Here is a 57,671-nt window from a genome sequence, read left to right on the forward strand (position 1 = left end):
TATAGCCTATCCGGAATTGGAACGCAAGTTTTGTTTAGTAGGTCATTCTAAGCTTTTAAAACTTGGTGAAAAAATTGATGGAATTTCAGGAAGTGCTTTTTTAAGGAGTGCCTTTTTAACCCGTGAACGGTTACGAATTAAACAGGACATAAATTATTACTTTTGGGGATATTTTCATTATCCCCTACAGAAGTCGTAGTCCTGACATAAAACGAAGGAGCGTACGCTTCCCATAAAGATACATACGTACCATCTTCTCTGATAAACCACAACCTTATAACATCACCATCAAGGTATAGATCAAAAAGCCAACCTGAGGCTGTTGTATGGTAACTATTGTTCATGATAGAAGGGGGACAATTGTAGCGAATTGTTTTTTTGTTTGATAAATTTTGATTTCAAAGTGCCACGTGCGTAAGCACATGGGGATCTACTCAAGAGGCATTGTCAGCCCTATTTTTTCCATAGGAATGTAACTGAAATAGTATGAACACCCCACACTAATTATATAGTCCAGCACGTCTCTATATTGCGGTTGCTGAAACCAAATACCAAGAAGATAAATGTATTCAACCTCGACATTGGCCATTGAAAATAGTTTCTGATATTGTTTTTTCTTGAAATCACAGGTTTGCAGTTTTTCATCAACAGAACCTGGAACATGCTGAATTTTGCATTCAATGATGTATAACGTATTTTTTATAATTACATAAATAGAATCGTCAGGTAAAAGTCTTTTTGATATTATTGCTTTCCAGTCAATATTTAATTCTTCAAGGAATTTATACAATCCATATTTTTTGAATATTCTGCCTGCCAGTTTGCCTTTGAAATAGACATTGCCGTCTATCACTTCATATCCCTTTTGTAAATTAAGGAATGTAGCGAGATCTGTTTTGCCTTCAAAAAATAGCCCTGTTTTTGTATTACCGCCGCCAGTTCCACCCTTAATCATAAGAACATTCCTCCTATACGATCGCTATTTGGCGTGATTAAACTCTAAAAGCATTTCAAACTCCGCACAAATACTCCAGAGGCACATCTTTTATAGACGAAGCACTCACAGCATCTTCAATTCTTTTTTTTGAAAGCTGTAAATAGTCACCTTCTAAATCAATGCCTACATATTTTCTGTTTAGCGAAATAGCTGCTATGCCTGTCGTTGAACTCCCACAAAAAGGGTCTAAAACCAAATCGTTTTCTTTTGTAGAAGAAAGAATTATTCTCTTTAAAAGTTCTACTGGTTTCTGGGTAGGATGTTTCCCAAACTTTTTTTCTTCTGCTAACGGCGCTGAAATTTCCCAGACATTTCTCATTTGCTTCCCTTGATTTATCTTTTTCATCAATTGATAATCAAAATGATGTTTAGCCTTTTCATTTTTCGCAGCCCAGAGAACAATCTCCGTCGAATGGGTAAAATACCTACAAGAAAGATTCGGAGGCGCGTTGCGTTTGTACCAAATAATATCATTAAGAATTTTATATCCAAGCTCCTGCATAGCGAAGCCTATGGAGTAAATAATATGAGTTGTGCCGGAAACCCAAATCGTACCGTTAGGTTTCAAGACTCTCTGGCAAGCTCTAAGCCAGTCAAGGGTAAACTCATGATTCTCTTTTACTCCCTTAGATTTATCCCACTTTCCCTTGTTTACAGAAACCATCTTTCCAGCATGGCAGGTAATTCCTCCGTTAGAAAGAAAGTAAGGAGGATCTGCAAAAATCATGTCAACACTGTTTTCCCTTGCCTTATTCAAAATCTCGATGCAATCGCCTTTAAGAAGTTTTAATGAATATTCAGGGTTGTCATAATAAACAGTGAAAGGTCTTTTGCCGTTATTCCCGTATGTGGCTGTTTCTTCTGATATATAAAATTCAACGGGATGTTCAAGGCTATGCCCGATTGACTTATTAAGCAGTACGGTAGTTCTTGCTTTTTTTTTATTGTCTGTTGGTTTTATCATGGTTGTTTTTCATTAAAGGCATTCTAAGGTGAACTAAGATGAAATCAATTGATAATTATTCCTCAAGCATGTCTGCAATAAACTGAATTGCATCAGGGTTTGCCTTGTATTTCCGCAGTAAAACGACAATCTCATTAATTGTCATATACCCGTTTTCAGAAATAACATCATTCTCCGGAATAAACGTTTTGTTTACTGTTAGCATGGTGTTCTCCTTTTGTCTTTCTGTTTGTTTTTCAAATTCCATCTATCCTTTAGATTCCATACTTTTTGCACTAAATGAGTCAACTCAACCAATTAAATAATAACCCTATCTAATACGTATTTGCTTTTCTTCTGATGTTAAAGTAGCAGGATGAGACTATGCTGTCAATAGGAATTTTGCCTGTTGTCAAACTTTGTCAAACCTTGTTGTTGAAAGCAAATAACCTGCGGTTTATCTTTATTTCATTAATTGCTACCTTCTCCCTTACCTCATAAAAGGGATATTTGCTGAACATCTCTTTTCGGTGTTCAAGGGTGGGGATATATTTTGCAGCAACATCTCCTATCATTTCCTACTATCTCCGTTATAGTTTAAGGTTACAAAGATTACAAGTAAAAGACGCCAAATTCTAACATTTAGAAAGAAGCATGTAAACATGCTTCAGTTGCCCCCTTGCATGTTTTTTTCCAGCCTTTTTATCCTCTTCCTGTCTTCAAGTATAATCGCTACAAGCATGGCCTCATAAGGGGTGACCCATAGAGGCGTACGCCTGTGCCTGAACGTGCCTGCGTATGTCAATCCAGCATCTCATCAAGGATGGTCTGGCCTTCCTTTCTGAGTGCCCGGCGGAACTTCTGCCAGCGAAGCCGCTCTTCGTCAAGCAGCATTGTTGGCAGCAATTCTCGGTGAATCATATCTCCCTTGCTAATACGGGACAAGAATGTCCCGCCTATCGCGATAGGCGGGGTTTTCTAACCCCGCTGTAAGAGCATTTGCCCGATATTTCACCGAGAATTGCTGCATTGTTGGTGTGGGAAGGGTTCTACCCATTTAGTACCTCATTTCAAATTTATCCACTTCAAATCCCCCCATCCCCCCTTTTCTAAAGAGGGGTATATGAGTTTCTCTTGCTTCTTACTTCTGACTTCTGCTTACTGCTAACACCTTACTGCTCACTATTTTATCGCCCTGTACAACCCAACAACCTTGCCCAGAATCTCAGGCTGAGGTATATGCCCTTTAAGGGGAATATCTTTATATGCAGGGTTCGCAGGTTCAAGGAAGACATCTTTCCCTTTCTTTCTAAATGTCTTTACTGTTGCCTCGTCACCAATAAGGGCTACAACTATATCTCCTGAATCAGCAGTCTCCTGTTGTTTTACGATAATATAGTCACCATCGAACATGCCTGCACCTGTCATGCTGTCTCCACGCACCCTGAGTGCAAAATGCACTGAACTGCCCACAAACTTAGCATCAAGAGGAAGCGTGCCTTCTATATTCTCAACAGCCAGAACCGGCATCCCGGCTGCAACACGCCCGACCACAGGTATCCCCTCTCCCCTGAAATAGCGGCCATGCAATACCTCAACAGCCCTTCGTTTTCCTGGAGAACATCTCAGATACCCCTTTTTCTCAAGCGCCCTCAGATGGTCTTTAACACCCTTTACTGTAATACCACCCATAGCCTTCGTCATCTCATAAAGCGTCGGGGGATACCCCAATCCGGCCATTGTGGTCTCTATATATGACAACAACTGCTGCTGCCTTAATGTAAGTGCCGTAAGTTTTTAATCCGTCATAAACAAACTATACTATATATAAGTATAGTATGTCAACCCCTGTTTTATATTTTATGTACCTGCTTGCAAAAATATTGAAGTCGGGTTAATCTCTCAACTTCAGTGATGACAAATAATATAAAACTTCTTATTGAGTACGATGGGACGAACTATCACGGCTGGCAGAGGCAGGCAAATCTCCTGACAGTACAGGAGGTGCTTGAAGAGGTACTTGGTCGCATTACAAAACAGACCATTAAGGTAACCGGGGCCTCCCGTACTGATGCGGGCGTACATGCATTAGGACAGTCCGTAAGTTTTAAGAGCAATCTTCAAATAGATGAAACCTCATGGGTAAAGGCCATCAACTCATTGCTCCCCCATGACATAAGGATAAAAAAAGCAGAGTATGTGCCTATGGAATTTAATGCAAGATTCAGTGCAAAGGGAAAGACATACCAGTATGCAATATTGAATGTTGAGCAGATGTCTCCTTTCCTGAGGAACTACGCATGGCACATAAAAAGGCCTCTTGATATATATGCAATGAAGGAGGCTGCAGGGTATCTCTTGGGTACCCATGATTTTTCTTCTTTCAGGTCATCACAGTGCAGTGCCAAATCTCCGGTCAGGACATTGGAGAATATTGAGGTTGCTATGTTAATCCCCCCTCCCTTGACTGGAGGGGAAAAGGGGGAGGGTGAGCTACGAGTATTTCCAGATAATCCCCTTATCCTTCTCACCTTTGAGGCACGTTCATTCCTTCAACACATGGTCAGGAATATTGTGGGGACACTTGTGGAGGTTGGAAGAGGGAGGTTTAAACCTGCAGATGTTAAAAATATTTTAGAGAAAAAAGACCGTCGTCACGCAGGACAGATTGCCCCTTCGCAGGGATTGTTTCTGGTAAAAATAAAGTACGGGTAAGTACCCTCCTTCCGTTAGCCGGGAAAATAATTATTTTTTCTGTGATACAATCTTTGACAGCCTGCCCTTTTCCCTGAGCTGTTCTATCATTACCTCACGCATCAGCTTACATGCCTGAACCACCTTCAGGTTTGAAATCCTGTAATAGATATTCACCCCATCCCTGCGGAAGTTGAGTATACCCTTTGCCTTCATAATAGAAAGGTGCTGGGACAGGTTTGCCGGCCTGATATCCATCTTCTCAGCAATCTCACCCACTGAAAGCTCTTTATCACCAAGAATACTTATAATCTCAAGCCTCTTTGCATTTGCCATAATCTGACAGATACCCGCATGCAGTTCAAAAATATCTTTGTCCATATTTAACACCCTCTGAATAAGTTTCGAAACTATGAAACTACTATACTAATTAAAGATAATGGTGTCAATCATTAGGCTGTTAACAGTACCTTTTGAAGTTTATACTGAAATCAGCGGCGGCGTTTTATTGTTATTATTATATTATATTGGTGTGTTCATGATTTTTTGTGAGAGTGTTGATTCCCAGCACTGAAGTGTCTTTATTGCGTTGAATTCAGTAAGGTCAAGGCGGAGGGGGGTTATTGATACCATGTTTTCTTCGATTGCTGAGAAATCGCTGTCTTCTGTCTTCTCCCATGAGAGTCTGCTCCCGCCGATCCAGTAATATTTCCGGCCCCTCGGATCTACTTTCTCAACTATCGCATTTTTGTCGTATATACGCTTACCCTGACGTGTTATCTTCATCCCTCTTATCTCACTCATATCCAGATTGGGGACATTTACATTAAGTAAGACACCGGCAGGCAATGATTGCTCTTTGACTAATGCGGCAATAATACATGCAATCCGGGCAGATGTCTCAAACTTATAATCTCCCTCTGCAACCTGTGATACAGCAAATGACGGGACTCCGAGTAATGTGCCTTCAAATGCTGCGGACACTGTCCCTGAATATGTAACATCATCTCCAAGATTTGCACCCTTATTTATACCCGATACAACAATATCCGGCTTTGCCGGGAGTATCCCATTGATGGCAAGATTAACACAATCAGTCGGCGTACCGCTTACGCTATAGGTTTTATCAGCAACCTCATCCATTCTCAGAGGCTTGTGTAATGTGAGTGCATGACTTGCCGCAGTCCTCTCCCTGTCAGGAGCAACAATATACACCTCACCAATGACTCTGAGTGCATCAGCAAGTATGTGAAGCCCCTTTGAATGTATACCATCGTCGTTAGAAACTAAAATTAGCATATTTTTAAAAAATCTCCATCCAAAAATCTCTCCGGCGGGGTAAGAAAACCCCGCCTATCCAGATATATATCAAGGATAGGTGGGACATTCTTGTCCCACTCATTTTCATCCTTTGTGAGCCTATGCTCATGAATCTTTCATTTAATCATTTGACATTCATTTGGACTTTGATTTTTGATATTTGGATTTATTTCTCTGTGCCTCTGTGGTTATTATTGGTCGGGGCGAGCCGATTTGAACGGCCGGCCACTCCCACCCCAAGGGAGTGCGCTACCGGGCTGCGCCACGCCCCGAAATTAAGACTTCAATAGATTTAGGACACCTTTTAAATCTTCAATGACCTTCTTAATAACCTTACTGTCTTTACCGGACTGGTCCTGAAGTTTTTTTCTGGCCCCTGCAATAGTAAAGCCCTCTTCATAGAGCATCTTTTTGATATTCAATATCGCATCAATATCTTTTTGCTCGTAAACCCTCTGACCGCCTCTGTTCTTACGGGGAGATAAAAAACGAAATTCTGTTTCCCAGTATCTCAGGACGTAAGACTCAAGTCCTGTAATTTTGCTGACTTCACTTATCTTGTAGAATAGCTTCATGATGGTAAAAGTAGATTAGAAACTACAAGGTCAGGCCCTAAGGTCTGTCATAAAATAACCTATACATTTATGCATCTCATCTTCCGGCCATCTTTGTGTGCTCCTCAATCGCAACCCCTCAGCGTAGATTCTACTACGCCTTCGGGTTTGCTCAATCGGTCGCACTCAAACCTGACCGAAATCTGAGCGCCTAAATGCACAAGTTATTTCATGACAGACCCTAAGTGAATTTTATATAAACTTCATGCCGCTTCCTAACTCTGACCTTTATTCCTCATCAACCGCATCAATCTTTTCACCGTTAATATACTGTTTAAATATATGGCTTGGCCTGAATGTTACAACCCTGCGGGGTGTTATACCAATCTCTTCACCGGTCTTTGGATTGCGCCCCTTTCTCTCACGTTTTTTCCTTATAACAAAATTTCCAAAGCCTGCTATCTTCACTGTCTCACCATGTTTAAGGCTATCCTTCAGAGTATCCAGGATAAGCTCAACAATATCGAGCGCCTCTTTTTTTGAAATCCCAATCTTGTCATACAGCTCACCGGCAATATCTGCTTTCTTCACAAACTATTCCTCCGAAAAACCTAAGCAAATTAACCTAAACTTCCGGTTACTAAGACCCCGAAAATATTATTATAAATAGAAACCAGTGTCACCCCTCCCCTTAATCCCCTCCCGCAAGGGGAGGGAAAAAGTTAGAAAGTCAAGGATGCTTCACTGAAATGATCACAGGATTATATTTACCATCTTTAAGAGCACTTTTATTGTATAACCATATTCCTACATAAAAAATAATCATAAACAATATTCCGGACAGGGCAGCATAAGGGTCTGAACCTGTTACAGCCTTGCCCACGAAACTGCCTATAAAGAAACCGATTAGAGGTACCATATACGCAATAAAAGATGCCGTTAAAAAAGTCTTGGACCTCATTGAAACCTCTACCATTTCCCCAACAGAAGCGCCAAGTTCATTCTTTGCTTCAATAACTACATTTGTATCTGACCCTGACGAGGGCTTGCACAAACTCTTTGATGCACAGCTTCCGCATGATGTCCCGCGAACAGCCCTGACCTTCGCCATCCCGTTATGCACCTCAATCACGATGCCTTCTTCTGTCATTCCTTCCTGCATATTAAAACTCCTTACACCATACCCGAAAATCCCTACGGCGGGGTAAGAAAACCCCGCCTACAGCAATTCTCTGTGAATCATATCTCCATTGCTAATACGGGACAAGAATGTCCCGCCTATCGCGATAGGCGGGGTTTTCTAACCCCGCTGTAAGAGCATTTGCCCGATATTTCACCGAGAATTGCTGACCCCGCCTATCCATTTCTATGAGGATAGGCGGGACATTCTTGTCCCGCTGATTTTCTAACTGCCTGTCATGGTTCGACAGGCTCACCATGGCACCTTGGCTGTCATCCTGAGCTTGTCGAAGGATGACCCGATTTCCGCTTACCTTTATGACTCCTACCCATCATTCATCACCTTATCTTTGAGTAACTTATATTCTATGCTATCCACAAGTGCCAACCAGCTTGCCTCAATGATATTATCTGAAACCCCTACTGTCCCCCACTTTCTCTGTTTATCCCCTGATTCAATCAAGACCCTCACCCTTGAGGCCGTACCTCTCACGCCTGTAAGTACCCTCACCTTATAATCAATTAAGCCGACATCTTTGAGTGATGGATAAAACTTTTCAAGTGCCTTTCTTAGTGCATTATCAAGTGCATTAACAGGGCCATTTCCGACTGCCGCAGTATGCTCAATATCACCGTCTACATTAAGCATTATCGTTGCCTCTGATTCCGTAGATGCCCCTTCTTTTCTCTTCTCCACAATAACCCTGAAGCCTATAAGGTTAAAAAAACTCTTATGAAGGCCAAGCGACCTCTTCATCAGGAGTTCAAATGACCCCTCAGCGCCCTCAAACTGATACCCCTTGTCTTCCATCTCCTTCAATACATTCAGTACATTCTGCAATTTCGGATGGTCTTCCTGTTTAACAATAATACCGTAATCACCGGCCTTCTGAAGAATAGTGCTTATGCCTGAATAGTCCGATACAAGCATCCTCCGGACATTTCCCACGTCACCAGGATTTACATGCTCATAGGTATTTGATTTCTTCCTGACTGCATGAACATGAAGCCCGCCTTTATGTGTAAAGGCGCTGTCCCCTACATAAGGCTGGCGTCTGTTTGGAGGTATATTGGCTATCTCACTTACAAAATGCGATACATTACGCAGATTTCTGAGCTGCTGGTCAGGTATGCAGTCTATATCAAGTTTCAGTTTCAGGTTCGGTATTATTGAACAAAGATTGGCATTCCCGCACCTTTCCCCCAAGCCATTGATCGTCCCCTGAACATGAGATGCCCCTGCCTCCACTGCCATAATTGAATTGGCAACCGCAAGGTCAGAGTCGTTGTGGGCATGTATCCCGTAAGATACCTTTACCTCACGCCTTGTATCTTTAAATATCCTCTTTATATCATCAGGCATGGTCCCGCCGTTGGTATCACAGAGTACAACACAATCCGCCCCGCCTTCGAGAGATGCCTGAAGTGTCTGAATTGCAAATTCCGCATTAGCCTTGAAACCATCGAAGTAATGTTCAGCGTCAAAGAATACATACTTACCTTCTGACTTCAGATATGAAACAGATTCTTTTATCATCTCTAAATTCTTTTTCAGGGTTATGCCGAGTGCCTCTGTTACATGAAAATCCCAGCTCTTACCGACTATTGTAACACAACCGGTCTCTGCCTGCAGAAGTGCAGTAATATTAGGGTCTTTCTTTACATTAGTAGCAGCCTTCTTTGTACTGCCGAAGGCTACTATTTTTGAATTATTAAGATGAAGATTCTTTACCTCTTTGAAGAACCTTGTATCTTTTGGATTTGCACCAGGGAATCCTCCCTCAATATAATGGACACCAAGAGAATCCAGCTTTCCGACAATCCTAAGCTTATCTTCAAGCGTAAAAGAGACATCCTCAGCCTGCGCCCCATCACGGAGGGTTGTATCGTAAATTAGTATTTTTCTCATATATTCTTTTATAGGTTATGGGTAACGGGTTACAGGTAATGAGTAAGAAGTATCCCTTCTTGCTTCTTACCTCTAACTTCTAACTTCTTCCTTCCAGCCCGAACGCTCTATGCAAAGTCCTCACCGCCAACTCAGTATACTTCGCATCTATCACGCAGGAGACTTTTATCTCGGAGGTGCTTATCATCATTATGTTAATGCCCTCGCCTGCAAGGACTGAAAACATTCTTGCAGCGACGCCGGAGTGGGATTTCATTCCAACACCGACAATAGAAACCTTTGCAATATCCTCTTTTAACTCATACTCCTTTGCCCCTATCTCTTCTGTGATAGTTTTCATAATCACATTAGTCTTGTTAATATCAGAGCGGGGGACTGTAAAGGATATATCTGTCAGAGACTCCTGACTGACGTTCTGTATAATCATATCTACATTGATGCTGGCATCTGCCACAGGACCGAATATCTTTGCAGCAATACCCGGCTTATCAGGCACACCGACAATTGTTACCTTTGCCTGATTCCTGTCATAAGTAACACCGGAGACAACGACCTTCTCCATATCTTCATCCTCCTCTGTAAGCAATGTACCGCTTCCATCAACAAACGTGGATACTACGCGGAGCTTTACTCCATGTTTTGCCGCATATTCCACTGACCTGCTCTGCAAAACCTTTGCACCGAGGCTTGCCAGTTCAAGCATCTCTTCATAAGATATCTTGTCCAATTTCCTTGCATCTGAAACTATATTAGGGTCTGCGGTATAAACCCCATCCACATCCGTATATATATCACACAGGTCAGCCTTAATAGCCGCTGCAATCGCAACAGCAGTAAGGTCTGAGCCGCCTCTTCCCAAAGTTGTAACATCTGATGCCTCGCTTATCCCCTGAAAACCTGCTATTACAGGGATTACACCATGCTTAAGCGCCTCGTGTACACGTTCGCCGCTGACACGCTCTATCCTTGCCTTTGTATGAACACTGTCTGTAACAATACCCACCTGGCGGCCTGTAAATGCCTTGGCAGGATACCCTATACTGTTTAAGGCAATCGCAAGAAGTGCTATCGTTACGCGCTCTCCTGATGAAAGGAGTACATCCATCTCTCTATCAGACGGCGTACCTGTTATCTGGTGGGCAAGGGATACCAGCCTGTCGGTCTCACCGCTCATCGCAGAGACAACCACCACAACATCATGCCCTTCATTGCGTGTCCTCGCAACCTTATGAGCAACATTCCTTATCCGCTCAACACTCCCAACCGACGTCCCGCCATATTTCTGTACAATCAACATATAGAAAAGAATCCTCCATGAACACCCACAATATCTTCATATCGCCCACTATTTATAAACTATGGTTCTTAAGATTTTTCTGCGAGTAACTACTTTCCCCTCCCTTGATGGGAGGGGTTAGGGGAGGGTGATTCAAACAATTCTCCCTAATAACTTCTAATACTCCCTCTATGTTTACTAACACTTCATTATTCCAAAATCTTAAAACCTTAAACCCCTGTGAGCTAAACCATTCGTCTCTTTCCTTATCTTTGTCTATTTCTATTGAATGCTGTCCCCCGTCAACTTCTATTATTATTTGTTTTTCATAACAAACAAAATCTACAACATACTTACCAATAGGCTCCTGCCTTCTGAATTTATATCCTTCTAACTGCTTTGCTCTTAAATATTTCCATAATACATTTTCTGTATCAGTTAATCTCTTTCTAAGAGTTTTAGCTATATTATTTATTTTGTTCTTAAATGTCGTAGGCACCCCCACCCTACCCCTCCCCCATCAAGGGGGAGGGAATCTAATAAACATAGTTATTAATCCACCACTTTTGGATGAACTCTTTCGTCATATAATGAAACTCTCCCATCCTCATGGAGAAAAAGAAAAGGCTCTATTGACCACCACCGACGCGCTGGTGGAAGGTTTACTACAGAGGCCATTAATGCCTGCCATATCCTGTTGTCCTTCCATAAACCCATTGGCCTCACCCGACTGAATAGCTCAGAGAAAGATATTATCTCTCCATGTAAAATAGCTTTCCGAATTGCTTCAGGGCAAGACTCCCCCTTAATCCCTTTTCCCATCTTTTTCTCCTTTCCTTTGTCTTCTCCTATCTTGCTTCTTACTTCTGACTTCTTGCTTCTACCTTCTGCTCACTGCTGCCTGTCTAAAAACCTCTCAATCAGCCTCGTCCCATTCTCTACAAAGACCCCGCTGTCAGCCGCATTAAACTCATCATAAGGTCTGTCAGACTTCTCTGTCTCACTGCTGTCATAAAGGATAAATGGTATAGGCTCCGGTGAGTGGGTCTTTAAGGCAACAGGGGTCTTATGGTCACACAGTATCAGTATCTTGAAATCACCCTTGCCCTTCATACCTTCTAAAATCGTCCCGACAACCTTGTCATCAATCTCTTCGATTGCCTTTACCTTGCCGTTGATGTCTCCATTATGTCCGGCCTCATCCGGGGCCTCAACGTGTATGAATATCATGTCCTTATTTTTATCAAACAGCTCTTTCAGTGCATACTCACCTTTTCCCTTATAGTTTGTATCAATGTAACCTGTTGCCCCGGGGACATGTATAATGTCAAACCCAGCATATTTACCTATACCGTTTGTCAGGTCCACTGCTGAAATCATTGAGCCGTTCAGTCCATACTTTACATGAAATGTCTCTAACCGAGGTGCCTTGCCCTGCCCCCAGAACCATATCCCGTTTGCAATCTTATCCCCTCTCTCCTTACGCCGGATATTAACTGGGTGGTACTGCAAAATACCAAGTGCCTTATTCATAATCTCCATCAGGACATCAACCCCGTCACCTGTTGGAAGATAACCCTGAACAGCCTTATCAGTAATATCATGCGGCGGTGTACACATCATCCCAGCCTTACCGTTCTTCCACACGAACAGATGACGGTAACTAACACCGGGGTAAAATTTGAAAGTGTCATTCCCAAGATTTTCATCGAGGAACAATAACAATTCTCTTGACTCATCAGTAGTAATGTGTCCGGCACTGAAATCCGCCATAATCACATCATCCGACAGCCTGTCATTAATATACTTCCCGTTCCTTGTAAGGCTGACCGTATTGCACCTGAATGCAACATCATCCTTCCCCAGAGTTACGCCCATACTTGATGCCTCAAGAGGAGACCTTCCGGTGTAACACTCAGCAGGGTCATAACCAAGAAGACTCATCTGTGTAACATCACTGCCTGGATAAAACCCATCAGGGGTAAGCTTCACAAGCCCAAGGACTCCCTTTCTTGAAAGAGAATCCATGTTAGGTATCCTTGCCGCCTGTAAAGGCGTCTTCCCACCCAACTGCTCTACAGGATTATCCCCCATCCCGTCACCGACTAAGATAATATATTTCATAGTTTCCTTCCCTCTATCATTTTTCCTTCTTTCTTCTTACATCTTACATCTTACATCTTGCTTCTTACTTCTTACTTCTAACTTCTTCCCCTATCTCTTCAATTTAATTAATACCCCAGCACCCTCAACACCTCCCCCTTTTCAGCCTTCACTGTTACAGGCTTTTTGGAAAGGTTAATCGCCATCTCTGTATCTTTAAGGCCATGACCGGTCAGTGTGCAGACAACCCTGTCGCCTTTGGAAAATATGCCCTCTTTATTTTTCTTTATAACACCGGCAATGGATGCGGCGGAGGCGGCCTCGCAGAATACTCCCTCGTGTGAGGCAAGCATCTTGTATGCCTCAAGGATCTCCTCGTCCGTAACCATATTAATCTCACCCTTTGATTCAGATGCAGCGGTTACTGCTGTCTTCCAACTGGCAGGATTACCTATCCTGATGGCAGTTGCAATTGTTGAAGGATTTTCCACAACATGGCCAAGCACTATTGGTGCGGCTCCTGCGGCCTGAAAACCCATCATCTTTGGGAGACCTGAAATCTTCCCCCTTTTATAAAACTCTTTATAACCCATCCAGTAAGCGCTTATATTTCCTGCATTCCCCACCGGCAGAAAGTGATAATCAGGATACCCGTTAATCTGGTCACACACCTCAAACGCAGCCGACATCTGCCCTTCAAGTCTGTAAGGATTTATGGAGTTTACCATTGTAACAGGATATTCAGATGAGATACTCTTTACAATGGTTAAAGCCTCATCAAAATTGCCGTCTACCTGAATAACCACTGCATGATGAATCATGGCCTGTGCCAGCTTTCCCATAGCTATCTTGCCTTCAGGGATAAGGACAAATACCTTAAGTCCTGCACGTGCACCATACGCAGCGGCAGATGCCGAGGTATTCCCTGTTGATGCACAGATAACAGCATTCGCCCCTGCCTCCACGGCCTTTGATATTGCCATCGTCATACCCCGGTCTTTAAAAGAACCGGTTGGATTTGCCCCTTCAAATTTCAGAAAAAGCTCTATATCAGGATTAATCGCCCTTACAAGATTATTGCACGCAATAAATGGTGTATTACCTTCATTCAAGGTTATAACAGGTGTTTTATCTGTTACTGAAAGATACTCCCTGTACTGCTCAATCACTCCACGCCAGCGCATAATGTTCCTTTCTTAATCTTAATCTCATTCTTCTTTTATTAAATTACCTATTGTCCTTCTTCCACCCTTATCATCACTGTTTTATTTGCAATAAAATGAAGCCCGCTTATCTCTTTTAGTGCGTCCTTTACATTCCTCTCCACAGCCTCATGTGTCAGCATAACCAGCGGGACTTCACCGCCCTCTTTTCTACCCTTCTGTATTACCGAGGCTATGCTTATCTTATGGTCACCAAGTATACCGGCTATCTTTGAGAGCACACCGGGCATGTCAATAACTGTAAACCGGAAATAGTACATTGACACAATATCATCAATACTCATTATATTCAGCGGCATCCTGTATTCTTCTTTAAAAGAGGCCGGGGGAATCCTTCCGCAGCAGTTGTTCAGGATATTCCTCGCCACATCAATTATGTCACCAGCAACAGCACTGCCGGTTGGTAGACTTCCCGCCCCCCTTCCATAAAACAAGATATGTCCTACTGCATCTCCGGTTACATAGACTGCATTAAATGCCCCGTCTACTGTTGAGATCAGATGACTGCATGGGACAAAAGTCGGATGTACCCGTGCCTCTATCCTGCCGTCTTTCATTTTTGATATTGCAAGCAGCTTTACCCTGTATTTTAATTCTTCAGCATATTCAATATCAAGCGGCTGAATACCGGATATACCCTCTGTATAAACATCTTTAAGATTCACCGGCGTACCGAAGGCGATATTTACAAGGATAGAGAGTTTATGTGCCGCATCAATACCCTCTACATCATAAGTAGGGTCAGCCTCTGCATATCCAAGCCCCTGTGCATCTTTAAGGGCATCCTTAAACTCCTTCCCCTCCTGAGTCATCTTAGTCATTATAAAATTTGACGTACCATTAACAATACCGTACATACTCTCAATCCTGTTCGCAGACAGCCCTTCTCTAAGTGCCTTGATAATCGGTATACCGCCGCATACACTAGCCTCATAATATAAATCCACACCCTTTTGTGAGGCAGCACGGTACAGGTCATCACCGCTTAATGACAGGAGCGCCTTGTTTGCAGTTACAATATGCTTCCCATTCTCAATAGCCCGCAGGGTAAAACTCTTTGCAGGCTCGACCCCGCCCATCAACTCAACCACTATGTCTACATCAGGATTATCAATAACCTCTGTTGCATCTGAGCCTACAACAGCAGGATTAAGCCCCTCAGGCAGAGGTCTGGAAGTATCCTTTGTGACTGCCCTAACAATCTCCAAAGGAACACCTATCCGTCTCTTAATAATATCCGCATTCCTAAGCAGTATCTCAATAACGCCGGAACCAACGGTGCCGATGCCGATAATGCCGATGCCGATTTTAGATTTCATGCAAAGAACCCCATAGCTCACCCCCACCCTGACCCTCCCCCCTCAAGGGGGAGGGAAACTTAGTTCCCTCTCCCTGAGAGAGAGGGAACTCCCATCTGTAATCTTACTTCTTGCATCTTTCTTCTTACATCTGCTCAACACTTACCTCTGCAATACCTTCTTAATCCCCTTAACCGCCTGCCTTATCCTTCGTTCATTCTCCACAAGGGCAAACCTTACGTGGTCATCTCCATACTCTCCAAATCCCACTCCGGGAGATACGGCGACCTTTGCTTCTGTAAGAAGGAGTTTTGAAAACTCAAGAGAGCCGAGTGCCCTGAATTGCTCTGGTATCTTTGCCCAGACAAACATTGTCCCAAGGGGTTTTTTGATCTCCCACCCTATCCTCGCAAGACCGTTTATAAGTGCATCTCGTCTTTTTCTGTATATTTCAACTGTCTCCTGAACACATTCCTGAGGACCATTCAAGGCGAGGATGGCGGCAATCTGTATCGGCTGGAAAACCCCGTAGTCAAGATAGCTCTTTATCTTTATTAATGCCCCGACCATATCTTTATTACCTACACAAAATCCGACCCTCCAGCCCGGCATATTATAGCTCTTGGACACAGAATAAAACTCAACACCAACATCCTTTGCACCGGGAACCTGCAGGAAACTCGGTGCCTCGTACCCATCAAATACAAGGTCTGCGTAAGACAAGTCATGAATAACCATCAGGTCATTATCCTGAGCAAAGTCAACCACCTGCTTAAAAAAACTGATGTCTACAACTGCTGTTGTGGGGTTATGTGGAAATGAAATGATGAGCATCTTAGGCCTAGGCCATATCTGTTTATAGGCATTGCACATGTCCTCAAAAAAATCAGAATCATCACGAAGAGGGATACTCTTTATCTCACCACCAACTATTATCACGCTGTATGGGTGTATCGGATAAGTCGGATTCGGGGCAAGAACAACATCCCCCGGATTTATCGTAGCAAGGGCAAGATGTGATAAACCCTCTTTAGCCCCGATAGTAACAACCGCCTCTGTCTCAGGGTCGAGATCAACATTGTATCTTTTCTTATACCTGTCAACTATGGCAGTCCTGAGCTTTGTAATACCTTTAGATGCCGAGTAACGGTGATTCTTAGGATTCCTTGCGGCCTCAATAAGCTTATCAACAACATGAGGAGGACTACCCATATCAGGATTCCCCATCCCCATATCAATTATGTCCTCCCCCCTCTTCCTCGCCTCTATCTTCATAGAGGTAACAATACTGAACACATAAGGCGGCAGCCTCTGAATCCTGCTGAAATCTCTCATAATATTTCTTTACAAATCCTTTCTATTTTCATCCCCTCACCCTTACCCTCTCCCCTGAGGGGAGAGGGTAAGGGTGAGGGGGTAAACATAATCTAAGTAGTGAGATAATAAAGATTTTACCTGTTATTGTCAAACAGAAAATCACTTGATTTTGTTACTACGGAGTCATTAATTTTACAAGGACAAAATTTGAGGCTTCCTTTCGTAACCTTTTACAATTTTTTTCAAACCCGTAAGGGGAAAGTTGTAACAGTATGTTTAAAAGTTCGTGCAGATGTTTCTGATTTTGTGTAATCATTTCCGATAAATCAACAACATCTTCATTGGGTTGTTTTTATAAAAAAGTGCTTGAAAATAATAGTTCAATTATGTTATTTTTTCTACCTGTAAATTTTCCTTATTATAATTATAATCTAAACAACTGATAGACAAGTCAGGGGGGAGCTATTGACACGGATATTACAGTATTATATTGACCGACATGCGATCAGGACGATTAAGCAGTTCAACAATAAAGTAAGGCGCTTTGTATTGTGTGTCTTTAAACAGAAATATGTGGAACAGCTTGAGAAGACAAGATTCGGGGATTGTTTTCAATGCGGAAAGTGTTGCAGTCTATTGTACAAGTGTCCTTTCCTTGAGGGGCCTGAAGGGAATACAAGATGCACTATATATGATAAAGGAAGGCCAAAACAGTGTGCAGCGTTCCCGATTGATTACAAGGACCTTCATGATGTAGATTATTTATGCGGATATTTCTTTAGTGAAGAGGTGGAGAAATTAGGTAAGCTCAAAACGCAGAAGCTGTTGTAATACATACTCTCTTATTTCACGGGCAGAGGGTCTGCTGCCCGTTATCTTACCATTTTCTACAAAAGGCAACAGGATATCGCTGTTTCTGCCGCCGCAATTACAACAAGACAATATAGTATTCTCTTGCGTTTGATCGGAAAACTCCCGTTGCTCACCCCCACCCTTACCCTCCCCCGTCAATGGGGAGGGAAATTTCGTTGTCTTTAGTTCCATTAAGGGATTAAGAGGTACAATTTCTGATTTATAACAGGTATCACACCTCATAACCCTTTTAGAACCTGACATCTTTCCCCGTTTGGCAAGAGGCTTTCCCTCCACTTCCATTATGTCCATTGCAAAATCTATCACCTTTGCACTGCTTATCGAAGTCCCAACACCATAAGCATCCACAAAGGGATTTAATTCCGGTATCTTATACTCATCCAGTCCGCCGCTCACATAAAGTTTCACATGCTTATAACCCCTCAGATCAAGCTCCCACCTTACCTCCTGAAGTATCCTGGGGAAATTACCCCTCCTGCTTGCAGGTGTATCAAGCCTGACACCATAGAGTTTATCACCCATTGCCTCAGCAACGGAAAGCACCTCGAACTTTTCATCTCCAAACGTATCCACCAATGCAACCCTTTTTACATGCGGTTCAACGACCTCATGGAATGCCTTAGTTGCATCAACAGAATTCCCCATTAATATAATCAGTGCATGAGGCATAGTCCCCATAGGGTCTTCACCGATCATCTCACCGCTCATCACAACTGCAACACCATCACAACCGCCTATAAAGGCGCTCCGCTCTACCATAGGGGCTATTGCCGGATGCATCCTCCTTGCACCGAAACTTATTACACCTCTACCCTCTGCTGCCTTTTTGCATCTTGCCGCCTTTGTTGCAATACCTGATGCCTGACATAATAAACCGAGTATTGCAGTCTCATAAATACCAAAATCCGTATACATACCTTCAATCTCAAGTACCGGTTCATAAGGTCTGAAGAAAGTTCCCTCAGGCATCGAACGGACATTCACTTTCATTCCTTCGAACAGATTAAGACATTCATCCAGCCCTGCAAACACGCCCCATTCCCATGTATCAGGAAGGTTTTTGGCAATAAACTCTGCCTTTACCCATTTATCAATACCTTTAGCCTTTAATATCTTTATTGTCCTGGTAAAATATACATCCGTAATCCTGCCTGCCTTAATATCATCAAAGTCAGCAGTGTATAGTTTAGGCATCGCCCACCCCCACCCTACCCCTCCCCCCTCAAGGGGGAGGGAATTTTAGTGATTCACTAATCACCAATGTCGCCCAGTTTTATTCTTATCGCCCCTGCTGACAACATTTCTTTGATTGCTTTATCACTATCACCGGCCTTAACATCTACACCTCGTGAAGCATCCTCAAGAAATACAGTCTGAAAGCCTTCTTTTATGGCATCCAGTACTGTACTTTTCACACAATAGTCTGTTGCCAGCCCGCCGATAAACAGGCGGTCTATATGTCTTTGTTTAAGATATTCAGAAAGGTTGGTATCCTCAAAACCTGAGTAAGCATCTTTATCTGACAGCGTTCCCTTTGAAATTATTACTGCATTTGTAGGAATTAGAAGTCCATGATGAAACTCCGCCCCATTAGAATCCTGGATACAATGGGGCGGCCATGTCCCGCCATAAGCATTAAATGATATATGATTCTCAGGATGCCAGTCCCTTGTAAGAAATACCGGTAAACCTCTTTCAATAAACTTTTTTGTATAGGAATTAAGAACAGCCACGACCTTATCCCCTTCCGACACAGGCAAAGCCCCGCCTGGACAGAAGTCATTCTGTACATCAACGATAATTAATGCAGTGTTGTTGGTAATGAGGATATTCATTGTTCATCCGTTATCTTACTTCTTAATTCTTGCCTCTTGCTTCTACCTTCTACCTTCAGCCTTACTACCTCTTACCTATCCGTTAAGATATTACTAACCTTTTTCAGAAGCTCCTCTACATTATAAGGTTTTATTATATAATTACTGCCGATTTTTCTAATAATCTTCTCTGCATGAGGCCCGAGTATATCGCCGGTTGAAAACAGGATGCGGTTTTCCATATTGGGGCGGTTCTCTCTTATCCATTCATATAGAGCAGGGCCGTCAATCCCGGGCATCTTAACATCACAAATAACCATATCAAACGCCTCAATCTCTAATCTCTTTATAGCATCTTCTCCGGAACCAGCCCCGGAACAGATATAACGACTCATTAAAATATGCCTGATCACATCCCTCTGTTCTTCTTCATCATCTACTATCAGAATCCTCTTCTTATCTGTACTATCCCTTACCTCTCCCTTACCATCATCTACTAACCTGAGCAAAGTTGAATAATCTTCTCTTGTTATTACAGGTATCCTTATTGTAAATACAGTCTTCCCCTGCTCACTCTGCACACTTATATCTCCATTGTGTTCATGGACAATACCATAGCAGAGGCTTAATCCCAAGCCCGTTCCCTTGCCCACGTCCTTACTTGTATAAAATGGGTCAAAAATCTTCTCAAGTTTATCTTCAGGGATCTGAGGGCCATTGTTGGATATGTCAAAATAAATGTCCATATCCGAATAATAGGACCTTATTTCTATCTCATTTCCCTGCTCATTTTTGTCTGTATACATATCCAGTGCATCACATGCATTATTAATGATATTTACAAATACCTGTTCAATTTGCCTGTCATCAGCATACGTCATTGGAAGTGATTTATCGAGTTTGATCTTAAGATTTATGCCCATAGAAGATATCCTGTAATGGAGAATATTGATTACGCTATTTAAAACTGTATTAAGATTTACATAGTTCTTATGAGGTTTTTCCTGCCTTGAGAATCTTAACAAAGATTCAACAATATGTTTAGCGCCGACAGCAGAACGGTTAATCGTCCTGATCAAATTCAGTTCATTCTCAGCAATTGACGCCTCCTGCAGGAGTTCAGAATAGACTAATACCGGCAGGAGGCGGTTATTCAATTCATGTGCAATCCCTGAGACAAAAGTCCCCATTGATGCAAGCTTCTCAGTCTGAAGGAGTTTCCTTTCCAGCATCTTCCTTTCAGTAATATCCTTTGCAACACCAAGCAGCCCGCTTATCCCTTCACTACTGCTCTTGAGAGGCGTAAAACTGCATAGGGTCTGACATATATTGCCGTCCTTACCTTTCAGATCAACTTCAATGGTCTTTTTAGAACCTTGTTTTAAGACATGAATAAAGGTACGTATTCCTTCTTCACCAATCAGTAAGCTATCAAAAGTTTTTCCGACAAGTTCATCCCTTCTATAGCCGAGCTCCTCTATCTTCTTATTTAAAAATATAAACCTTCCTTCATTATCAATTGTAAAAATAAGGTCACTTGCATTCTCAAATATATTCTTCAGATAATCATGGGATTCTTCAATCTCTCTCGTACGCTCCATTACAGTCAACTGAAGGTCTTTGTTTAATCTTTCGAGGTCCTTCTGAAGCTGTACAAAGGTTACAAGGTGACCTATTGTCGAAGATAATACTGAGAAAACCTTTTCATGATGTTTGCTGAAGAAATTACGCCTGCTGTGGGATAAGTTTAAAACACCTATAACAGCCGCGCCGGAACATACAGGAAGGCATAACAATGACCCAATATCAACAGAAGACTTAACTTTCACATATCTGTTGTCATTATCAACATCAGAGATAAGGATAGCGGCGTTATTCTTTGCAACCATCCCTGCAACACCTTCACCTATCTTGAAAGAACGATTTACAAATACCTCCCCCTTATTTGCATGGTCTTTAATTGAAACACCTGCCTGATTGACCACATAATTTCCGCTTTCGTCCAATAACATTATTGAACAATGGTCAAGTCCAAGTTCATTTGAGAGAATTTTCACTACTTCATTGCAGATAGATTTGACATCGGAACTCTTATTGACAGTAGTAATAATCCGCTGAAATGCAGAAAGACTCTGCATCACATCATTGTAAAATCTTTGTAGTTCAGTATCCAGATCCATTTTGGGGGTAAGGGATTTATCGTTAATAATTAGGACGAATAAATTAATAGGATTTTATATCAAATTTAATTAATAAACAAGTAGGATGAACTATGAATATTTGATGGAATAAATCTATAGCTTAATACTTAAATAGGTAGGTGATGTGAACCCTTTTGAAAATGCCTTTGTCATCTGAAACCCCTTATTAACTTGTAAAAGGCGCTCTCCAATATCTTTATGCAGGATTGTCATTTTACTTTCACATTCTTTTTCATATTCAATTATTTTATTAATGACCCTTTTTATCTTACTTTTAAATTGCACTATAATTTCAGTACTGTTTTCAGATAGACAGTGAAGTTCACTCCTGATTATGGATAACTTCTCTACCTCTTCCCTAACTCTTATCTTCTCTGAAATAATATCTTCCACAAGTCTAAAATCAGTTTCACTTGAGATCGCATCCTTCAATTTAAAACAGATAAATGCAATCTTATTGTAAAGCATTAATTCATTTTCTAAACATATTATTATCTCTTTTCCCATATCTTTTGCTGTCATTATATTTGTACCGGCTGAGCCTGCTGTATAAGGTTGTTTTTACTGTCCGTGTTATTTTTATGTTCAGGTTTTGAAATTATCTTATCCCATGCCCCTCTCAATTCATTCATGATCTTCAAAGACTCATCTAATCCACGCGTGTCCTTTTTAATATTTGCATCAAATAATCTCTTAATCATGTACATATAAAGACTTTTTAGATTAGTTGCAATTGAACCGGCATCCATATTTAAGGCAGCGATAAGCTCAAAAAGTATATCCTGTGCCTTTGTAATCTTCTCTGACTTACCGATAAAATCCTTTTCCCTGTTCAACTCCTTTGCCTGCTGGAGAAATATGATAGCGCCATCATACATCATCAATATTAATTTCCCCTGATCAGCCGTTTTAACATTTATTTCCTGATATTTTAGATATGGATTCATCTGTTTAACCTCCTCAGTTACCGATATGTTTACATGTGACTCAACTGTTTAGTAAGCCAGTTACTCATATTCTGTACTTTGCTGATAGCCTTCTCCATTGCGAGAAATTGGTTTGTGAGTTTTTCCCTTTCCCTTGTAAGTCTTTCATCCATTGTATCCATCTGTTTCTGAAAGTTTTCAATAGAACTCTGCAATCCTGTCTGCCTGTAAGTGACATAACCATCAACAGTATCAAGCATTGTATTCAGCTTCTTCTCCATCTGTTCAGCCACACCAAGCGTAAGCTTTAATGTGCCGAGGCTTGCAGGAACAGAGCTGCTATAACTTATTTTTAAACTAAGCCCGTCAGTGTTGGTATTTCCGCTGTTCCCTATCAAATCCTGCCCGCTGCCTGTTGCTGTCTCACCATTGATAGTACCGGCAACATTAGTCCCGGTATATTCCTGTGCTGTTATACCCAATTGAGAGGTATTGTTCGTTCCCCCTCCGACATAACTTATTGTAAAACCATTAGTGCTGCCATACTGGTTGTTTGTAATAACAAGATTATTTCCACTGCTTGATGCTATTACATCTAATGTATTTCGTCCGGTTGTTGAAACACTAACTGTCCCAAAATCAAGAGAGCCTGCATTCTCCGTCAACGTCAGACTTGTCTTACTGTCTCCGGCAGTGTTATCTGTAATAGATATCTTTCCATTAGAATCAATTGCAGCAGTTACATTATTCCCGAATTCTGTCTCAAGTTCCGATAAAAACTCTCCAACCGTTTTGGTCGTCGCACTTGTAATTGTATAACTCCCGCTGAAACTTGCACCGCCTCGTTTTGTACCGGAATATGCAATCGTACTCCCATCAGTAATATTATTCGCATCGCCGCCGGTATTTATCTCCGACCATTTCGTAGTAGCTGAAATATATCCGCCGCCAGCAGCAGTTGTCTTTGAATTAGAGACAGATCCGGTCAGTACCTGTGTATACTCTGTTGCAAGCTCGGAATTAATGGCATTAACAATTGTGCTTGTTGAATCTCCATTATTTAATGAAACCGATGCAATCCTTCCTGTATACTTATCTGTTATTTTGATTGTATCCGCAGTTGCATCATCTGTATAAGTACCGCTGAATCCGCTCCCTGTAACAGTACCCTGAGATGCGGCAGTAGTAAGATATACCTCATAAGTACCTGCCTTAGTATTCTTAGTATGAGAAATATATTCTACTTTACTGTTGGTAGCAGTGCCTTCATATATGAATAGCCTTTTAACTGCGTTAAAATCGGACTGAAGCTCTTCTGTCAGCTTAGTATCATCTATACTTATCAGACCCTTGCTGTCAATGGAAATGCCTGCATTGGAGAGCATCTTCATAGTCGAAGAAAGACCGAGTATCTCACCGGCAACAACACTCCTTACATCCGATTGTACAGAGGTAAGGGTAACATCTCCTGAGAGTACTCCTGCTGTCTTCTTTTCCGTATCATAAGTAAATTGTTCATTAGCTAGTTTAATGATTTCGTTATAACTGTTTGTATAATTGCTGATAGTTTTTTTAACTGCATCTATATTTCTGGACACGGTTAAGGTCAATGTAGTTGTAGCTTCACTGTTGACAAGGTTTAAGGTGACCCCTTCTATTGCATCAGTAATTGTATTTGTTGTCCTTGCCATTGTAATGCCATCAACAGTGATACCGGCATCCTGACCGGCTGTAATCGAATTGGCCAGTCCGCCTTTTAGAATTCCAAGTGCCTCAAGGACATTATTGCTGTCTGTAAATGTGTTTGTCCCGCTTATCTTTAGCCGGTATGTAGTTACACCATCTGTTGTTGCAGATTCAATCGTAGTAGTGACACCGGTCGGCGCCTGTGCATCAATGGCCGTTTTTATATCTGTCAGAGATTGTGTTCCAAGATTAATGCTGACAGTTTTATCACCAATGGTTACAGTACCGCTTGGCGAAGAGGTCAGACCATATAATGTTCCAACCGCCGTACTGCTGCTTGAGAACTTATCAGACTTTGCACCGGTCGGAGAAACACTGGTCTTGATTGATGTTGTGGTATTTGTAAAACCAAGGCTTTGTATTACATCTGTACTGCTTGCATCCAAGATACTGAATCCGTCAGCACCCATTTTATCACTTGTCAGCACCAGACGGTTGTCTGTACTCGAAACAGAAAGTATATTAGCGGTTACATTGGAAGGAGTTGATCCGGTATTTTTGTTATTTATCTTATCCCTTAGATTTACTAAGGTATCAGTGGTTTCAAATTTTACATCCTTGCCGTTGATGAGAAATTCACCTGAATAACCAAGTGCCGTTGTTTTACTTGTGAAGGTAGTTGACGAGGTCTTCTGTGCCTTGGCCAGTGCTGAAACAACAATATTATAGACACCAGAATTTGCCTTGGAACCTACAGAGACATTAAGATAGTTAGCCGCACTTGTAGAAGTGGATGAGGTTAGACCGGATGTAAATGTATTAAATGTACCGGCCTCTTTTAAAGAAGTAGCTGAGGTCTTTAATGTTTGAAGTTTTCCTGCTAAACTTTTCCATGCATCCAGTTTATTTTTATACTTAAACTGATTATCATCAATAACCTTAACCTTTTTTCTATCAAGCTCTATCAACTGGTCAATAATCTTTTTCCAGTCAATACCTGATGCCAAACCGCTGATTGCACTTGTTGAATCCATAATTATTAGATCTCTTTGTCAATAAGCATCCCGACCATATCTTCAATCTTTGCCTGTAAGTCCAGCAACTCCTTTGCAGGGATCTCTTTGATAACCTCATTGGTATCCTTATTAATAACCTTTACAGCAATCTGGCCGGTAGCTTCATGAACAAAAAACTTTAAACTTTTATTTGTTGACTCAATTTTACTATTTATTTGATCCGCAACCTTTTCAATATCCCCTTTATTCAGCGTTTTATTTTCTTTATCATTTTCTGTGTCAATTTTCGTAGTTGAATTGGATAAAGCTGATTCATAATTTTTAGAAGGTGAATTATTATTGCCGGTATCAACTATGGGCTTATATAAAGAAGCAGATGTATTTATTGGGTCTACCATAGTAAGCCACCCCCTGACTATTTAAAAGAAAAAACCCTCCGCCCCCAGATAGTGCATCATAATTTTAAGGAGCGGAGGGAATTTTGTTTAATTAATATTAATTTTATCCTAATAGCTTAAGAACCATTTGCGGAGTCATGTTTGCCTGGGCAAGCATCGCATTACCTGCCTGCATAAGCACCTGGTTCTTTGTAAATGAAGTCATTTCAAAAGCCATATCCGCATCCCTGATAATGGAATCTGCTGCAATAGTATTTTCTATGGTGGCCGCCAGATTACTTGCTGCAAACTGCAGCCTGTTCTGTTTAGCACCTATATCACCGCGTTTTGTTGTCACATAAGATATTGCAGTATCAATATCACTCAGCGCACTCTGGGCAGATGCTGCTGACGTAAGGGTCACATCGAATGTAGCGCCGTCTTTTAAACTAGATGTCTTAAGATTACCTATTGCCAGAGATATTCTGTCATCGGAGCTGCTTGATGCTCCAACCTGGAAATCCTGAGTTCCGGCAACTACGGTAAAATAAGCAGCATTCAACTCATTACTTACACTATAATTGCTGTCAAGGGTTATCTTAACTCCAAGTGATTTGAAGTCCAAAGTCTGTGCCCCTGTCCCTGACAATGTGATCGTCTGGGTTATAGAGCCATTCCAGAGAGCTATTGTATTATCTCCAGCATCTGTAATTGTATATGTGGCAGATGTATCTACTACCCCTGAAACATCTATCTTTGCAGCACTGGCAATACCGGCGGTGACTAAATTCTGGCTGCCTATGCTTGCAGTAGCACCGAAGTTGCCGTTAATAAGGGTATTTGAACCGTACTTTGTAGAATTGGCAATACGATCTATTTCCTGTTCAAGCTGTGTAGCTTCATCATTCAGCTTAGTCCTGTCTGTAGATGTCAGGTTAGCAGAAGATGCCTGTGTTGCAAGCTCTTTGAGCCGCTGTAAAATATTTCCGACTTCATTTGCACCGCCTTCAGCCACCTGTAAAATGGCCATGGCTTGAGATGTATTATCGCTTGCCTTCTTGAATGAACGTATGTTTGCTCTTAATGATTCGGAAATTCCAAGACCTGCTGCATCATCACCTGCTCTGTTGATTTTGTAACCTGATGATAATTTTTCCAAAGACTTTGAAAGCATATCATCCGATCCGCCTAATGAACGGTGGGCATTGAAAGCGGCTATGTTGTTGTTAATCCTGAGTGACATGGTTAATCCTCCTTGATTGATTTACTAAGGTTTTCTTTGCCTTAGTTTGTTACGGCATCCTTGCCGTATGAACCGGACTTATCTTAAAATCGGGAGCCGGCCCTTCTCCACTTTTTCAATCTCACCTGCCTTTCCTTTTTTATTGTCTCGTTGATGGTAATTTTTATCGGAGATGGTATGAATAACTTTAATAGGTATCTGCAAGCAATACCAGTGAAGTCTTATAAGACTCCATAGCCTCATGCAATAAAGACCTAGCCTCAAATGATTCGCCGATGGAGTCAAAGATTTTTGAAAGTTCTTTTGTTGAATTTATTTCAATATCAATATTCATTTCAGTATATTTTAATACCTTGTTACATGCCTCAACACAAGATTGTAAATCTCTTGTAAGTGCAAATAGTCTTGATAAAGAAATGTGCAATGTTAAAGCATTCGGGTCAATATTCAATGCCTTAGAAAAATATTCTGCGGCTTCATAATATTCCCCGGCTTCCATTAAACAACAGCCGGAATAATAATATTTCAGGTAATCCATTTTCTTTATTGGTAACGGATATGAGCTGATCTCTATATTTAGATTTTGATGAACTTCCATTTGCTTCAATGCTTCGCTGTATCTTCTTTGAAAGAACAATGCCTCTCCCAAGAAAAAATATCCGGTAGCAAATTCAGGGAAAAGGGCAATCAACTCCTCGTATATTTTTACGGCATCATCTTGTTTATCCGATTCCCTGTAAAATTGGGCCAGCTTAACATAAGCAAACGGATACCAATCCATGTTCCTTACTGCTGATCCCTTCTGAATTCTTGCTTTATCCATATAATATATAGCCTGAACAATATCTCCAATGCAATAGAAACTATTCGCCAGATAAAATAGTTTTAAAGGGTCATCCGGAGTTAATGCAAGCTCTTCCATCAGCAGTGGTATATTCCTCTTAACCTTCATCCTGATTTCATCATCATTCCTGTAACCATAATGTTCAACATTAATATCAAGAGGCGTCACTTTAATACCGGTTTGTTTTAGCGAACCAGACACATCCTCATGGACTTTTCCTTTAAATTCAATACCCGGGATATTCGGGAATATCCTGAGACTCCGGAAACTTTCTTCCTCATGATTAAGCTCGTTTATTTGATTATTCCGTTTGCTTGTTATAATGATAGAATACGCCTCTGCTTTGCCGTTATAGCTATTAGAACTGTTACGTGTTTCGGGCAGGGTTTCCTTTAACTTCAGAATCATATCTTTTGATTCCTGGGATATTTTTTCATCTGCATCAAGCCATAATATATAATCACCGGAGGCATTTTTGATTGATATATTTCGAGGGCCTGAGAAATCATCTTTCCATTCAGTCTGTAGTATTTTTGCCCCATAAGAAGATGCTATCTTCAGAGTATCATCTATAGAACCGGTATCAACGACTATAATCTCATCAACAATATTTGCGACTGATTCAAGACATTCTTTCAACACAGCCTCTTCATTTCTGACTATCATACAAAGTGATAATTTTGGTTTCTTTAAATTTACCTTTTTTAATTCATTCAATAACATTGAGACATCATCTAAATGCTGATTCAGCAGCAACGCCTTCTCCAATGACTCAACAGCATGACTTTTGTCGTCTAATTTAAGGTAAGATAATCCTATATTTTTATAACATGACGCATAATCAGGTTTTAGATCAATTGCCTTCTTATAATAAATAATGGCCTTATCATAATCTCCAATCTCATAATAAGCAGAGGCAATGTTATTATATAACCCGGGGTTATCAGGTTCTTTGTTGATACCTTGATTTAAATAAACTATAGCTTCCCTGTGAAATCCAAGTGTTATCAGACTTGCCCCAAGATACCCATGAACAAAGGGGAAGTCAGGATTTATGTCCAATACTTTTTTAAATGCCTCAACAGCCTCAGCCGCTAATCCATATTCACAGCACTCTATCCCATATTCATAATATGCCTTTGGATTTTCCGGTTCTTCTTCAATCTTCATCCTACAGTAATTTATATACTTAATCCTTTTCTCTCTTAAAGATAATCCTGATTTTCCTGCACCATAATGATGAACCGGTATGGCAGTCTCTCCAATTATGAGTTTCAGATTTCTTACAGAATCTTCTACCAATTCATGAATAACCCCGCTGAATCTTATTCTGCGGTCATTCCTGAACAACCTTACCTTACGGGACGGGAACCATCCTGAATTGCCGCTGCCCTCTTTATATGAGTTGTCATTTTGTATCCAGACTGCCCCCCTTGAATCATTTATATAATTTCTTGTTAAGAAACTAAAAGCATCATATTCCTTACTTTCACACAGCAATCTCAATGATTCAATATCTCTCTCTGCAATTATCTCATCCGCATCCAATATTAGTATCCAATCCTTTGTTGCAAGGTCAAGAGACATATTCCTTGCATCACTGAAATTATCATTCCATTTAAAGTTGTAGACTTGTGCCCCATATTCGCGTGCAATCTCAATAGTCCTGTCTTCTGAACCGGTATCAACAACTATCACTTCGCTTACTATGCGATGCACAGACTTGATGCATTGTGCCAGATTTGCTTCTTCATTTTTAACTATCATGCAAAGAGAAATGCCATGCGTAACTTCTCCTTCTTTTATACTCTTATTAACTGTCATAAAAAGATCGTTCATAAAGGTCAAAGCAAATCCCCCCCTTTGTTCAAGGGGGGGCTGGGGGGGTATTTTCGGATAAAGATCGTTAAGACTTTTTTTAATTAATGTATTGGAAGGATCTTTCTCCAATGCCTTTTTATAATAATATTCTGCATCTGCATATTTACCTGTTTTCTTATACGCTAATCCAAGATTTAAGAGGAAGGATGATTCATCCTTGTCGAGTGCAGATGCCTCCATGAATATTGGGATACTACTCTCGTATTCCTTATTCTGTAGAAACGATACTCCGACTGTATTCAGCCGGCAGATATAATTCTTTGACCCCGGGATTAAAGCCTTTTTAAAATGTATACCAGCCTTCTCTTTATTTGATAACTTTAGATAAGCCTGTCCTATAAAAAGATTTGCCTTTTCATAAGCCTCCCCCTTCTCCTCCGGTTCATAATTATTATCAGGCATGTTTTCATAAATATTAATAAGCCTTTCCATTCTGTCGGTATATGTATGTTCGCATAGAACCCTCTGATAACCGGCCTCTGCAATCTTTCTCATCTGAGCAGGATTACTCAGGTAATAACCGGTAAGTCTGTTTAATTCCTCTTTATCCCTGTAACATATTATCTCTTTTCCTATTAAAAAGTACTCTTCCAATTCCTCTTTGAAATCCGTCAATAGAAAGGACATGCATGCAGGGACATCAAATACCCTTTGATTAACTGCTGTAACAAGCTGTGTCCTTGAAATGTTAAGGTTTATCAATGAGGCATTGTATACCTTAGGAAGGTCTTCAAAATAATCTACCGCCGGATGAAGGCTGCATTTATCTAAAACCATTAGCCAGCTCTTGTTTCCATATATCCTGATACCATATTTTAGAAGAGGCCGTATCAATTCTGCTCTGTAATCCCTGCCTGATTCATGCTCAATAATTATATTGATAACCCATGGAATATCCTCCTGCGGATATATTGGATTTAATCTAAAGTAATCTAATGCTGACTGATATATTTCAGGAGTACTTTTCTTAGTACCTTTTTTAAGGTTTTCTGAGGCAAGCCTTATTACATCATTCATCTCTTTCGGCATGTCAACCCATCTGTTTCTAAGTACATTTCTTAATAATGCACACTTGTCGGCATAACTATAACCCACAAAGCTTATATCTGTTTTGTATTTCGCGATATCAGCAGTATCAAGAGTCAGCGGCTTGAAATAATTATCATCTGCACCAAGAGGAAGGTGGTAGGTTTCAGTCATGCCCAGTTTCTTCATCTCCTCGCACTGATGTTTATCATATACAAGTTTTGTAAATAAATCTGAGTGATTATATTGCCCATAATTAAGCACTATGAGCGGATTATCTACGAACCAGATGAATACATGAATATTCAGTATCCTATAGGCTGATAATAATATCCCATCCCTGTCACAGGTTTTTCCATTTATATCCAGAATAAGGTCAGGACCAAAAGGGATTATCTCTTTGAGCAGGGCTAACGGATCGAATAGGTCGAAGACATTAGAACCCTCCTCGCCCTTCAATTTCATTAGTTGTACGGTATGTCCGATTGCCTGGAGCCCCCGTACACAGCTTGGGCCGATATAACCTTTTTCATGGTCAATTACAGTAATTTTTAATTTTTCTTTTTTCATAACATTTCTAAAATACGTCTTGCCTCTTCATTTCCGGGGTCATATTTGACGGATAGTCCTATCTCTCTTTTTGCATCCTCTCTTTTCCCTGTTTCAGCGTATATCAGACCAAGATAAAATCTCGGCATGCTGTACTGAGGATTTATTCTGACTGCTTCCATAAACTCCTCTGATGCCTCTTTCTTTTTACCGAGTAAATAATAGGCCACACCAAGATTATGCCTTGCAATAGAATGATTAGGGTAAACGCGTATAACTTCTCTGAAATGAAGCAAAGAATTGTTAATATCACCGTTTTTAAAGAATATTTCTCCCAGCATATAGTGGGCATTGAAATGCGCTGGTTTTATCCTGATGACATTCAGCAGGAATTTTAATGCCTCATCGGCACGCCCCCTCTTTACCAGAAAATTAGCAAAATTATATTGAAACATCGCATTATCGCTATTTAACCTCAATGCCTTTAAATAGAATTTTTCAGACTTCAGGTCATCTGATTTCTCTTCTGATAGTAAAGCAAGCTCATGATAAGCATCACCAAAACCCGGTTTGGAATCTAATAACTCATTCAGCAATTGTTCTGCCTTTTCAAGTAAGCCTGCTTCTATATTCAGGCGTGAAGCCCTTAATAAATATTCCGTATTTCCGGGATATTCCCTTGCACGTTTCTCCTCTAATAACGCATAACGCTGTAATTTATTCTTGAATTGATCTTCACCCCTCATAAATCCATAATGATGAATCGGTATATGAGAATCCTGAAACTGTAATCCTTTATCCTTCATGCTGTCTTCAAGCGTCTCATGAATCCTGCCTTTATATCTTATCCCAAGACCATTCCTGAAAAGCCTGACAAGCGGGAAAGGATGGAACCCTGAAATGCTCATACTTTCTTCATAATCCATTGGATTAGGCAGCCATCCGATTATATTTGATTTTTCACTATAATTTCGCAGAATAAAAGTATATCCTGCATATTTTTGGGTTTTTATTAATTCACTTATCTTTGAAAGGTCCCTGCCTGCGATGGCTTCATCAGCATCAAGTACAAGTATCCAGTCACCTGATGCCTTTGAGATTGAAAAATTCTTTGCCTCACTGAAATCATCATTCCAGTTGAAGGGGAATACTCTTGCATTGAATCTATTTGCTTCCTCAACCGTCCTGTCGGTAGAGCCTGTATCAACAACAATAATCTCATCTGCTATTTGCTGTACGCTGGATAATGCCCTGCCGATAACCTCCTCTTCGTTTTTAACAATCATGCAAAGCGTCAACATAATATTTCCTTATAGTAACAGTCTTTGTTCATCCAATAACCCCATCCCCACCCTACCCCTCCCCTTGAAGGGGAGGGAATCAACGTAGCCCCCTCTCCCTCAGGGAGAGTGTCCGGGTGAGGGTGGGGTTTTCATTGCCCTTTGTGAGCGCCCCGCTCATGACGGTTCATCCAATAATCCCATCCCATCCCTAACCCTCCCCTTGAAGGGGAGGGAATGAACTTTAGTATCCCTATACCCTTCATTTTTTATCTTATACATTGACTAAACCGATTCTCTGAAATACAGCACTTGTAATCTCATTCAAAATTATTATCATTCCGGATGATAATAATTTTAACAGCCTGTATATCTCCATTGTTTCTCTTATTATCTGTATTGGGTTTTCTTCATGAATACTTGCCTTCTGCATACGGTAAAACGTAGTCAAAGGTCTTATATGTTCTGTACCTGAGCCTTTCTCATAAATTAATAAATCAATAATCTCAATATCTTCCATCTTTTCCTGAATGGTGTTTATATAACTTTCTTCATTAGAAAATATATTGGAAAGGGTTTCTTCAGCTTTTATTAATCCACGTTCTGCAAAACACTCTAAGACCCTGAGCGCTGATATTAAATCATCAGATTTTTTATCAAAAGTATCCGGTAAACCTGTTATATCCTTATCTGTTATATCAAAGGTCTCTTTCAGCCATTGGATCTCAGATACAGGAACACTTCCAACTTTTCTGTTGCCCAGCACATCCTTCCATAGCCTCTTATAGGCAAGCATTAAAATATCATTGAATGTAAGCGGCCTTTTAACAAGCGGGACATACGATATGAACCCGTCATCATCAAACATTGAGATATTTACTTCAATGTTTTTGTTATTACAATTTATTGAATTATCCGGATTCAACGCATGGTTAATAACAGAAAACACATCCCCTGAAGAAATGTTATGCCGGCATTTATAATCAATTGAACATTCATCCTTCCACATACATGGATAACAATCAATAACAGGTGATATTGTTATATGCCCTCTGCCGTACGGCCCGGTTTCAATGGGATATGCATGACATATATATAAGCCTATAACCCTTGTGCCGGCTGCGCTTGATAAATGTACAGTTCCTGTGTCATTGCTGACAAGTAATTTACAACGTTTTAATATGGCGGCAAGCTGTGAAAATGTTGTCTTTCCTGTCAGGTCAACAACGCCGGGATTATCATTTTTAATAGTCTGAGTAATATCCCTTTCAGGGTTTGTTCCAAGGACAATAACCTTTATTCCAGAATTTATGAGCAATCCGGCAAGTTCTGAGAATCTCTCTTTGGGCCAGATACGCCTCCTGATACTTGCACCCGGCTGTAAGGCTATAACCGGTGTCCCGTCACTCAACCCTTCTTCATGGAATAGCTTCATAGCAAACTCGTCTGCTGAATCACCTGTCTGGAACCCGCTCATGTCTTCAACAGGGGATCCATATTCGTAATTTCTGAAAACATCAATAATATGGAAAGGGTTGTACTCTCTGGTTTGAACCACACACCCCATGTAATTTGCCCATGACCCGTTAACTATCCGTTCGCCATTGCTTCCTGTTGTAAACCCGACCGTGTCAGGTACTTTCAATAGTGACGTTATAAGTGTTGTTATCTTATTAAAATTAAGATTAATAATGCGATCAAATCTAATATCCCTCAGACCCTCTATAACATTTTTCAGATACCTGTAACCGTATAATATAATTTCAGTCTCATCCAATCCGCTCATTCCGCCGGGAAGATTAAGCCAGTCTGCAATCATAACTGAATCAACCTCTTTATAACCCATTAATATATCCTTAACTTCTTCACGTGCTAATACTGTGACGTGAGAATCCGGATGAATTTGCTTAATACCCTTTATCAATGGGACTATGAACAGGTTATCCCCAAATCTGTCGAGTTGAATCAAAAGTATCTTTACCATCCCGGCTCTCCTTTATATCTCTTGATTACGCCTTCAAGTAACAGGAATATTTCTTCAGCCTCAGTAAATCTGCCTGAACCGCTCTCAATATGTTCTCTGATTGTTCTGAAATTAAATATCTTATCCTGGGGAATATTTTTGAGATATTCGGATAAAGCAGGATCAATACTTTGCATTTTCAAAACCATTCCGATTGTTGTCATTTATTGACCACCCCCACCCTAACCCTCCCCCGTCAAGGGGGAGGGAATAATTGATATAACCTCTCCGTCAAGTGGGAGGGAATATTATTTTTAGTACGAATTATTTTTCCTCTGTTCAAACTCTGCTACAACCTGTTGTACCTCGGGATTGCCGGGCTGTTTCAAATTAGCGAGCCGTATCACATCCTCTGCGTCCTTCATATCCCCCTGTTCAAGGAAATACCGGGAAAGGAATATATATGTCTGAATGTAATGGGGGTCAATTTCGAGAGAGTCCACAGCATATTGAAGTGCTTCAGAGATATTATGTAGTTCCTTTGCAATACAGGCAAGTTTATAGAGGGATTCAGCAAATGTCGGATCTTTGCTTAAATCGTCTTTGTATATGGAGATCGCTTCTGTTAATTTCTTATCCTGAACTAATTGTTCCGGTAATGTGTGTGTATCGTACGAATGGTGATTGCATGGTATGTCTGCATCAACTACTATGCCGCCTGCTTTTATGATAAAAAAACCTTCCCCGCGAACACGACGCTGCAAGAACCAGAACATCTCCTCGTCATTGTTGCTAATGGCAAGCCCCTGTATACAGGGGCGAATCAGTTTTCCGTTGATTACAGAAATAGACATATCTGCATACTGAATAATCTCTACACTTTTTCCGTTTCCTGTTCGGTGTGCATGTGTAAGAGGGGCGTAGTTGCCGGTGGGGACAGTTATTGCAGCATCCGGGTATCCTAATGCAATGTCAATTATTGCGCGAACTTTTTCCTGTGACGGATTCAGTTTTTTATCAATAAGGACAATGAAATCGTATTGTCCCTTCGTCATCGTTTCTATCAGCCAGGGTTGTATCGGATCTCCGCCAGGGGAAATGATCTCCCCTCTGTAGAACTCTGCAATGGAAGTGTAGCTTCTCAGGTGATCCGCAGGTATAGATGTGCCGCCGCCTCTTTCTACAATAGCTATACGTGGGAACCTAATGACAGTGTTTTCCGCCACCGGGATGAGATCGTCCGGTTCATAAGGCATTAATGTAAGTTTACCCTGTTGCCCTACTTCTATTCGTTCATTTTTATTAAGTTTTATAAAATATTTTTCCTTGTTGATATTTTGAGACGGCCCGAACATATCCGCCCGGTATCTGCTTGTGGTAACGCTGCCGAAGTGGTGGATAAAAACGTCATTAGCAACGATCAACCTATATCCTGCTAAAAGAAGCCGCAAGGTTAAATCGTCATCACTAAAGCCATATCCGCCGTCTCTGCCATTGGTAGGAAGATCAGGGTCCCACCCTCCAATCCTTTCTAATATCTCCTTTTTTATAATATAAAGCATACCAACTACTCTCTGAGTTTCGAAATTCGATCCTTTGTGGTTCTTTCCCCACTCGGCTGCAAATGTCTGGTAAGCTTCTAAGGTGTCATACTCTGCTTGAGCAGCCTGTGGGCCGCTTATATTGTTTGAGCGTGGCCCAACCATTGCTATGTCAGGCGCAGATTCGATTTGTCCGATGAAATTATGCAGCCATCCCTCGTGCACAATCGTGTCATTGGTGACAGCGACAATGTATTTTCCTAGTGTAAGTGAAGCTACATAGTTGCCGAGATATTCAACATTGCGGTTCTGATAATTTCTAATAATGCGGGTATTGGGATGGAATGTCTTGACAGATTCAAAATATTCATAAGTACCGTCTGTTGAGCCGTTATCAACGAGCAGTAATTCGTAATGGCCTGTAGTATAATGTAAAATACTCTCTACGCACAGCCTGGTGTATTGAATCTGATTATATGCTAAAACGATAATACTTGTCATAATGCTTTCGTTATCTCCCAGGTTATTCGATTGCAAGGTATCAATAGAAGAGGAAAGGCTATTCACAGGAGCAGGCGGAATTGATTGAAGAAAAGGAGATGGGCTGACGTGCGGCAGAGTCTTGGCATTAGCAGGGAATCCGACATGGTTAAATATTCCCAAAAGCCGGTGCGTCCAAGTATGTTCGGCAATCGTCCGCTCGTATCCACGCTGTGCAATCACCTCACGTTCGTGAACATGGGAAAGATAATACATGGATTTGTCAATCAATTCTTCCGGAGAGGATGCAAGCACAACTTCCCTGTCAGGCTCATAGTACTCTTCCAAATGGTCAGCAGGTGTTGTAAGCAGGAATCCCCTGCACCCCGGTATCTCAAAAATCCTTTTACTAATCTTATGGTCATCGCTGCCAATAGAATCACCAATATTTAGATTTATCTTTGTTTGATTATAAATCCTCACCATATCTTGATACGGTATGTCCATTGACCCGGGCCAACCGAAACCGAAAACATCAATAGCGAAACGGTTTTGGCGTATCTTCTCTATTATGTCTGAACGATTATCCTTAGCCGAACCAACAAAGCTCATATCTCGCGTCCTGACGCCTGGCATTTGTTGATAAGTAAATGGGTTGAATGCCCACTGGCTTTTAATAACTTTATGACCGAAACCGGCTTGTTGGTATTTGCCTATGTCTTCATGCGAGGTGGTTATAATGTGGTCAACGCAGGGTGCCCAATGCTGCGCGTTATAATCAAAACTATGACGGTCATCGTTCATCCAGATGATTGTTTGTGTATCTGTATGATCAGTAATTGAGCGCAATGCTTCAGGCAGAATGTCCGCATGAATGTTAAACGGGCTGTATAAGAACAGATCAAACTGTTCTTTACGAACAATTTCCATGAGCCTGTCCGACATGCCGGCAACCCCTCGCTGCTGCGCCTCGGTGACGAAATCATAAAATTGCACCTGTACGTCCTCAAAGCGATTAAGTGCATCGTACATGTTCCACCAATTATAATCATATCCTCTTTGTGCATTGCCGGAATTATATTTGGCTCCGGCAACCAATACCTTTATCGCCGGTTTCTTTCTGATAAGGGAAAACTTGTGATCCCGCACAGCAGGTACCATAAGCCCCTGTATTCGCGAGATCAACTGCTCTCTAATGATTTTATTATTATACAGTTCAGGAGGCGAGGCACTCGATAAATGCTTCCATGACCACATCACAGGATTACTTATAAACTGCCAGGCCCTTACCGTTGGCGGTACGGCTTTACCTTCTGTCCATGTTCTGTCCCCGTCAAATAGTGTGTCTAATGATTTTGATGATGCTCCGGCACACACTTCCACCAGAGAATCATAAAGCGCATAAGAGGAGTACTTACGCAAGTTTCCGTTAATTATCCACGCGTCAATCGCTGAGACATATCCTTCATATTCTTTCTGGGACATATTTCTAAGATAGTTGTCGAGTTCTCCAAGGCCGGCAAATCTACGAAAATCAATGAAGCATTCTTCTGAAATATAATCCCCGATATTAGAGGCACCTAAGTATATAGGCACTGTCCTCGCTTCAAAACAATCGAGAATCTTTTCTGTAATGTAACCGGCAGACAGCGTCTGATGGTTAGTGTTCTCAAAACATAGGCTGTAGCGGTATTGTTTCAGTACAGATATTTTTTGACCATCCGGGATTGCACCGCAGTAATTGGTCATTTGGAAAGCTGTTCTGCCGTATACATCAAAGGGGATTGCCGAGTTTTTAGAAAACCACTCTGCAACCTCAATGCGTTTTGAGTAAAGCTCACCTGGTACATGAGAATGTTTATTGCCGCTGATCATACAGATCGCATTCTTACGGCCCATTAAAGGGTAAAGCAATTCGCGCTGACGCGGCATTTCAGTGACCGGTTCCTTTGTTGATCCATCAGCACGCGGAAATAGTATCTTCTTGAATCTATTGTCCTGTCCGATAAGCGCATCGAATAGCGTGAAAACATAGTCAAAATGCTTCCAGACACGCTCATCAAATTCACCGGGTAACACAACAGCAGGTTCGAGCATGACAAGGATATTTAAACCAGGCCGCTTGCCCCGGTAACTGAACGAATTGTGATATGCATAATGGTCACATCCTTCTATAGGAAGTTGAGACCAGAGAATAGATACATTGCCTCTATGAACTTCAGTAACATAATTCGGGCGTAAATGCCCATATACAATATTTATTGTGAACCTGTGCCGGCTGCCGGGATGAGGGATTACAGTCCTCAAATTAAACTCCTGTTCAAGTTTTGCAAGCTCTCCACGTATAGGTATAGAATGATCTATGGTTGTACAGAATTCTTTGCTGACAAATATACCGTTAGTGCGATTATCAAATACCAAAAGATAATCATGCTGTTCCAGAAATTGTACAATTTCATTACCACCGACATTAATCTCAATGATTATAAGGGATGGCCGATAACGGTTCCAATCATTGCTTTTCAAAACAGCAAGGTCGTAGCCCTCCGCATCAACAGACAGAAAATCTATCTTCTGCCCTTTAAGGTGTGACTCTAAAATATCAACAAGTTTTACAACAGGAGCCGGCTCTTCAGAGACTAACGCAGCACCATAGATTTTTCCGGCCTGAATGGCAGCCTGTTTGTTGAAGGAAGAGAGGGTATCTGCCGACATGCGATAAAATGTCATGGTCCCGGCTTCCGGTCCGACACCGACTTTAAGATTGATATCCCGGACTCTCTTTTCACAGAGTTTGGCGTGAAGATTAGGTTCGGGTTCTATATTGATACCGCACCATCCTCTATTATAAAACAGCTTGGTGTTACTGATTACATCCGGGTCATTTGCCCCAATGTCTATATAGACGCCTGTTTTTTTGTGCGATAGCAGGGCATCTATGACCACATCTTCACCGTATTGACTATACGATTTTAGGAATGAGTTCGGTAATACCTTGGGGACTAACAGTTCACGTTCCATAATGAATTCAATATGGTCGGATGATTTTTCTCCTTTGACCCTCCACCGGACATCCATTTCCCATGCTGCTTCAGCCTGCTGTGGAGATACAGGGTCAATCCACAACACATCATAATTTTCAGATAAGAGTTCTGTAAAATCACTGAATTTACTTTCCGGTATTCCAAGGTATCTTGGCGGTGTATTGTCAGGTTCAACTTCGCACTGGATTTCACGAATCTGCCCTTTTTGGATCATATCTTTGAGGGATTTCAGGACAGTAAGGTCCATCCCCTGCAAATCTGTAATCAGCGTGTCTATTTCCTGAATGTTATTGGTTATACAAAAATCATGAAGATTTATTGCAGGTACTTTTATCTTCTTTTGTGAAGTAAGCAAGCCGCTTATCATGTGCCCAAACTCAGGGTTAGGCATGCCGAGAGAAGAAGCAGGGTCCCAATTTGTCGTAATTGTAAACTCTACGTCCTCCCCGCTCTTTTCTGTCAAAGCCCCGTAAATAAATTTTACATTGGGATCATTTTTATACATGTTGCCGGCATTTACCACTTTATCCGGATTGGCATCAAAGCCATAACACATATCGAAATATGGTCTGATGCGGCTGAAGTTGACTAAATTGTGAATTCCACAATAAAACAATATTTTCATCGGCAAACCTCTCATAGTGTTTTCTATTGTTGTAAACTGTTTATTTTGCAAAGTGACAAATGGTGTGCAATTGTTCGTTCAATGGCTGTCCTAAGATCAACGACCTGTCTAATTCCTAAATTTATTTGTGCCAGCTTTGTCAACGGTACATATCGTTCGGCTGGCCTGTCTGCGTCAGGTAATTTGGCTATTCTCACCTCAATAGGCTTCTGAAAACTCTTTGCCACCGTATCAGCTACATCCGCAATAGTTATATCATCTTCCGAGCCGACGTTATATGCCCTGCATGACTCGCCATTAAAAAGGATCGTCCATAACCAGACGGCCAAATCAGCAGCGTAGAGGTAGGAGCGATAAGGCGTCCCATCCCCGTTGACCAGGATAGGGCCGCCATTCAATGCATCCCGTATGAAATTCCCAATTGCGTAATGGATATCTAAGGGCAAGTGGGGGCCGACAAAGGAAAAACATCGGGCGATCTTAGTTTCGATGCCATACCTGCTTGAATAATACGCACATAGAAATTCTGCTGCACGTTTGCCTTCTCCCCAAGCGGAGTTTGGATCAGCAGGATCTGGAGCGCCGCAATAATCTTCTGAAATATGGGTCATGCCGGATGGTTGTTTACCATAGACAACCCCGGAACTTGTATAAAGAAACTTTCTTGCATGACACTGAACAGCAAAATCAAGGGTATGCCTTGTTCCCTCGACAATGGTATCGAACTTCACCAGTGGGTCTTCGTTGTTGAACGTGGCAATGGCTGATGTGGCGGCGGCGTGAATGATGTGTGAGAATTCCCCTTCAGGGAAACTGAAATCCCTGACATCTCCAATATGAAATTTGATTGCCGGATTGGCAGCAAGGTGTGGTGCATTCTTTTGGAACGTATCGTAATTCCTCGTAAGAACAATGGCTGATGCATTAAGATCGAGGTTATCATTCGCCCAGGCAAAACTCTCCAAAAGCCAGCAGCCGAAAAAACCGGTGCCGCCGGTAATAAACAGGCGTTTCCCCCGGAGGTCTTCCCAAAGACCTCCGGTATGTGTCAGAATATAATCCAAATCCCCTGTAAGAGGGTTATCTCGAAGATTGCTATGCATACAAATGGCCTTCTAACGCAAGATGATCCATCGGGTTATCCTCCCCACATAATATCTTTTTCTACGTAATTCATGGCTCAAGGACGGAAAAGCTGACGTTGATTCGGATCAATTAAATCCTCGCTTGTAAATACTTCGGAATAAGGTACCGGGAGCGGTTTGCCATAAACATTTTTTGCCACAATATCAATAAATTCATTGTTTTCACCAATAAGACACTTAGGAGTATATTTCCCGAACCACTTAACACTTAAACCCCTTTCGATAATATCTTTTAATGGCTCCTTAAAAAAATTCCCAAGCGAAATATGGATGTAAGGGCATGGCATCACATCACCATACTTAGTAATTGAAACCATTCTTTTGACTGCTATGCAGCCTAAATCAAGACCATACGACGGAGTCATATGTGTAAACACAGGATATTTTTTCTCGAGTTCTCTCACATAATCTGCATCATCTTGAGTGATAAGGACATCAAAATTACCTTCCCATGCCCCAACGGGCTTAGCATATGTGACATAAACACCTATTCCCCTTGCTTGCGAAAACTCCAATAAATCAAGAAACTCCTGTGATCTGGCCCTGTGCTTTGTGAGCACCGTTTGAAAAATCAGATTTAATCCTACGTCCAATGCTGCATCAACAGCCCTCATGATTCTTTCATACGAATTGTCTTTATGTCTGAATTTATCATGTTCCGTTGGTGAAAAGTTATCAAGGCTCAACTGAATTTTATCAATGCCTATCTTTTTCATATGTTTCGCTCTTTTTTCATCCAATAGCCATCCATTAGTATCAGAAGTTATGTAGAATTTATTTGGGTTGATTGCCTCAACTATATCATCAAAATCCGGGAATATTAATGGTTCGCCGCCTGTGATTACAATATGCGCAAGTCCCATTTCGTCAGCTTGTCGTGAAAGTTCTTTTACATCTTTAGGTGTAAAAAATCTCCGCGTGTCAGCTTCACGTTCTTTCTTGGTTTTGTGCTGGAATTTATCTATTGAACAATGTTCACAAGTAAAATTGCACGTATAATCATATTGGAATTGAAGTATCGCTATGCTCTCTCCATTTTTAATTTTATCATCATATTTCATGATTTTATCATAGACATAAGGTTTTTCTTTTTTTAGCAGGTTCCTTTTATCTGTTTCATGAGCTTTTACTTGTTCTTGTTGAGTTGACATAATATTTATCTCCTTATTAAATTGATTTAATATCTAAGAACCATAACTAAGAGTTTATAATCAGCTATATGGGGACATTAAACATATCCACATAGTTGCGCCAAAAAGGCTTTTCTGTTGCAATCATCTTTGCAGTATTCATGTATTGTTGTGCTTTTCCCGAATCACCGAGTTTTTCGTAGCATTTCGCTGCATAGTAATATGCAATGGCATGGTCATTTTTGGCTCTTATTGCATTCTCAAATCCATCCAACGCCATTTTGTAATTGCCCAAACGGAAATCGCTGTTTTCTACAAGATTAAGCTCCAGATTTAAGATATAGGCCATTTCCTGTATATATTCAGCGGTAAAATCCTCAGTTTCGACAATGGCTTTTTTGTAATCGCAATCAGTATAATTACCTTTAAGATAATTATTATTAAGAGATATATCAAACATTTCACTTCCTACAAGAGGGGTTGCAACATTTATTCTAAACCAGTTTGCATTAATGGTTTTTAAAAATGACCTTGTATCCTCAATATCCTGCTTCGTTTCACCCGGAAGCCCTATTAATATATTCACATCCGTATATATTCCAAGTTCACGGCAATCGTCAGCTACGCGCTTTACTATTGAAAGGTTAAGGGGTTTATGCATTACTTCCTTTAAAACTCTATTGCTTCCCGATTCTATAGACAAAACAAGCTGATTAACCTCTACACTTTTTAAGGCCTCAAGCATCTTTCTATCAAGAGCATATAGAGCCAATGAATTAGGGAAAAAAGCAGTTAATTGAAATTCATGCAATATATCAATGAGTCCCATGGCTCTTTTTTTATCCGCCATGAAGTGATCGTCCTGAAAAATAATTGTTTTTGCCCCATATTGGTCTCTTAGGCGTATAAAATCTTCTCTGACTCTGTTGATGCTGTAATAGCGCATCATTCTTCCGTGGACCGTGTGTGATGAGCAAAAACAACAACGGAAAGTACACCCCCTTGAGGTCATCACGGGCATATTTTTCTTTTTTCCGTTTATAGAAAGGTAAGCTGATATTGTTGGATTTAATCTATATTCATCCGGATCTAAAATACCATAATCATAAAAAGGTATTTCATCAAGGTTTTCAATAAAATCATATTGAAATGTCTGTCCGTTTTCAATCTTTCCCCGCGTAATCCACGAAGGATTTTCTTCAAGGTACCTCAATTTATCATCGGCTTCCACAAGACCTAACAGAGACTTTTCGCCCTCACCATAGCAAAGTGCGTCAAAGCATGCGCTGTTTCTAAATATTTCTCTATACATATTTGTTGGCACACCGCCACCTGCAATTATAACAGCGCCGGGAAATATATCACGGCAGCACTGTGCAATATCCAGCATATTTTGGTAGGATGGCGCAAATAATGCGGATATGCCTATTATGCTGGGAGCATACTCCATCCAAATTGGATTTGAAATAGAGCTATAGAAAAACTCTGCAAAAGAACTAAATTTAAAACTTTCCAATTTATTTAAAACAATGTTAAAATCCAAAAGCTTGGTTTCTGCTGCAGTATGCTTTTTCACATACGAGCTCAAAGATAGTACACCTAGATAAATATCTGTAATGACTGCTCCATAGCTTCCTGATTCTTTTATTACTATTTTTACATTGGCAGGAGGATTGACAAAATCCTCATAATTAATATTAGGCGGAACTATAAATAAAATTTTATCCATTATTATCAACCCCATCTGCACTTTTCATGTTAAACCACTTCCAATCCAAAATCTCTCAATATAGCAATATTTATATTTCTATCAAACTTCTGTCGTATGGTCCTCGCTACTTCATCAGAGTAACTTGCCGCCATTACAATAACCGCATCTACCGGATCGGAGTCAAGTGTATCAGGAGGAACGATGCGAAGATGGGTAGCCGGAGTATATTTACCCTGTTTAAAGAGTGCAGAGTCAACAACATACTTTATTTTACCGGCTAAATTTATCAGAGAAATAACAGATAGCGTCTGATGCCCGGCGCCCCATATCGCCACCTGCTTATCCTTAAAACCACCGATATATTCTTCAATATTATTTTTAAGTTGCACCTGACATTTGTAAAAATGCGATATGTCTAACCTTTCCCTTTTCTTTACAATCGCTGAAATTATGTAATTGTGCCACACTTCATTACACTCAATAATCTCAAATCCATTTAGCCTTAATGTTGCAATTAATGTTTCTCTGGTGAAATAAAACAGATGATCAGATATAAATTCAGAGAAAAGTTTGTTCCTCAAAATCATATCAAAATTCGGAACCTCAACAAGACCTACAGCGCCATATGTCAAATTGTTATATATTCCTCTGAGGGTTGAATTTGGGTCAGGCAAGTGCTCAAGAAAATTCAATATATAAAAGGCATCAAATGGGGCATAGTTTAACCTATCAGTATTGTTTTGCACAAATCCTTTTGATACCTTCAGGCTATTCCGGACACATTGCATCACTGATTCTTCTGAATGCTCCAATCCATAGGCATCTGCACCGCATTGCTGAATAACTGACAGATATTCTCCCCGGCCGCAGCCGATCTCGATAACTTTCTTATTTTTAAGAGAAAAAGTTCGCACGAAACTGCTGAATTGCTTATTCCTGAAATCCTTCATTTCCTCTGAAAAAGCAGCAGCGCGTATAACCTCTTTATAATAAGGGACTGGAGCATTGCTCAGTTGCACCAATCCACAACCGGAACACTGACAGACTTCCAGATCAATCCCTCTGTCTCTTTCGAGAGACTCTGCGTCCGGCAAATATTGCGCAGCCCCCGGCATATTCTCATATCGTAGCAATGGTTCTTTGAAAAATTTATGCCCACAAACTCTACACTTGTTTATTAATTTCATAATCGTTTAGATGAATTTTCTATACATCTCGTGTTCAGGGATTATAATGTGCACCCTATCCTTCTTTCAGAAGAGGAATAATCATATTTGCAGCAAATTCATCTCTATCTAAAAAAGGCCACAAATCTTCAAGCGGTTTAGAAACCATCGCCCCATCCGGTCTCGCCGATGATGAAAGTCTTGGGGCCATTTGCATATCCGTGTCGATCATCACATCACATACAACAGGACCATCCATGTCGAGGATTTTGGAGACTTCATGCACAAGATTGTTTTGGTTCAATATTCTGACAGTCTTTAATCCATAAGCAGAGGCGATTCTGCATGTATCCGGCAGTGTAAGTCCGCTTGAAGGGTCACAGCATACCAGACGTCCATCAAAGAAACGCTTATGGGTATTTCTTATGGCAGCATAACCGTTGTTATTGAGGACAAATATTTTTACAGGGATATTCAGCCTCTTCAGGGTCTCCAATTCCTGAATATTGTGCTGAAGCCCGCCGTCGCCAATAATACAGATAGTCCTTCTACCGCTTGCAACACATGCACCTATACTTTGCGGAAGTCCAAAGCCCATAGAACCAAGTCCTGGTGAATTCAAAAGCCTCTGCCCCTTTTTTATTCTGAAAGCCTGGCATGTTATCTCAGCACAGCTCCCTGAACTGCCTGGGACAATAACATCATCACTGCCTGATATCTCTGAAAGCACATCTATAAGTGCATAAGTATTTACATATTTCGCAGGTTCTAAGTACTCAGGAAGTATGACCGGATATTTCCCCTTCCATTCCCTGCATTTTGACAACCATACTGTGCGGTCTTTGGGCCTGACCATTGCTATTTTATTGTAGAATTCAGATAAGAACTTTTTTGAATCTGCTGTTATAGTCACATCAACCTTAGAATCTATTTTGTTAATTTCAGCAGGGTCAATATCAACGATTATCTTTTTTGCATTACGGGCGAAATTGGGATAACTATGGCCCACCTGGGGTAAATCAAGTCGTGCACCTATTGTTAGTATGAAGTCTGCATTCTGTTGAACAAAATTGGCACCTCTTGATGCAATAGAGCCAGGCCTGCCGAAGTAAAGTTCATTATCCTCGGAAAGGATATCCATTATTCTCCAAGTTGTCAGTACAGGGATTTTTAAGGTCTCAATTACCTTTAAAAATTCCTCCTCTGCATGTCCCAGCCGTATGCCTCTTCCTGCAAGAATTACAGGGCGTTCGGATTCATTCAATAGACTTATTGTCTCTTCAATACAATTGTCCATCAGAATGTCTTGTCCATGTTGGGTTTCGCTGGAAAATCTCCATAGCTCACCCTCACCCCCTCCCGTCATTTCAATTTGGGGAGGGGGGATAAACTTTGCATCCTCCCCCATCAAAGAGGATGGAATAAACTTATAATGGTCAAACGGACTGAGCGTTTCCTCATCAATTATTGCTGCCTGTACATCAAGCGGTATATCAATCCAAACCGGCCCAGGCCGCCCATTCATAGCAAGGTATATCGCCTTCTCAAGATGATAGCGAATACTATCAGGTTCAAGCACTGTAACGGCATATTTTGTAATGGGTTTCACGAGCGGGATAATATCTACTTCTTGTATCCCCATCTGCCTGATTCCCTTTCCTTGAAGCATGTCTTTACGTTTAACCTGTCCGGACAAAACCAGTAGAGGGGTAGAATCAATCCATGAGGCAGTGACTCCTGTTATCGTATTTGTGCCTCCTGGGCCTGTGGTAACAAGGGCAACACCTATGTCATTCTTATATTGGGCATATCCATCAGCCGCTATTACAGCGGCCTGTTCATGGAGGGTTCCAATAAATTCAATATCTTTATGCCTTCCGACTGAATCAACAAGATGCATACATCCGCCGCCGGGGAGCATAAAGATATTCTTAACTCCGAGGTCAGCAACAAAATTTATTACATAATCCGACAGCTTAATCATTCGTTCGCCTCATTAATTGAATTATTCAGAATTAACAGCGCCTCTGCCGGCGTCAGTTTTGAATCATTCCATGGCCGCGGCCAAAGAATACCGTTTATCCCAATACTTTTGGCCGCTTTTATATTATCCGGGTTGTCATCAATAAATACATCAACCTTTGACTGCCATTTCAGGAAATCGGATTTATCACTGTCGTAAGACGGTAATGATTCGCCGGCCCGGTTCGATGGCACAAAATGAAATGTCCTGATCCACATACCAAAGTTCTTAAAAACCCACTGTGCAGAGGCTGATGCAGCAATCAAAGGCACTGCTGTTAGTGCAATATGCCGGCATTTATCTCCGTATTCCACAAACCACTCCATTATCTCTTTTACCGGCGGCATTTGTTGATAAAAATCCGAAAGACGATATTCATCCAAAGACCTTAAATATTCATTAATGTCTGCTCCCAATAAATTATGCGGTGGATTCTTTGTTATTTCTTTATAACTTAATCTACAGTCTTTGTGCCCCATAACCCATTTCTCCTGAAACCACATCCTCATTAAATCATTAAGCACATCATCCACATCCCAGGCTATTGTTATCACTCAGAAATCTCCATAGCTCACCCCCACCCTGACCCTCCCCCCTCAAGGGGGAGGGAAAGAAACATAGATCCATTTTCTTATGAAACTGGCTTTAATAGCCAATCTGACCAGAAGGTGAGAAAGGTTTTTCTGTTTTTATTGTTAAGTACATTGCTATCATTATAAAAGGAGTCGTCTTTATAATGTGTTGTTGATATTTCCTCAAATATTGCCCCAAGTGCAGAGCTAAAGCTGTGTTTCATTTCCCTTTCCACTATTACCATTTCTCCGGCCTTACAATTTCTTTCTTCCCCGTCAAGGTTTACAGCTAAATCACCATACAATACATGAAATGTCTCTTCCTTCATTTTATGATGATGAATAGGGTGTTTCTGACCCGGAAGGAGAATAATAAGTTTCTTGCAATATTCACGGTTAATGCAATTTATAATAACAGCACCCCATTCATCAAACATGTCAATTCCATAATGGTGAGATATTTCCATTTCGAGTTTATCAGGGAGAACGACTTTACTCTCCATGAGGAGGTGACTTATCTTATTAACAATCTGCAAAACCCTCCCGCGAAGATTAGTTATAGTAACATCCGTCCGCATAACAGGCTGATTAATCTCAATATCTTTGTTCGCGATAAATTCTGTATATTTAGACATATCGTTTGCTGTAATCTGCATTTCAATATTAGGTATTGCTAAAAAGGAATTTTCGATAACGATCCTTTCACCTTTCTTAATCCCGTGTTTCGCAAATACACCCCTTTGCAGTCCCCTTAAATCCGTCCTCTCCTTTTCTGAACCCTCAAGTCTTTCTCCGGCAACTCCACACATTTCATAAGCCTCCTGTGCGACATCAAGCCATGCAGAAATCTGTTCCGGAGTTGATGAATAACCGTTTATTGCATATTTCTCTGTTTTTAAACCTACATGCCTCTCAAATACCCTTGCCCCTTTTGCAATTGCAATCTTAATCGCATCCAAGTTGTCAGGGGACTCATGTGTTGAATAACCTATTTGAATATTTGCATATCTATTTTTCAGCAAGTCAATCTGATTCAATTGCAAATTATTCCTGCCTGTAGGGTACTCGCCTACGCAATGCATTATGCAAAATTGTTTATCTCTATGTTCAAAGAAAGATACAACCTTATCAATATCTTCAATAGAGGCACCGGCTGTAGAGGCAATAATCGGTTTATCTGTTTTTGCTATCTTCTCCAACAAAGGCCAGTCCGTGAATGAACAGCTCGCAATCTTAATGATATCGAAATTGTGCTTCTCTATTAAATCAACGGCAATTTCATCAAAGGGTGTGCATATTGAAATAAATCCAAGCCTCATAACCTCTTCCTTCAGAAGGGCCTGGTGAGTCTCAGATAGTCTTGTTTCCTGAAAGCGTTTTACATATTTGACATCAGTCCGGTTTCTATAATCAGGATGAATAAAAGTGTCTATATCTCTATATTGAAATTTAAAGGCAAATTTGAAATTATATTTTTTGCAAACATCATACATTCTTCTTATAATTTTTAGACCATGTTCAACATCACCATTATGATTGTTGGCCATTTCGAATATGAATAGATTGTTAAAGTAATTCATGTTTTTCATTTCAATATCTCCATAGCTCACCCCCACCCTGACCCTCCCCCCTCAAGGGGGAGGGGATAGATACGCAACGCCCTATCCATTCAGTTGCTCTTCTGATCTCCCCTCCCCTTGCGGGAGGGGATTATGGGGAGGGGGGGTTACAAATTTCCTGACAGTATCTATAACGTATTCAATCATCTCTGCCGTCATTCCTGGATAGACTCCAACAAGGAATGTGTTTCTCATGATCATGTCAGTATTATCAAGTTTTCCTGCAATACGATAACCATCGCCGCTCTTCCTCATATCATCAAAACAGGGATGTTTCAGAAGATTCCCTGCAAATAGCATCCTAGTCTGTATATTTTTTGATTCAAGGTGGTTTACAATCATATTCCTCGTAAATCCTGCATCCTCTCTAACTGTAAGCATAAAACCGAACCATGAAGGGTCTGAACATTCCGCCGGTTCAGGAAGAATAAATCTGTCAGAGAGGTCTGCCAGACCATCATGCAGGAGTTTCCAATTCAGCTTTCTTGCTTCAATAAAAAACGGCAGTTTCTCAAGCTGGGCACAACCTACTGCTGCCTGCATATCCGTGACCTTCAGGTTATAACCAAAATGTGAATACACATATTTATGGTCATAACCGTGCGGTAAATCCCCATGCCTCTGTCCGAAACGGTTGCCGCATCTATTATCCCTGCCGGGATTGCAGCTACAGTCACGCCCCCAGTCACGAAATGATGCGAGCAGTCTTTTAATATGCCCGTCATTGGTATAAACCGCCCCGCCTTCTCCCATAGTAATATGGTGCGGCGGATAAAAACTCGATGTAGCTACATTCCCAAAAGTTCCTGTATATCTCCACTCTCCATTATAAAAATAGCGGGATCCGAGTGAATCACAATTATCTTCAATAAGCCACAGGTTATGCCTGTTACAAAAATCCATTATATAATTCAGATTAAATGGGTTTCCAAGTGTATGTGCAATCATGATTGCCTTTGTTTTCTCAGACAGGGCATCCTCAAGTTGAGTGCAATCAATATTGTATTCAGGAATTGTCACATCAACAAACACCGGTATTGCGCCATATTGAATAATAGGTGCTACTGTAGTTGGAAACGCCGCTGCTACAGTAATAACTTCATCGCCCCTTTTAATTCTCCTCTCACCAAGCTTAGGTGAAGTAAGGGCCATAAAGGCGAGTAAATTTGCCGATGATCCCGAATTTACCAGTAACGAGTATTTAACCCCAAGAAACCGGGCAAATTCTTTTTCAAACTTTTCTGCATACCGGCCGGCAGTGAGCCAGAAATCAAGGGAAGAGTCAACAAGATTAATCAGCTCCTTTTCATCAAAGTACCTGCCTGCATAGTTAATCTGATCTCCGGCATTAAATATACTTTCCCTTCCGTATACCATTTGATAGTACTGAATGGTCTTTAACAGGATATCCTCTCTAAGCTCCTGTTCGCTCATCTGAATAATCTCGTTGCTCACCCCCACTCTAACCCTCCCTCGTCAAGGGGGAGGGAATTTTCGTTTCCATCTGCCCCCCTATCCCCTCCCGTCTTATTAATTAGCGAAGGGGGAATTTTCAGTTGTACTTCTTACTTCTGCCTTTCTTGCTTCTTACTTCTAACTTCTTACTTCTGTTTACATATCCTTAATATATTCATTTATCTGATTCAAACACAAGGCCCTTGAGCCAACGCCCCCAATGTACCCCTTTGTCCACTCAACAATGCTTTGGAGTGCCCTGTCAAGGTTCCATCGCGTCCTCCACCCCAACATCATCCTTGCTTTTGAAGAATCAAGTTTTAAATATTTCGCCTCAGTCAATTGCTTTGATTTTTTGACTGAATATGCAGCACCTTTTCCCCACATAAGGCAGAATATTTTTACTACTGACTCAATATTTTTTGTCTCTATATCATCTGTACCGAAGTTCCATGCATCTGCTGATGCCGGGTCACCTTCGTATAGCCTTTGCGAAAGCATCATATAACCGGCAAGCGGTTCAAGCACATGCTGCCATGACCTGGTAAAATTCGGGTTCCTGATGATAATCTTTTTATTATCCGAGATCGCCCTGATACAATCAGGGATGAGCCTGTTCTCAGCCCAGTCACCTCCGCCTATTACGTTACCTGCCCGGGCAGTTGCAATAAGGACGCGATGTTTTTTGTAGTCAGACAAATTAAAAAATGAATGACGATACGATGCAGTAACCATTTCTGAACACACCTTGCTGCCTGAATACGGGTCATGGCCGCCAAGTGTATCGTTTTCCCTGTATCCCCATGTCCACTCTTTATTCTCATAACATTTGTCGGTGGTTACATTGAGTACTGCCCTTATGTTTTTAGTGTTCCTTACTGCCTCCAAAAGATTAACCGTACCCATTACATTTGTTGAAAATGTTTCTACAGGGTGTTCATAAGAGTGGAGGACGAGAGACTGTGCCGCCAGATGGATTACAATATCGGGTTTGCTTTCCTGAATTGCGGTTAAGAGGTGTTTATAATCTCTTATGTCACCCTTTATTGAGTGAACCGATTCTCCTATCTTGCATAATTCATATAAAGACGGTACGGTCGGTGGATCAAGGGCGTAACCTGTTACCTTAGCCCCCATAGCCGTTAGCCAGAGTGACAGCCACGACCCTTTAAATCCGGTGTGTCCTGTAATAAATACCTTTTTCCTGTCCCAGAATTCTTTCTTTATCATAAATATTATTTTTAGTTCAGATGAACTACTCCCATATTTTCCATGGTGGTTTTCCGGATTTCCAGAGTTCCTCCAGATATACTTTGTCACGCATCGTATCCATAGGCTGCCAGAAACCAAAATGCTTATGAGCCATAAACTGTTTATCCCTTTGTAATCCCGGCAGGGCATTTACCTCAAGATTCGGGTCATTCTCATGCAGATAATCAAAGACTTCAGGCTGCATAACAAAAAAACCGCCATTAATCCAACTGCCGTTGGCCTTAGGCTTCTCTTTAAATCCATCCACCACGCCGGCGCTGTTTATATGCATTGCACCGAATCTGGAAAGCGGCTGAAGGGCGGTGACTGTGACAAACTTACCATGAGATTTATGGAAGTTGATCAGTTCTGTTATGTTTATGTCTGCAACCCCGTCACCATAAGTCAGCATAAACGGTTCATTCCCTACATATTTTTGTATACGTTTTACCCTGCCGCCGGTCATTGTTTCCAATCCTGTATTGACTAATGTTACTGACCATTTTTCAGCAAAATGCTCGTGTGTATATACCTCTTTTCCATTCTTGAAATTGAAGGTAACATCAGACTCATATACAAAGTAATTGGCAAAATAGTCTTTAATAACATTTCCTTTATATCCAAGACAGATAATAAAATCATTAAAACCATAATGGGAATATATCTTCATAATGTGCCATAGAATGGGTTTTTCACCTATCTCTATCATAGGCTTAGGCTTGAGATGAGATTCTTCACTGATTCGTGTACCCATTCCACCTGCCAGAATAACTACCTTCATTTGTCTCCTCCAAATTCACGCTGTTGCAAGTCTTCTTTTTCCGGCAATCCTGTTGATAACCGCCAATCCCTTTTTTCCATCAGTATTAAACGGGTCTAAGGATAATCCAAGTTTAAAAAACTCTTCTGCAAGAACATTCTGCTTTATCTCATAAGCAGCAGCCCCAAGAAGATTCAACGCATCTATGTAACTGTGGTCCGTCCGTATCAATCTGTTCATCTGTTCACTGTACTCTGAATCAGTTAAACATAAACTCACATACTTAAACATCTCCGACATTCTTATTTCAAAAGTATGTTTCTCCATGACCTTTTCTTTTGCAGAATCTGCAATCTTTCTTCTTTCATCCGGGTGAGAAAGGAAATATCTTATATGGCCTTTTAACTCTTCAATATTCCTGTAACTGACTATCTCCCTGCCTGATGCAAATAGCTCTTCAACATCCTCACGAAAATCTGTAATCAGAAAACCTCCTGAAGCAGGTACGTCAAACAGCCTCTGATTAACAGCAGTCCTTAATTGCATTCTTGATATATTGAGATTGATCTTGGTATTTTTATATATTGAGGCAAGCCCTGAAAAATAATTTACCTCATTGAGATAATGTCTCTTATCAACTACATCAAGCCATTCCCATCCGCCGCATACTGTTATATTAAAAGGCTTTAATGCCCTGATAGTCTCAGTCCTGTGAAGGACATTAGCCATATACTCTACTGAATTATAAAACAGGGTCTTAATATCATTTGAGGGAAATCTAAATGGAAAACCGCAATCATTAAATGTTGTCTCAGATATTAATTCTATTGATATTCCTGATCTGTTTCGATATGAATTGATAATCCTTTTAAAAATATTATCAAAATCAGCAGGTTTGTTCTGCCACCTGTCTTTCAGTGTATTGAAATATGTATTAGCCTTTTCTCTATCTAATTTCCCTACAAAGACAATATCCTTTAATCTGTCTTTATATTGTTCTGTTCCTTCACTAAATCGTGCAGGGTTTGTTGCAAGCGGCAGGAAAAATGCCTTCTTAATCCCTGAATATCTCAAATCTCCAACATAAGATTTATCTGTTACAAACACTACAGTAGTCGGTGATATATTTTCTTTATTCCAGTTCTCAAGCGTATCCGGCCTGTCCACGTACCATAAGGCAAGAGGTATTTTTAATAATGCCGCTATCCTTGGAATAAAACCCCTCTCGTCAATTCCATTGCCGTTCACCATAAACAGGAGGTCAGGCATAAATGTTAGAAGCTCAGATACCCTTTCAATAATATTATAGGGAAGTGTTATGTCAGGGTTTGCAGGGTCCCTATCAAGGCTTATGACCTTTATCTTATGTCCCAGGCTCTGAAATGCATTAACACATTCAGGTTCTATAAATCCCGCTGAGTCTTGAAACACTGCAATTTTCATATAAGACTTCTCCTATGCCCACCCTCCCCCTACCCCCTCCCGTCAAGGGAGGGGGAATTAAGATAGCAACCTCTCCCCTGGCGGAAGATGGCCCTGGTGAGTGGGTCATTCTTTTTTCTTGCATCTTACCTCTAACTTCTTACCTCTAACATCTTACTTCTTGCATCTTACATCTTACTTCTTACTTCTTGCATCTAACTTCTTACTTCTGACTTCTTACCTCAGGTCTTACAATCTTTTTTGCCCCTTCATGGTTAGGTTCGATCTCAAGAACCCTGCGATAAAAAGTGGTCGAATCTTCCACATATCCATTGGATTTAAGCAGTGATGCCAGCCTGAATATAGCCTCTGCATGCTCAGGATTAGATGAGATGGCCTCACGATATTGATCAAAGGCATCCTGTGGAAAACCCAGTGCCTCCAGCATCAGACCGCAGTTATATCTTGCGCTTGCATCTCTCCTGTCAAGCTCCAGTGTGCTTGTAAAATATTTTAATGCCTCGACATAGTTATTCTGTTTTGCATAGAGGACACCGAGATTGAAATGCGTCCTCTTTCTTGATGAATCAATTACAAGGGATTTTTTCAGCAGCTCCTCAGCACGGAAATAATCCCCTGATGCGGTATAATGACTGCCGAGGTCACACATAGATTTAGAATCAAACGGGTTTTCCTGTATCCCCTTCTCCCCCAACTCCCTGTAATATTCAAATTTTTTATTATTATCACGATCACTCCTGACGTAACCATAATGATGAACAGGTATATCTGTATTTATAATTGATATACCTAAATTACTCATTGATGGTTCAACGACCTCATGCGATTTTCCTATGTACCTTAATCCCTCTTTCCTCCTGAAAAGCCTCGTTAACGGTACCTCTCCATATCCGGGGTAATCTTTACCTTCTTCATAATCATAAGAGTTATGATGCCATCCTGTGATTCCACCCTTAAATTCATAATTTCTCAGAATCAGACTATATGCATCTATCCCAGGATGCTTAATAATTTCCCGTATCTTCTTTATATCCTTTTCAGCAATAACCTCATCTGCATCCAATACAAGTATCCATTCACCGCCTGCATTTTCAAGGCATACATTCCTTGCCGCACTAAAGTCACCTTCCCAGTTATGATTAATTAGATTTGCGCCAAACCCCTTTGCAATCTCAATAGTACGGTCAGTTGAGCCTGTATCCACAATGATTATTTCATCTACATAACCTTTGACACTTTCAAGACATCTGGAAAGATATTCTTCTTCATCCTTAACAATCATGCAGAGGGAGAGGCGTGGTTCAGGCGTAGTTAAACCCATCCCCACCCTAACCCTCCCCTTGAAGGGGAGGGAATCTTGTGGAGGGGGCGGCAATTCGACACTTCTTGACTTTCCATCCCCTTGCGGGAGGGCTGCAATTATGTTACTTCCAAATTCCTCCCCCACTTGCGGGGGGAGGCAGGAGGGGGGGGGATTAGCGGGGGTCTGGTTTGCCTTATCCGTATGCTCAAGCTCCTCTGCCTTTCTAACCAAGGCATCTCCGGTGACATTGTCTCCGAGCTTCATACTTACATGCCCAAGTCTTTTATATGCATCAGGGAAATCCGGTTTGATTGAAAGGGCCTTTTCATAACATTCAATAGCCTTCAGAAAATCAGAAACCTTCTCAAGTAATATTCCGTAATTGAATAAAACAATATAGTGGTCAGGATTCGCTTTTATTGCATTTTCATAATAACCCTTTGCCTCATCGAATCTACCCTCTTCATTCAATATGCCGGCAAGATTATTACTTGCACCGACATTTCCTGTTTCAAGTCTTAATGCCTCAAGATAACATGATTTTGCCTCAGCCTTTTTCCCCAAATTCTCATAAGCTACACCAAGGTTAAAATGTGCATGGGCTGATGACGGGTCAAGCTCTACAGCCTTCTTTAAGACGGTTTCTGCCTCTCTGAATAATCCCATTTCAATATACTGGGTTCCAAGGTCCCTTTGTGCACGTGCATCCTCAGGATTCAACGCAACCTTTTTCTCACCGGCCTCCACATATATTTGATTTTTCTGGTCCATACGCCCCTTTTCCAGCATCCTTCCATAATGATGAATGGGAATATCCGTAAGAACGATAATGCCGCCTCTATCCGTTATAGAGTACTCAACCACTTCATGTACAACGCCCTGAAAAAGAATCCCGTCTCCCCTGCGGAACAGCCTGACAAGGTATGCAGGTACATAGCCGGATGCACCAAGTGCTTCAGGACAATCTCTCTCAACACTGTACCAGTTTGCAATCCCGCCATTATCCTGATAATTCCTGAGGACAAAGCGGTAACCAGTAACTTTTTCGCTCGAAAATACCCCCCCAAGCCCCCCCTTGTTAAGGGGGGGATGTTCGTTATCCTTCAAAATTATCCCCCCCTTTATAAGGGGGGGCTTGGGGGGGTGATTTTCATCAGTAAGTAATGTCTTAATCCTCTCATGGTCTTTCTTTGCAATAACCTCATCTGCATCCAAAACAAGAATCCAATCTCCGGATGCATGCTTCAGGGATTCATTCCGTGTCTTACTGAAGTCATTTTCCCATTGATGGAAATAAACTTTTGCCTCAAATTCTTTTGCAATACTAACCGTATTATCAACTGAACCCGTATCAACAATAATTATCTCATCAACAAGACCCTGCACACTTTCAAGACACCTCTTAATATGTCTTTCCTCATTACGTACAATCATGCACAACGAAAGCATGTCAGAGTCCTCCTGATTTTTAAATTTATAAAACTGTTCTGCCCTGAGACCCTAAATTGCAATCAATATGCCATAAAGATATGTTTTTTTTGACGCTATATAACTAATTGATATTTAAGGATAATACTTTGAAGAGCAGTTTAACTAGCGATATTTATAAAGCGGCCCTTATGTCAATTTAAACGATAAACTGTCAATACATTGACTGGGCATTTAATAGAGACTCGGGGAAAAATAATCGGCATGGCCGCCTGACCATAAATCTGTTTATTTAATCTTATCTTATGCCTATTAAATTATGCAATCCCGTTCTGCAATGATTGGGTAACAATTCTAATTTAATCAATCATAACAAATAGATACATTCACTAATTTATTGAGGCACACATGTTGCTCTTTATACCTGAATAGATATTAACAATTAACATCTTTTCAGAGGAGGATCAATTATGTCCAAAACAA

General features: G+C 40.9%; 49 protein-coding genes and 1 tRNA gene (1 of these 50 running past the window's edge). 3 read left to right on the plus strand and 47 right to left on the minus strand.

Annotation, left to right across the window (positions count from 1 at the left end; genetic code table 11):
• Positions 1–137: 137 nt before the first annotated feature.
• From HZA08_00285 to lexA, 7 genes are all read right to left on the minus strand, one after another.
• The gene (locus HZA08_00285; protein MBI5191863.1) at positions 138–344 is read right to left on the minus strand and encodes a hypothetical protein; all 207 of its coding nucleotides are present in this window, start codon (positions 342–344) and stop codon (positions 138–140) included.
• Between the two features lie 86 nt (positions 345–430).
• A complete protein-coding gene (locus HZA08_00290) occupies positions 431–955 on the minus strand; it encodes a hypothetical protein (GenBank protein MBI5191864.1) in 525 nt (174 codons plus the stop codon).
• 55 nt (positions 956–1,010) lie between these two features.
• Positions 1,011–1,961 (minus strand): site-specific DNA-methyltransferase, encoded by a 951-nt coding sequence (locus tag HZA08_00295; GenBank protein MBI5191865.1) that lies wholly within the window; start codon positions 1,959–1,961, stop codon positions 1,011–1,013.
• 55 nt (positions 1,962–2,016) lie between these two features.
• Complete coding sequence (locus HZA08_00300; protein MBI5191866.1) at positions 2,017–2,166, minus strand: hypothetical protein; 150 nt, start codon at positions 2,164–2,166, stop codon at positions 2,017–2,019.
• Between the two features lie 196 nt (positions 2,167–2,362).
• Positions 2,363–2,515, minus strand: a complete 153-nt coding sequence (locus tag HZA08_00305; GenBank protein ID MBI5191867.1) for a hypothetical protein — start codon at positions 2,513–2,515, stop codon at positions 2,363–2,365.
• Between the two features lie 92 nt (positions 2,516–2,607).
• On the minus strand, positions 2,608–2,745 hold the full coding sequence (locus HZA08_00310; protein ID MBI5191868.1) for a hypothetical protein: 138 nt from the start codon (positions 2,743–2,745) through the stop codon (positions 2,608–2,610).
• Between the two features lie 377 nt (positions 2,746–3,122).
• Positions 3,123–3,704, minus strand: coding sequence for a transcriptional repressor LexA (gene lexA / locus HZA08_00315; protein MBI5191869.1), 582 nt, complete (start codon positions 3,702–3,704; stop codon positions 3,123–3,125).
• Positions 3,705–3,854: 150 nt separating this feature from the next.
• Between lexA and truA the strand changes: the two genes are divergently transcribed.
• Complete coding sequence (gene truA / locus HZA08_00320) at positions 3,855–4,655, plus strand: tRNA pseudouridine(38-40) synthase TruA (GenBank protein ID MBI5191870.1); 801 nt, start codon at positions 3,855–3,857, stop codon at positions 4,653–4,655.
• A 30-nt stretch (positions 4,656–4,685) separates the two neighbouring features.
• Here the strand turns inward: truA and HZA08_00325 are convergent, their stop codons facing one another.
• The 15 genes from HZA08_00325 to HZA08_00395 all read right to left on the minus strand — a co-directional run bounded on the left by HZA08_00325 (position 4,686) and on the right by HZA08_00395 (position 16,831).
• The gene (locus tag HZA08_00325) at positions 4,686–5,015 is read right to left on the minus strand and encodes a helix-turn-helix transcriptional regulator (protein ID MBI5191871.1); all 330 of its coding nucleotides are present in this window, start codon (positions 5,013–5,015) and stop codon (positions 4,686–4,688) included.
• A gap of 141 nt (positions 5,016–5,156) precedes the next feature.
• Complete coding sequence (gene surE, locus HZA08_00330) at positions 5,157–5,933, minus strand: 5'/3'-nucleotidase SurE (GenBank protein MBI5191872.1); 777 nt, start codon at positions 5,931–5,933, stop codon at positions 5,157–5,159.
• A gap of 216 nt (positions 5,934–6,149) precedes the next feature.
• Positions 6,150–6,226 (minus strand) — tRNA-Pro (locus HZA08_00335).
• 3 nt (positions 6,227–6,229) lie between these two features.
• The gene (locus HZA08_00340; GenBank protein MBI5191873.1) at positions 6,230–6,529 is read right to left on the minus strand and encodes a MerR family transcriptional regulator; all 300 of its coding nucleotides are present in this window, start codon (positions 6,527–6,529) and stop codon (positions 6,230–6,232) included.
• Positions 6,530–6,796: 267 nt separating this feature from the next.
• Complete coding sequence (locus tag HZA08_00345) at positions 6,797–7,099, minus strand: integration host factor subunit alpha (GenBank protein MBI5191874.1); 303 nt, start codon at positions 7,097–7,099, stop codon at positions 6,797–6,799.
• A 139-nt stretch (positions 7,100–7,238) separates the two neighbouring features.
• The gene (locus HZA08_00350) at positions 7,239–7,670 is read right to left on the minus strand and encodes a SoxR reducing system RseC family protein (GenBank protein MBI5191875.1); all 432 of its coding nucleotides are present in this window, start codon (positions 7,668–7,670) and stop codon (positions 7,239–7,241) included.
• 91 nt (positions 7,671–7,761) lie between these two features.
• Positions 7,762–7,947, minus strand: coding sequence for a hypothetical protein (locus tag HZA08_00355; GenBank protein MBI5191876.1), 186 nt, complete (start codon positions 7,945–7,947; stop codon positions 7,762–7,764).
• A gap of 65 nt (positions 7,948–8,012) precedes the next feature.
• The gene (locus HZA08_00360) at positions 8,013–9,596 is read right to left on the minus strand and encodes a citramalate synthase (protein ID MBI5191877.1); all 1,584 of its coding nucleotides are present in this window, start codon (positions 9,594–9,596) and stop codon (positions 8,013–8,015) included.
• Positions 9,597–9,675: 79 nt separating this feature from the next.
• Positions 9,676–10,893, minus strand: coding sequence for an aspartate kinase (locus tag HZA08_00365; protein MBI5191878.1), 1,218 nt, complete (start codon positions 10,891–10,893; stop codon positions 9,676–9,678).
• A gap of 52 nt (positions 10,894–10,945) precedes the next feature.
• A complete protein-coding gene (locus tag HZA08_00370) occupies positions 10,946–11,347 on the minus strand; it encodes an endonuclease domain-containing protein (protein MBI5191879.1) in 402 nt (133 codons plus the stop codon).
• Positions 11,348–11,424: 77 nt separating this feature from the next.
• Positions 11,425–11,589, minus strand: a complete 165-nt coding sequence (locus tag HZA08_00375) for a hypothetical protein (protein ID MBI5191880.1) — start codon at positions 11,587–11,589, stop codon at positions 11,425–11,427.
• 174 nt (positions 11,590–11,763) lie between these two features.
• On the minus strand, positions 11,764–12,996 hold the full coding sequence (locus tag HZA08_00380; protein MBI5191881.1) for a cofactor-independent phosphoglycerate mutase: 1,233 nt from the start codon (positions 12,994–12,996) through the stop codon (positions 11,764–11,766).
• 107 nt (positions 12,997–13,103) lie between these two features.
• The gene (locus tag HZA08_00385; GenBank protein MBI5191882.1) at positions 13,104–14,159 is read right to left on the minus strand and encodes a threonine synthase; all 1,056 of its coding nucleotides are present in this window, start codon (positions 14,157–14,159) and stop codon (positions 13,104–13,106) included.
• Positions 14,160–14,206: 47 nt separating this feature from the next.
• Positions 14,207–15,517 carry a homoserine dehydrogenase gene (locus tag HZA08_00390; GenBank protein MBI5191883.1) on the minus strand — a complete coding sequence of 437 codons (1,311 nt, stop codon included), beginning with the start codon at positions 15,515–15,517 and terminating at the stop codon, positions 14,207–14,209.
• A gap of 141 nt (positions 15,518–15,658) precedes the next feature.
• Positions 15,659–16,831 carry an aminotransferase class I/II-fold pyridoxal phosphate-dependent enzyme gene (locus HZA08_00395; protein MBI5191884.1) on the minus strand — a complete coding sequence of 391 codons (1,173 nt, stop codon included), beginning with the start codon at positions 16,829–16,831 and terminating at the stop codon, positions 15,659–15,661.
• A gap of 447 nt (positions 16,832–17,278) precedes the next feature.
• On the opposite strand from HZA08_00395, the gene HZA08_00400 reads away from it, so the two are divergent.
• Positions 17,279–17,644 (plus strand): hypothetical protein, encoded by a 366-nt coding sequence (locus HZA08_00400; GenBank protein ID MBI5191885.1) that lies wholly within the window; start codon positions 17,279–17,281, stop codon positions 17,642–17,644.
• Here the strand turns inward: HZA08_00400 and HZA08_00405 are convergent.
• The 25 genes from HZA08_00405 to HZA08_00525 form a co-directional block, all read right to left on the minus strand.
• On the minus strand, positions 17,612–18,880 hold the full coding sequence (locus HZA08_00405) for a nicotinate phosphoribosyltransferase (protein MBI5191886.1): 1,269 nt from the start codon (positions 18,878–18,880) through the stop codon (positions 17,612–17,614). The two genes, HZA08_00400 and HZA08_00405, sit on opposite strands and share 33 nt — an antisense overlap.
• Positions 18,881–18,936: 56 nt before the next feature.
• Positions 18,937–19,521 (minus strand): bifunctional nicotinamidase/pyrazinamidase, encoded by a 585-nt coding sequence (pncA, locus tag HZA08_00410; GenBank protein MBI5191887.1) that lies wholly within the window; start codon positions 19,519–19,521, stop codon positions 18,937–18,939.
• A 71-nt stretch (positions 19,522–19,592) separates the two neighbouring features.
• Complete coding sequence (locus HZA08_00415; GenBank protein MBI5191888.1) at positions 19,593–21,680, minus strand: PAS domain S-box protein; 2,088 nt, start codon at positions 21,678–21,680, stop codon at positions 19,593–19,595.
• A gap of 114 nt (positions 21,681–21,794) precedes the next feature.
• Positions 21,795–22,223 (minus strand): hypothetical protein, encoded by a 429-nt coding sequence (locus HZA08_00420; protein MBI5191889.1) that lies wholly within the window; start codon positions 22,221–22,223, stop codon positions 21,795–21,797.
• Positions 22,223–22,648: a flagellar export chaperone FliS gene (fliS, locus tag HZA08_00425; protein ID MBI5191890.1), complete on the minus strand. Its 426-nt coding sequence runs from the start codon at positions 22,646–22,648 to the stop codon at positions 22,223–22,225. The genes HZA08_00420 and fliS overlap by 1 nt, the downstream gene beginning before the upstream one ends.
• Positions 22,649–22,677: 29 nt before the next feature.
• Entirely contained in the window at positions 22,678–25,347 is a 2,670-nt protein-coding gene (gene fliD, locus HZA08_00430; GenBank protein MBI5191891.1) for a flagellar filament capping protein FliD, read from the minus strand.
• Between the two features lie 5 nt (positions 25,348–25,352).
• Positions 25,353–25,727 carry a flagellar protein FlaG gene (locus HZA08_00435; protein ID MBI5191892.1) on the minus strand — a complete coding sequence of 125 codons (375 nt, stop codon included), beginning with the start codon at positions 25,725–25,727 and terminating at the stop codon, positions 25,353–25,355.
• Positions 25,728–25,830: 103 nt separating this feature from the next.
• The gene (locus HZA08_00440) at positions 25,831–26,949 is read right to left on the minus strand and encodes a flagellin (GenBank protein MBI5191893.1); all 1,119 of its coding nucleotides are present in this window, start codon (positions 26,947–26,949) and stop codon (positions 25,831–25,833) included.
• 187 nt (positions 26,950–27,136) lie between these two features.
• Positions 27,137–31,270 carry a tetratricopeptide repeat protein gene (locus HZA08_00445; GenBank protein ID MBI5191894.1) on the minus strand — a complete coding sequence of 1,378 codons (4,134 nt, stop codon included), beginning with the start codon at positions 31,268–31,270 and terminating at the stop codon, positions 27,137–27,139.
• Positions 31,267–32,535: a tetratricopeptide repeat protein gene (locus HZA08_00450; GenBank protein MBI5191895.1), complete on the minus strand. Its 1,269-nt coding sequence runs from the start codon at positions 32,533–32,535 to the stop codon at positions 31,267–31,269. Before HZA08_00450 ends, HZA08_00445 begins: the two co-directional genes overlap by 4 nt.
• A 268-nt stretch (positions 32,536–32,803) precedes the next feature.
• Positions 32,804–34,513, minus strand: a complete 1,710-nt coding sequence (locus tag HZA08_00455; protein ID MBI5191896.1) for a glycosyltransferase family 9 protein — start codon at positions 34,511–34,513, stop codon at positions 32,804–32,806.
• Positions 34,507–34,716 (minus strand): hypothetical protein, encoded by a 210-nt coding sequence (locus HZA08_00460; GenBank protein ID MBI5191897.1) that lies wholly within the window; start codon positions 34,714–34,716, stop codon positions 34,507–34,509. The genes HZA08_00455 and HZA08_00460 overlap by 7 nt, the downstream gene beginning before the upstream one ends.
• Before the next feature lie 90 nt (positions 34,717–34,806).
• Entirely contained in the window at positions 34,807–40,182 is a 5,376-nt protein-coding gene (locus HZA08_00465; GenBank protein ID MBI5191898.1) for an FkbM family methyltransferase, read from the minus strand.
• A 23-nt stretch (positions 40,183–40,205) separates the two neighbouring features.
• Positions 40,206–41,285, minus strand: a complete 1,080-nt coding sequence (locus HZA08_00470; GenBank protein MBI5191899.1) for an NAD-dependent epimerase/dehydratase family protein — start codon at positions 41,283–41,285, stop codon at positions 40,206–40,208.
• 77 nt (positions 41,286–41,362) lie between these two features.
• Entirely contained in the window at positions 41,363–42,478 is a 1,116-nt protein-coding gene (locus tag HZA08_00475; GenBank protein MBI5191900.1) for a radical SAM protein, read from the minus strand.
• Positions 42,479–42,542: 64 nt separating this feature from the next.
• Complete coding sequence (locus HZA08_00480; protein MBI5191901.1) at positions 42,543–44,201, minus strand: B12-binding domain-containing radical SAM protein; 1,659 nt, start codon at positions 44,199–44,201, stop codon at positions 42,543–42,545.
• A gap of 14 nt (positions 44,202–44,215) precedes the next feature.
• Positions 44,216–45,355 (minus strand): methyltransferase domain-containing protein, encoded by a 1,140-nt coding sequence (locus HZA08_00485; GenBank protein MBI5191902.1) that lies wholly within the window; start codon positions 45,353–45,355, stop codon positions 44,216–44,218.
• 55 nt (positions 45,356–45,410) lie between these two features.
• Positions 45,411–47,318 (minus strand): thiamine pyrophosphate-binding protein, encoded by a 1,908-nt coding sequence (locus HZA08_00490; GenBank protein MBI5191903.1) that lies wholly within the window; start codon positions 47,316–47,318, stop codon positions 45,411–45,413.
• Positions 47,315–47,911 carry a hypothetical protein gene (locus tag HZA08_00495; protein MBI5191904.1) on the minus strand — a complete coding sequence of 199 codons (597 nt, stop codon included), beginning with the start codon at positions 47,909–47,911 and terminating at the stop codon, positions 47,315–47,317. The genes HZA08_00490 and HZA08_00495 overlap by 4 nt, the downstream gene beginning before the upstream one ends.
• A gap of 77 nt (positions 47,912–47,988) precedes the next feature.
• On the minus strand, positions 47,989–49,509 hold the full coding sequence (locus HZA08_00500) for an N-acetylneuraminate synthase family protein (GenBank protein MBI5191905.1): 1,521 nt from the start codon (positions 49,507–49,509) through the stop codon (positions 47,989–47,991).
• An 81-nt stretch (positions 49,510–49,590) separates the two neighbouring features.
• Positions 49,591–50,982, minus strand: coding sequence for a lipopolysaccharide biosynthesis protein RfbH (rfbH, locus tag HZA08_00505; GenBank protein MBI5191906.1), 1,392 nt, complete (start codon positions 50,980–50,982; stop codon positions 49,591–49,593).
• Positions 50,983–51,159: 177 nt separating this feature from the next.
• A complete protein-coding gene (gene rfbG / locus HZA08_00510; protein MBI5191907.1) occupies positions 51,160–52,233 on the minus strand; it encodes a CDP-glucose 4,6-dehydratase in 1,074 nt (357 codons plus the stop codon).
• A 25-nt stretch (positions 52,234–52,258) separates the two neighbouring features.
• On the minus strand, positions 52,259–53,035 hold the full coding sequence (gene rfbF, locus HZA08_00515; protein MBI5191908.1) for a glucose-1-phosphate cytidylyltransferase: 777 nt from the start codon (positions 53,033–53,035) through the stop codon (positions 52,259–52,261).
• A gap of 15 nt (positions 53,036–53,050) precedes the next feature.
• Positions 53,051–54,457 (minus strand): glycosyltransferase, encoded by a 1,407-nt coding sequence (locus HZA08_00520; protein ID MBI5191909.1) that lies wholly within the window; start codon positions 54,455–54,457, stop codon positions 53,051–53,053.
• Positions 54,458–54,659: 202 nt separating this feature from the next.
• Complete coding sequence (locus tag HZA08_00525) at positions 54,660–57,209, minus strand: tetratricopeptide repeat protein (GenBank protein MBI5191910.1); 2,550 nt, start codon at positions 57,207–57,209, stop codon at positions 54,660–54,662.
• Between the two features lie 449 nt (positions 57,210–57,658).
• On the opposite strand from HZA08_00525, the gene HZA08_00530 reads away from it, so the two are divergent.
• Positions 57,659–57,671, plus strand: partial view of a hypothetical protein gene (locus HZA08_00530; protein ID MBI5191911.1) — the 5' end (the start) only. It continues 773 nt past the right edge of the window; the window shows 13 of its 786 coding nt (coding positions 1–13); its start codon is at positions 57,659–57,661; its stop codon lies beyond the right edge, outside the window.

The organism is Nitrospirota bacterium, from assembly GCA_016212215.1.
In the GTDB taxonomy this organism is placed as follows: Bacteria; Nitrospirota; 9FT-COMBO-42-15; order HDB-SIOI813; family HDB-SIOI813; genus JACRGV01.

What these genes read in the sequence shown, in the direction of transcription:
- HZA08_00385 (MBI5191882.1), bottom strand. Translation starts at nt 14,159, where the DNA reads ATGCGCTGGCGTGGAGTGATTGAGCAGTACAGGGAGTATCTTTCAGTA.
- HZA08_00445 (MBI5191894.1), bottom strand. Translation starts at nt 31,270, where the DNA reads ATGAAAAAAGAAAAATTAAAAATTACTGTAATTGACCATGAAAAAGGT.
- HZA08_00390 (MBI5191883.1), bottom strand. Translation starts at nt 15,517, where the DNA reads ATGAAATCTAAAATCGGCATCGGCATTATCGGCATCGGCACCGTTGGT.
- HZA08_00365 (MBI5191878.1), bottom strand. Translation starts at nt 10,893, where the DNA reads ATGTTGATTGTACAGAAATATGGCGGGACGTCGGTTGGGAGTGTTGAG.
- fliD (MBI5191891.1), bottom strand. Translation starts at nt 25,347, where the DNA reads ATGGATTCAACAAGTGCAATCAGCGGTTTGGCATCAGGTATTGACTGG.
- HZA08_00305 (MBI5191867.1), bottom strand. Translation starts at nt 2,515, where the DNA reads ATGATAGGAGATGTTGCTGCAAAATATATCCCCACCCTTGAACACCGA.
- HZA08_00405 (MBI5191886.1), bottom strand. Translation starts at nt 18,880, where the DNA reads ATGCCTAAACTATACACTGCTGACTTTGATGATATTAAGGCAGGCAGG.
- HZA08_00455 (MBI5191896.1), bottom strand. Translation starts at nt 34,513, where the DNA reads ATGGTAAAGATACTTTTGATTCAACTCGACAGATTTGGGGATAACCTG.
- HZA08_00355 (MBI5191876.1), bottom strand. Translation starts at nt 7,947, where the DNA reads ATGGTGAGCCTGTCGAACCATGACAGGCAGTTAGAAAATCAGCGGGAC.
- HZA08_00440 (MBI5191893.1), bottom strand. Translation starts at nt 26,949, where the DNA reads ATGTCACTCAGGATTAACAACAACATAGCCGCTTTCAATGCCCACCGT.
- HZA08_00300 (MBI5191866.1), bottom strand. Translation starts at nt 2,166, where the DNA reads ATGCTAACAGTAAACAAAACGTTTATTCCGGAGAATGATGTTATTTCT.
- HZA08_00285 (MBI5191863.1), bottom strand. Translation starts at nt 344, where the DNA reads ATGAACAATAGTTACCATACAACAGCCTCAGGTTGGCTTTTTGATCTA.
- rfbF (MBI5191908.1), bottom strand. Translation starts at nt 53,035, where the DNA reads ATGAAGGTAGTTATTCTGGCAGGTGGAATGGGTACACGAATCAGTGAA.
- HZA08_00480 (MBI5191901.1), bottom strand. Translation starts at nt 44,201, where the DNA reads ATGGGGTTGATAATAATGGATAAAATTTTATTTATAGTTCCGCCTAAT.
- HZA08_00340 (MBI5191873.1), bottom strand. Translation starts at nt 6,529, where the DNA reads ATGAAGCTATTCTACAAGATAAGTGAAGTCAGCAAAATTACAGGACTT.
- HZA08_00380 (MBI5191881.1), bottom strand. Translation starts at nt 12,996, where the DNA reads ATGAAATATATTATCTTAGTCGGTGACGGGATGGGGGATAATCCTGTA.
- HZA08_00490 (MBI5191903.1), bottom strand. Translation starts at nt 47,318, where the DNA reads ATGATTAAGCTGTCGGATTATGTAATAAATTTTGTTGCTGACCTCGGA.
- HZA08_00415 (MBI5191888.1), bottom strand. Translation starts at nt 21,680, where the DNA reads ATGGATCTGGATACTGAACTACAAAGATTTTACAATGATGTGATGCAG.
- HZA08_00520 (MBI5191909.1), bottom strand. Translation starts at nt 54,457, where the DNA reads ATGAAAATTGCAGTGTTTCAAGACTCAGCGGGATTTATAGAACCTGAA.
- rfbG (MBI5191907.1), bottom strand. Translation starts at nt 52,233, where the DNA reads ATGATAAAGAAAGAATTCTGGGACAGGAAAAAGGTATTTATTACAGGA.
- HZA08_00525 (MBI5191910.1), bottom strand. Translation starts at nt 57,209, where the DNA reads ATGCTTTCGTTGTGCATGATTGTACGTAATGAGGAAAGACATATTAAG.
- HZA08_00325 (MBI5191871.1), bottom strand. Translation starts at nt 5,015, where the DNA reads ATGGACAAAGATATTTTTGAACTGCATGCGGGTATCTGTCAGATTATG.
- pncA (MBI5191887.1), bottom strand. Translation starts at nt 19,521, where the DNA reads ATGAATATCCTCATTACCAACAACACTGCATTAATTATCGTTGATGTA.
- fliS (MBI5191890.1), bottom strand. Translation starts at nt 22,648, where the DNA reads ATGAATCCATATCTAAAATATCAGGAAATAAATGTTAAAACGGCTGAT.
- HZA08_00500 (MBI5191905.1), bottom strand. Translation starts at nt 49,509, where the DNA reads ATGAATTACTTTAACAATCTATTCATATTCGAAATGGCCAACAATCAT.
- HZA08_00465 (MBI5191898.1), bottom strand. Translation starts at nt 40,182, where the DNA reads ATGAAAATATTGTTTTATTGTGGAATTCACAATTTAGTCAACTTCAGC.
- HZA08_00435 (MBI5191892.1), bottom strand. Translation starts at nt 25,727, where the DNA reads ATGGTAGACCCAATAAATACATCTGCTTCTTTATATAAGCCCATAGTT.
- HZA08_00360 (MBI5191877.1), bottom strand. Translation starts at nt 9,596, where the DNA reads ATGAGAAAAATACTAATTTACGATACAACCCTCCGTGATGGGGCGCAG.
- HZA08_00460 (MBI5191897.1), bottom strand. Translation starts at nt 34,716, where the DNA reads ATGACAACAATCGGAATGGTTTTGAAAATGCAAAGTATTGATCCTGCT.
- HZA08_00295 (MBI5191865.1), bottom strand. Translation starts at nt 1,961, where the DNA reads ATGATAAAACCAACAGACAATAAAAAAAAAGCAAGAACTACCGTACTG.
- HZA08_00475 (MBI5191900.1), bottom strand. Translation starts at nt 42,478, where the DNA reads ATGTCAACTCAACAAGAACAAGTAAAAGCTCATGAAACAGATAAAAGG.
- surE (MBI5191872.1), bottom strand. Translation starts at nt 5,933, where the DNA reads ATGCTAATTTTAGTTTCTAACGACGATGGTATACATTCAAAGGGGCTT.
- HZA08_00470 (MBI5191899.1), bottom strand. Translation starts at nt 41,285, where the DNA reads ATGCATAGCAATCTTCGAGATAACCCTCTTACAGGGGATTTGGATTAT.
- truA (MBI5191870.1), top strand. Translation starts at nt 3,855, where the DNA reads ATGACAAATAATATAAAACTTCTTATTGAGTACGATGGGACGAACTAT.
- rfbH (MBI5191906.1), bottom strand. Translation starts at nt 50,982, where the DNA reads ATGAGCGAACAGGAGCTTAGAGAGGATATCCTGTTAAAGACCATTCAG.
- HZA08_00420 (MBI5191889.1), bottom strand. Translation starts at nt 22,223, where the DNA reads ATGACAGCAAAAGATATGGGAAAAGAGATAATAATATGTTTAGAAAAT.
- HZA08_00375 (MBI5191880.1), bottom strand. Translation starts at nt 11,589, where the DNA reads ATGGGTTTATGGAAGGACAACAGGATATGGCAGGCATTAATGGCCTCT.
- HZA08_00450 (MBI5191895.1), bottom strand. Translation starts at nt 32,535, where the DNA reads ATGATTGTTAAAAACGAAGAGGAGGTTATCGGCAGGGCATTATCCAGC.
- HZA08_00395 (MBI5191884.1), bottom strand. Translation starts at nt 16,831, where the DNA reads ATGAGAGATTTCAGCAGGATTCAGAGGCTGCCGCCTTATGTGTTCAGT.
- HZA08_00485 (MBI5191902.1), bottom strand. Translation starts at nt 45,355, where the DNA reads ATGAAATTAATAAACAAGTGTAGAGTTTGTGGGCATAAATTTTTCAAA.
- HZA08_00290 (MBI5191864.1), bottom strand. Translation starts at nt 955, where the DNA reads ATGATTAAGGGTGGAACTGGCGGCGGTAATACAAAAACAGGGCTATTT.
- HZA08_00350 (MBI5191875.1), bottom strand. Translation starts at nt 7,670, where the DNA reads ATGCAGGAAGGAATGACAGAAGAAGGCATCGTGATTGAGGTGCATAAC.